We start from the raw sequence: 55,314 nt of genomic DNA, 5'->3' as shown, positions 1-55,314 counted from the left end.
GCACGATGACGCGCGCCCGGCCGTCGCGCACGGCGACGACGGGCGGGCGGCCGATCCAGTTGTAGTTGCTCGCGAGCGCCCAGCAGTAGGCGCCGGTCGCGGGGACGGCGACGAGGTCGTCGGGGCGCACGTCGCCCGGGAGGTAGTCGGCGAGGACGACGAGGTCTCCGCTCTCGCAGTGCATGCCGGCGATGCGCACGAGCGCGGGATCCGCGTCCGAGGCGCGGCCCGCGATCCGCACGGAGTAGTCCGCGCCGTAGAGGGCGGGGCGCGCGTTGTCGCTCATGCCGCCGTCGACGCTCACGTAGCGGCGGACGGCGGTCTCCGCCTCCTCCGCGACGCGCGGGTCCTCGACGTCGCCCGTGGCGGACTCGGCCTCGGCCACCTCGCCGTCGACGCCGCCGACGGTCACGAGCACGTCCTTGACGGTCCCGACCGAGTACAGCGTGACGGTCGAGGGGCCGACGATGCTGCGGCCGGGCTCGACCGCGATGACGGGCACGGCGATCCCCCGGCGCCCGCACTCGTCGCCGACGATGCGCGTCAGACGGCGCGCGATCTCGGGCACGGGCACCGGCCGGTCGACCGACGTGTACGCGATGCCGAAGCCGCCGCCGAGGTTGAGCTCGGGGACGGGGCCGTCGTCGAGCAGCCGCTCGTGCAGGTCGAGGAGCCGGCGGGCGGACTCGACGAAGGCGTCGGTCTCGAAGATCTGGCTGCCGATGTGCGCGTGCAGGCCCGTGAAGGAGAGGGACGCGTGCGACCGGATCCGCGCCACGAGGGCGGGCGCGTCGGCCAGCGTGATGCCGAACTTCTGGTCCTCGCGGGCCGTGGCGAGGTACTCGTGCGTGTGGGCGTGGACGCCGCTGTTCACGCGCAGGCGCACCGGCTGCACGCGACCGTGCGCGGCGGCCGCGGCGGCGACGCGGTCGACCTCGATCGCGCTGTCGATGACGATCTGCCCGATCCCCGCGCCGACCGCGCGGTCGATCGCGGCGACCGGCTTGTTGTTGCCGTGGAAGCCGAGGCGGGCGGGATCCGCCCCGGCCGCGAGCGCGACGGCGAGCTCCCCGCCGGAGCAGACGTCGATGTGGAGGCCCTCCTCGACCATCCAGCGCGCGACCTCGATGCTGAGGAACGCCTTGCCCGCGTAGTAGACGCGCGCCGTCGTGCCGACCGCAGCAGCCTCCCGCGTGAACGCCGCGAGGGTCTCCGCCGCGCGGGCGCGCACGTCGTCCTCGTCCATCACGTACAGGGGCGTGCCGTAGCGCGCGGCCAGCTCGGTCGCGGGCACGCCCGCGATGCGGATGACGCCGTCGTCGTCGCGGGCGGCGCCGCGCGACCAGACGGCCGGATCCAGCGCGTTCGCGTCGTCGGGGAGCTGCAGCCAGGACGGGGCCAGCGGGTTCGCGGTCACGGAGGTCACCTGTTCGTACGCGGGGCGGACGTGCGGGATGGCGAGCGGACCCGGTGTGGTCCCTGGAGCCGAGGGGGGCGGTGCGAGCCATCCTACCGAGGCGGGCCGGGGCCCCCCGCGCATGTGACGTCGGCCGCGGGCGACCGGTCGCGACCCCGTCGGAGCCGCTAGCCGCAGCTGCCGGTGACGCCCAGCGAGTCGCGCGTGAGCTTCACCGTGGACGACTGCACGGTCATCGACGCGCGGCCGTCGGCGATCGTCACGTCCTGCACCTGGACACCCGCGGGGAGGTAGTGGGCGACGCACACGGGGTAGGTGATGTCGCGGATCCCCTGGAGGGTCTTCGCGAGGTCGATCTTGAACGATCCGGCCTGCAGGTCGACCTCGGTGGGCGTGATGACGATGGTGGAGCCGTCGCGGAGGACAGGCTGCGCGGCCACGGTGTAGCCGAACGTGAGGCCGAGGACCCGCGTGGAGCCGGAGTAGCCGAGCGTGCCGTCGCCGAAGCGCAGGTCGGGCGGCGTGCCGGCGGTCTTCGCCAGCAGGGCGCTCGCGGGATCCTGGTCCATCGACACGGTGGCGACCACGTCCCCCACGGTGCGCTCCTGGTCGGTCGGCACGTCGGTGGCGACGATGTGCGCCTGGAACGGCGTGCCGTCCGCCTCGAGGTTCGGCCCGTCGAGCACGACGCGGTCGAGCCTCCCCCGGATGAGCTGCGGGATGACCCAGTCGCCCTCGATCGAGACGTCGACGCGTCCCGTGATCTGGCCGGGCAGCTGGTCGGCGATCTGCTTCTCGGCCTGGTCCTGGGCGACCCCGCGCACCGTCTGGTCGATGATCCGCAGCCCGAAGGCGAGCCCGACGCCGATCACGGCGAGCACGAGGAGCCAGATGAACACCGTGCCGCCGCGCGGCCCGCGACGGCGCCGCCTGGCCTCCCGCGGGTCGCGGCGCTCGGGCGCCCCGAAGACCTCCGTGCCCAGGAACCGTCCCGCCATGATCCGCTCCCCCTACATGCGCTCGGGGGCCGAGACGCCCACGAGGTCGAGTCCGTTGGCGACGACCTGCCGCACCGCGTCGTTCAGCCACAGGCGCGTGCGGTGCAGGTCGGTGACCTCCTCGTCGCCGCGCGGGACCACCCGGCAGCTGTCGTACCAGCGGTGGTAGGAGCCCGCGAGCTCCTCGATGTAGCGCGCGACCCGGTGCGGCTCGCGCAGCTCGGCCGCCTGGGCGACGATGCGCGGGAACTCCTGCAGGAGGCCGAGGAGCGCCGACTCGGTCGGGTGCGTGAGCAGCTCCGGCGCGAAGGCGGAGCGGTCGACGCCCGACGCCTCGGCGTTGCGGTCCACCGCGCAGGTCCGCGCGTGCGCGTACTGCACGTAGAAGACGGGGTTGTCGTTGGTGCGCTTGCCGAGCACCGCGAGGTCGATGTCGAGGTTCTGGTCGGCGGACGAGCGCACGAGCGCGTAGCGGCCCGCATCCACGCCCACCGCGTCGACGAGGTCGTCCAGGGTCACGATGGTGCCGTTGCGCTTGCTCATCTTCACGGGCTCGCCGTCGCGCAGCAGGTTGACCATCTGGCCGATGAGGATCTGCAGGTTGACGCCCGGGGTGTCGCCGAACGCCTCGACCATGGCCATCAAGCGGCCGACGTAGCCGTGGTGGTCGGCGCCCAGCATGATGATGTTCTGCTCGAAGCCGCGCTCGCGCTTGTCGAGGTAGTAGCCGAGGTCGCCCGAGATGTAGGCGGGCTCCCCCGTGGAGCGGATGATCACGCGGTCGCGGTCGTCGCCGAACGTGGTGGTGCGGAGCCAGACGGCGCCGTCCTCCTCGAAGACGTGGCCGAGCTCCTTGAGGCGCGCCACGGCGCGGTCGACGGCGCCGGACTCGTGCAGCGAGTCCTCGTGGAAGAAGACGTCGAAGTCCACGCCGAAGTCGTGCAGCTTCTGCTTGATCTCGCCGAACATCAGCTCGGTGCCGGCGCTCCGGAACACCTCCTGCTGCTCCTCGCGCGGCAGGGCGTCGATGTCGCCCGCGTACCCCTCCACCACGCGCGCGGCGATCTCGCCGATGTAGGCGCCGCCGTAGCCGTCCTCGGGGGTGTCCTCGCCGAGGTGGCTCGCGAGGAGGCTGCGCGCGAAGCGGTCGATCTGGGATCCGTGGTCGTTGAAGTAGTACTCGCGCGTGACGTCCGCGCCCTCGGCCTGGAGGATGCGGGCGAGGCTGTCGCCGACCGCGGCCCAGCGCACGCCGCCCAGGTGGATGGGGCCCGTCGGGTTCGCCGAGACGAACTCGAGGTTGATGCGGATCCCGTCGAGCGTCGTGCCCCGGCCGTACGCCGGACCGGCCTCGACGATGGTGCGCGCGAGGGCGCCCGCGGCGGCCGCCTCGAGCGTGATGTTGATGAAGCCGGGACCCGCGACGTCGACCTTCGCCACCTGCGGGAGCGCGCCGAGCGCCTCGGCGATGTCGGCCGCGATGGTGCGCGGGTTCTCGCCCAGGGGCTTCGCGATGCGCATGGCGATGTTGGTGGCCCAGTCGCCGTGGTCGCGGTTGCGCGGGCGCTCGAGCACGACCATGTCGGGGCTGAGCGCGAGGGCGTCGCCACCCGGTCGTCGTCCTGCCGTCCGGGCCACGATGTCGAACAGGGCGCCGGTCAGGTCAGGGGTCGTCATGGGGATCGATCCTACCGGCGGGCGCGGCCCGTCCTGCCCGTCACGCGTGCCCGCGCGCGCTCCTCCCGGCGCGCCGGGAGCGTCCCAGCGGGGCCCCGTCCGGCCTCGGTAGGGTGTCGATCCCGCCTCCCGCTCGTGGCACCATCGCCGCGCGCCGAGCGTCGCACCCCGCGGCGCGCCCGGATCCGAAGGAGCACCACCATGCCCGCCCGCCTCCCCGCGCCCACCCGCTCCCTCCGCGCGCGCACCGTCCCGGCCGCCGCGGCCGCCGGCCTCGCGGTGGCCATGCTCCTCGCGGGCTGCTCGAACCCCGCTCCCCTGCAGCCCACGACGCCGGACCCGTCGGCGAGCGCGGGCGGCAGCGGCGGCGGCGAGGCCCCGGGCGGCGGATCCGGCAGCGGAGCCGCCGCCTCGCCCACGCCCGCGCCGCCCAAGGGCACCCCGGTCAGCACCACGTGCGCCCAGCTCCTGCCCGACCTCGCCGAGTTCGGGAAGGGCTTCGCGAGCGAGGCGCTCCCTGCCGACACCTCCACCGACGGCCTGCGCGCCGACGTCCTCACGATGCAGGGCATCGCGTGCGCGTTCCGGTCGTCGGACGGCACCGCGGTCGAGATCGACGTGGCCCAGCCCGTCGCCGCGGAGCTCCAGTCCCGCCGCGACGCCGCCATCCTCCTGGCGGACCCCATCGCGGGCTACCCGTCCGGCGTCGAGGCCTACTTCGAGCTCGAGGACGCCGTCGGCGTCGCCACCATCTACTCCTCGAAGCACATGATCGTCATGCGCTCCGCGTCGTTCTACGAGCCGGGCGACCACGCCGACCTCGGCAACGCGGTGCTGACGACCGTCGGCGGCTGATCCGGCGCGTCAGCCCAGGCGCACGGCCGCGGCCGCGTCGTCGACCGGCAGCTCGTCGACCGTCGCCAGGACCTCCATGCGCGAGATGGTCACGAGGCTCCGCGTGTTCGTGAGGAACGCGGTGTCGGACGCGTCGCGACCCGTGGAGATCCGCAGCAGGCTCTGCCGCGGCGCGAGCCCGGTCGCGTCGACGACGTGCCACGCGCCGTCGACCCACGCCTCGGCGACCGCGTGGAAGTCCATGGGGCTGAGGCCCGGCGCGTACACGGCCGCGAGGCGCGCGGGCACGTCGAGAGCGCGGAGCATCGCGATCACGAGGTGGGCGTAGTCGCGGCAGACGCCGCGGCGGGCGAGCAGCGTGCGGACGGCGCCGTCGGTCGGGAGGCTGGATCCCGGCGCGTACCGGAGCGACCCGGCGACGAACGCGCGCACGGCCGCGAGGAGGGGCAGGCCGTCGAGGCCGCGGAACTCGCCGCGGGCCGTGGGGAACAGCGTGTCCGACTCGCAGTAGCGGCTCGGGCGGCGGTAGATCCACAGGTCGACGTCGTCGACGGGCGCGGGGTCTCGGCGGCCCGTGACCGTGGCGCGGTACTCCATCGTGAGGGCTCCCGCGCCGGTCGTCAGCACGTGCAGGCGGGTGTCGTGCCGGTCGACCACCTCGGTCGCCTCGATCGGGCGGCCGTCGATTGCGAAGGAGAGGTGCTCGGACGCGATCTCCGCGCCCCGGGCGACGGCGACCGCGAAGGCCATCTCGCTCTCGCCGGATACCTGCAGCTCGAGCATGGAGGAGACGTCGCGGCGCATGCGTCCATCGTGGCATCGGATCCGCTCGACCCCGTGCGCGCCCGGCGTCACCGCCGCTCAGCGCGTGCGGGGCCCCGTCGACGCGCGGGCGACGAGCATCGGCTCGAGCATCCGGGAGGCGGCCTCACGCCCGTCGACGAGCGCGAGGAGCGTCTCCAGCGCGAGCCGCCCCATCTCGTGCACGGGCGAGCGCACGCTCGTGAGCCCGATGGATCCGGATGCGGCGAGCGCGGTGTCGTTGTAGCCGACGAGCGCGACGTCGTCGGGCACCGACAGGCCCGCGTCGCGCAGCGCCCCCATCGCGCCGATCGCCGCGAAGTCGTTGGTCGCGAAGAGCGCGTCCGGCGCCGGGCCGTCGCGCAGCACCGCCTCGGTCGCCTCCCGGCCCGCCGCCGCGTCGAAGCCCCGCTGGATCACGCGCTCGGGCGGCACGGGCATCCCGGCCGCGGCGTACGCCTCGAGGAAGCCGCGCGTGCGGTCGACCGCGGTGGACGCGAAGGACATGCCCGCGAGCACGGCCGGCCGGGTGCGTCCCTCGGCGATGAGGTGCTCGGCCGCGAGCCGGCCGCCCGCCACGTCGTCGCACGTGACGGCCACGTGGTCGCCGCGGCGACGGGAGACGAGCACGAAGGGCACGCCCTCCTCGGCCAGCTCGTCGAGCAGCGGGTCGTCGAGGTGCGCGTCGCCGAAGATCATGCCGTCGACCCGGCGGTCGAGCATGCTCCGGGTGCGGCTGCGCTGGAGGTCCGGCCGGTCGAGGCTGTTCGTGACGAAGGTGGAGATGCCGCGCTCGGTGGCCGCCTCGTCGATGCCCTCGTAGACGGTGGCGAGCACGTAGTCCTGGAGGCGCGGGACCAGGACGCCGACGAGGTCGGAGCGGGAGGTGCGCAGGCTCGCGGCGTGCGGATTCCGCCGGTAGCCGCTGCGCTCGGCGATGTCGAGGATGGCGGCGACGGTCTCGGGCCCGGCCCACCGGCCGGGGTGCTCCTCGCGGGAGTTGAGCACGCGGGAGACGGTCGTGATGCTGACGCCGGCGAGCTCGGCGATCATGCGCTGCGTGGTGGGCGGCTGGCGCTTCCGGGTCACTCGTGGCTCCTCACCCGGATCAGCATGGCACAGCGCCCGGCACCGGCAGCGGGCGACCCGCGGGTGGCCGACGGGCGCCCGACGGGGAAACATCCCCGCAACAGGACGGCAACGTGATCGTTCGACGCAAACCATTGACGCAATCGTTTGTGCATCGCAGGATCGTCCGCATGCCCCACGTCCTCGTGCTCGCCACCGGCGGGACCATCTCCTCGCGCGCACGCGCCGACGGGTCCGCGGTCGCCGCCGATCCCGCCGAGCGCCTGCTCGGATCCGTGCCCGCCCTCCCGCCCGGCGTCACCGTCGCCACGCGCGACATCCTCCGGGTCAACTCGTTCGCGCTCACGCACGGCGACCTCCGCACGATCGCGGACGCGGTCGCCGAGGCGCTCGCCCGCGACGACGTCGACGGCGTGGTCGTGACGCACGGCACGGACACCCTCGAGGAGACGGCGTTCCTCCTCGACCTGGTGACGGACGACCCGCGGCCCGTGGTGCTCACCGGCGCCCAGCGCTCGGCCGACGACCCGGAGGGCGACGGACCCGGGAACCTGCGCGACGCCATCGTCGTCGCCGCGTCGCCCGAGGCACGCGGGGCCGGCGTGCTCGCCGTGTTCGCCTCGCGCGTCCTCGCCGCCGACGGGCTGGTGAAGGCCCGCACGCTCGATCCCGACGCCTTCGCCGCCCGCGACGGCGCGCCCCTCGGCCGCGTCACCGGCGACGCCGTCCGGATGACCCGCCGGCCGCGCGCGCTCCCCGTCCTCCCCGCGCCCACGCCCCGCTTCGACCGGATCCGCGTGGACTGCGTCACCGTCCACCCCGGCGCCGACGCCGTGCTCTTCCGCGCCGCGATCGCCGCGGGCGCCGCGGGCCTCGTCGTGGTGGGCACGGGTGCCGGCAACGCGAACCTGGCGCTCGTGCCGGAGATCCGCGCGGCCGTCGACGCGGGCGTCCTCGTCGCGCTCGGCACGCGCGTGGCCGAGGGACCGGTGGCCGGGATCTACGGCGACGGCGGCGGGGCGGACGCCGTGCGCGCCGGCGCCGTGCCCATCGGCCGGCTCTCCGTGGCGCAGGCCCGGATCCTCGTGGCCCTGCTCCTCGACCACCGTCCCGTCGACGAGGCGCGCCGCCTGCTGGCCGCCGCCGCCGACCCCGCGCTCCCCCTCCCGACCCCGGCCGGCGCCCTGCCTGCCTGACCCATCACCCGAAAGGACCCCCATGGCCAAGGACATCATCATCGCGTTCGGCATCGACGTCGACGCCGTGAGCGGCTGGCTCGGCTCGTACGGCGGGCAGGACTCCCCCGGCGACATCTCCCGCGGCCTGTTCGCGGGCGAGGTCGGCGTGCCGCGCCTCAACGCGCTGCTCGCCAAGCACGGCCTGCCCTCCACCTGGTTCTGGCCGGGCCACTCCATCGAGACGTTCCCGCGCGAGTTCGACCAGGTCGTCGCCGCCGGGCACGAGATCGGCGCGCACGGCTACAGCCACGAGAACCCCATCGAGATGTCGCGCCAGCAGGAGGCCGACGTGCTCGACCGCTCCATCGAGCTCATCGAGTCGCGCGCCGGACGCCGGCCCACCGGCTACGTGGCCCCGTGGTGGGAGTTCTCGCGCGTGACCAACGAGCTCCTGATCGAGCGCGGGATCCGCTACGACCACTCGCTCATGCACCGCGACTTCGAGCCGTACTACGTGCGCGTCGGCGACACGTGGCAGGGCATCGACTACACGAAGGACGCCGCCAGCTGGATGCACCCGCTCGTGCGCGGCGAGGAGACCGACCTCGTGGAGATCCCCGCGTCGTGGTACCTCGACGACCTGCCTCCCATGATGTTCGTCAAGGGCAGCCCGAACAGCCACGGCTTCGTGAACCCCCGCCACCTCGAGGAGATGTGGCGCGACCAGTTCGACTGGGTCTACCGCGAGCAGGACTACGGCGTCTTCACGTTCACGATCCACCCCGACGTCTCGGGCCGGCCGCAGGTGCTCCTCATGCTCGAGCGGCTCATCGCCCACATCAACTCGCACGAGGGCGTGCGCTGGGCGACCTTCGACGAGATCGCCCAGGACTTCCAGCGACGCTCCCCGCGCACCCCGCGCGTCCCCTGATCCGCGCCACGACCGACCGCAGGAGACCACCACCATGAGCACCGACACCTCCCGTCCCGACGCCGCGCCCGCGGGCGCCGCCCCCGCGAGCGCCCTCCCCGCCGGCCTCGAGAGGGTCAGCGTCCGCCAGACCCGCCGGGTCACGGGCATCGCCTTCCTCGCGTGGACCATCGCCGTCTACGACTTCATCCTGTTCGGCACGCTGCTGCCCGACATCTCGCGCGACTTCGGCTGGGACACGAGCGAGTCGCTGCTCGTCTCGACCCTGGTGAGCGTGGGCACGGCGGTCGTCGTGCTGCTCGTCGGCCCGATGGTCGACCGGCTCGGCCGCCGCATCGGCATGGTCGTCTCGGTCACCGGCACGGCGCTGTCGTCCGGCGCGACCGCGCTCAGCGCCGGCGCGGTCTCGCTCGTCGGCATCCGCAGCATCAGCGGCCTGGGCCTCGCTGAGCAGTCCATCAACGCCACGTACCTCAACGAGATCTACGAGCAGACCGAGGACGAGCGGATCCGCCGCAACAAGGGCTTCGTCTACGCGATGGTGCAGACGGGGTGGCCGCTCGGCGCGCTGCTCGCGGCCGCGTTCGTGGGCCTGATCACGACGGCGTTCGGCCCCGGCAGCTGGCGCATCGCCTTCGGCCTCGCGACCGTGCCCGCGCTCGTCGTCGCGGCCATCTGCCTCACGCTCCGGGAGAGCCCGCAGTTCGTGGCGCAGCAGCAGATCCGCCGGCTGCGCGCCGCGGGCCTGCACGACGAGGCGGCCGCCTTCGCGCGCGCCACCGGGCTCGACGTGCAGAAGTCCGCGCCCATCGCGCGCATCTTCCAGGGGAAGCACCTGCGCAGCACCATCGTGCTGAGCGTGGCGTGGCTGCTGAACTGGTTCGGGATCCAGACCTTCTCGGTGCTCGGCACCACGGTGCTCGAGTCGGGCAAGCACATCGACGCGTCGAACGCCCTGCTCCTGATCATCGCGTCGAACTGCGTGGGCGTGCTCGGCTACCTCGCGCACGGCTGGATGGGCGACCGGCTCGGCCGCCGCAACGTCATCGTGGGCGGTTGGCTCATCGCGGGCCTCGCGTTCGCGGTCATGCTGCTGGGGCCCGACGACCCGACGTTCGTCATGGGCGCGTACATGGTCGGGCTGTTCTTCCTGCTCGGGCCGTACGCGGCGATCCTGTTCTTCCAGGCGGGCTGCTTCGACAGCGACTGCCGGGCGACCGGATCCAGCTTCATCGGCGCCATGAGCCAGCCGGGTGCCATCATCGGCGGCTTCCTCCTCACCGGGCTCACGGCGAGCGCGATGTCGTTCGGCCAGGCGGCGCTGTGGGTGGGCGCGGGCGGGATCCTCGCCTCGGCCCTCGTGATGCTGCTCGCGAAGCCCACGGGCGAGACCCGCGAGGCGACCGCGTGACCGGCGCCGCTGCCGTCTCGCTCGTGACGGGCGGGGCCTCCGGCATCGGCCGCGCCACCGCCGTGCGCCTCGCCGCCCGGGGTGACCGCGTGGTCGTCGGCCGCTTCCCCGGCGACCCGCACGACGCGGGCGCGACGCTCGAGGCCGTGCGCGCGGTCGGCGGCGCGGGCATCGCCGTCGACCTCGACGTGGCCTCCACGGCATCCGTCGACGCCTTCGTCCGGGCCGCGCTCGAGGAGTACGGCCAGGTGGACCACGTCATCGCCGCGGCCGGCATCCTCCGCCGCGCGCCCCTCGGCGCGATGACCGACGAGCGGTGGGACGAGGTCCTGGGCGTCGACCTCGGCGGCGTGATGCGCGTCATCCGCGCCGCCGAGCCGCTCCTCGGCCACGGCTCCTCGATCGTCGCGGTGTCGTCCATCGCGGGCGGCGTCTACGGCTGGGGCGACCACGCGCACTACGCGACGGCGAAGGCCGGGGTCGTCGGCCTCGTGCGGAGCGCGGCCGTGGAGCTCGCGTCGCGCGGGATCCGGGCGAACACCGTGATCCCGGGCCTCATCGAGACGCCGCAGTCGCTCGACGCGGTCAACTCCCTCGGGGCCGACGGCCTCCGGCGCGCGGGCGACCGCATCCCCGCCGGACGCGTCGGCCGACCCGACGAGGTCGCGTCGGTCATCGCGTTCCTCGCGTCCGACGACGCGGCCTACGTGACGGGACAGACGCTCACGGTCGACGGCGGCCTGACGATCCGGATGCAGGAGTGAGCGCCGCCGTGCCCCGCAGCGCCCGGCTCCGCGGGCGCACCGCGCTCGTCACGGGCGCGGCCAGCGGGATCGGCGCCGCCATCGCCCGTCACTTCGTCCTCGCGGGCGCCGAGGTCGTGCTGCTCGACCTCGCGCCCGCCGTGCACGAGGAGGCGCGCCGCATCGGGGCCGCCGGCGCGGTCGTCGCCGACGTGTCCGACGAGGCGCGGGTCGCGGAGGCCGTCGCGGAGGCCGGGCGGCTGCTCGGCCGGATCGACGTGCTCGTCAACTCGCACGGCATCCTCACCGAGGCGCCCGTCGCGGAGATGGACCTGGCGACCTGGCAGCGCACCATCGACGTCGACCTCACGAGCGTCTTCCTCCTCACGCGGGCCGTGCTGCCGGGGATGCTCGAGCGGCGCGACGGCCGGATCGTCACGGTCGCGTCGCAGCTCGGGCAGAAGGGCGGCGTCGGGCTCGCGCACTACGCGGCCGCGAAGGCCGGCGTCATCGCGTTCACCAAGTCGCTGGCGCTCGAGGTGTCCGGGTCGAACGTGCTCGCGAACGTGATCGCGCCGGGCCCGATCTCCACACCGCTCGTCGACGCCATCTCGGAGGACTGGAAGGACGCCAAGCGCCGGGAGCTGCCCCTCGGCCGCTTCGGCACGGTCGACGAGGTCGCCCCGACCGCGGTGCTGCTCGCGGCGGATCCCGACGGCAACCTCTTCGTCGGCCAGACGCTCGGGCCCAACAGCGGCGACGTGATGCCCTGACCCGAGCCTCGCGGTGATGCGCGCCGCGGTCATCCGGGTCGAGATCGGCTCAGGCGGCCGCGGTGCGCGCGGTCTCGGCGGGCTCGCGCCGCGCGCACGCCTCGGCGAGCGCGCCGAGCAGGGCGGGCAGCTGGTCGCGCGCGGCGCCCGGGTCCTCCGGGTGCCACTGCACCCCGATGACGGGCGCGCTCTCGTGCTCGACCGCCTCCGGCACGCCGTCGGGCGCGACCGCGACGACGCGCAGTCCCGTGCCGGGGCGGTCGACCGCCTGGTGGTGGGCGCTGCGGACGACGACCTCGGTGGATCCGAGCACGCGGGCGAGCCGGCTGCCGTCGGCGACGCGCACGTCGTGGTCGCGCATGACGGCCGTGATCTCCTCGGCGTCGTTGCGGTGCTCCCCCACGCCCTCGATGTGCTGCTGGAGGGTGCCTCCGAGCGCGACGTTGACGATCTGGGCGCCGCGGCAGATCCCGAGCAGCGGCGTGCCCTCGGCGACCGCGCGGCGGACGAGCGCGATCTGCCCGGCGTCGGCGACCTCGCGGTGCGTCGACCGGCCCTCGTACTCGGCGGGCCCGCCGTAGAAGCGCGGGGCGACGTCCTCGCCTCCCATGATGACGACCGCGTCGGCCTCCCGCGTGCGGGCGAGCAGCGACTCGACGCCCTCGTCCTCCGCGGCGATGTTCTCGACCAGCCAGCCCGCCTCGTCGGCGACCTCGGCGACGCGCGCGTTGAGGCCCTGCACGAGCGTGTTGTACGCGGGGGCCTCGGGACGGGAGCGCGTCACCTGCACGACGGCGAGGCGGCGGAGAGGGGCGGGCATGGATCCAGTGTGCGGCGTCGCCCGCGGGATCCGCTCACCCCGCGTCATGTTCCGCAACACGCGTCGGCGGCGCCCGGTCTCAGGGCCAGACGAGCGTGTGCGACCAGGATCCGTCGGGCCCGGACCGGTACATGATCCGCAGCTGCCCGTGGTCCTCGGTCGCCTGCCAGAACTCGACGACCGTCGGCTGCAGCACGTAGGCGCGCCACGACTCGGCGACGAGCTCCGGATCCGCCTCCACGGCCTCACGCGCCTGGGAGATCCGCGCGTCGCGCTCGGCGTCGTCGGGCATCGGCTCGCTCTGGTCGCCCGCGATGACCTCGGCGCGCGACGACGGGTGCCGGGAGAGGAAGTCCCGCTCGCTCACCTCGCGGTCGCCGTGGAAGACGGGGCCGGTCGCGCGGATCTGGCGCCCGCGCTCCCGCCAGTACGCGACGAGCGCCGCGCGCGGGTTGGCCTCGAGGTCGCGCCCCTTGGGGCTGTCGGCGAGGGACGAGAACCAGAGGGCGCCCGGCTCGTCGTCGACCGTGGGCGTCACGTCCTTGAGCAGCAGCGTGCGCGCGCTCGGGCGTCCGTCCGCGTCGGCGGTCGCGAGCACGACCGCGTTCGGCTCGGCGGCGTCGTGGGCGACGGCGTCGCGGATCCAGTCGATGACGAGGTCGATCGGGTCGTCCGGGAGGTGCTCCGGGTCGAGCTCGGGGAAGTCGTGGGGCTTCGGCTTCGCGCCCCTCAGGAGGTCGCGGACCGGGGTGGAGTCATCGTCGTCTGCCATGCGCCGAGCCTAGGCCGACCCGGCGAGGATGCCGGGGCGGGGAACTCCGCGGCCGATGCGGATCCCCGGACGCACGAGAGGCCGGCCCCGAAGACGGGACCGGCCTCTCACCGCACCAACACGGGATATGGGAAGGTGTGCCCCCAGGAGGATTCGAACCTCCGCCCCTGCCTCCGGAGGGCAGTGCTCTATCCCCTGAGCTATGGGGGCCAGGGTGCGCGCGAGCGCGGATCCAGGGTAGCACCGGCGACGAGGCCCGCCGTGCCGCCGCCACGGGCCGGGAGCGCCGACGCATTCCCTCTCCCGGGGAGACTCCCCGCTCCAGCACAGGCGCGGCACGCCAGGATGGACGCAGGACGACCGCCGCGCCGCCCGGGCACGGCGGCCCACCGATCCCCTCCAGAGGAGACCACCCGTGAAGCTGTCCCGCATCGCCGCCGCCGCCACCGGCTTCCTGCGCACGTCGAAGGGCCAGGACGTCGGCCGCACCGCCATCGACAGGGTGTCCGGCATCGCCGACAGGGCCACCGGCAGCAAGCACGCCGACAAGATCCAGAAGGCGCGCCAGGCCGCCGACGACCAGCTGCGGAAGCTCGGCCCCGACGGCGGCCGCGGCGGCCAGGGCCCCGTCCCGCCCGCGACACCGCCCCGCCGCTGAGCGCCGGCAGCGTCGAGCTCACGCTGGACGCGGCGTCCGACGCCGCGGTCCGCGCCTCCTGGCGCGCCCTCACCGACGCCGGTCTGCCGAGCCTCGCCGACCACGCGGGCGCGACCAACCGCCCGCACGTGACGCTGCTCGCGGCCGACGGGCTCGGCGGATCCGCGGACGACGCCGTCCGCGCACTCGCCACCACCGCTCCCCTGCCCACGCTCCGGCTCGGCGGGCTCGTCGTGTTCGGCGTCCCGCCACGCGGCCTCGTCCTCGCGCGGCAGGTGGTGGTCGACCGGGCGCTGCTCGACCTCCACGCGCGGATCCACGCGGCCGTCGACTCGGCGCCCGCCGATACGGAGGCAGAGGCCGAGGCAGTCGAGGTCGTCCCGCACACGCGCCCCGGATCGTGGACGCCGCACATCACCATCGCCCTGCGGCTCACGACCGAGCAGCTCGGCGCCGCCGTGGAGGCGCTCGGTCGCATCGACCCGCTCGACGCCCCGGTCGTCGGCCTCCGCCGCTGGGATCCGCGCGACCGCACGACCACGGAGCTGACGTGACCCGCGTGGCCGCCATCCTCACGACCACCGCACGCACCCGCGCCACTAGCCTGGATGGAGCACGAACTTGAGACGACGGAGGAGTCGCATGCCGCGGTCCGCGAGATTGATCGGGGCCGCGCTCGCGCTCGGTCTGGCCGGGGCCCTCGTGCCCCAGATGGCGCAGGCCACGGAGCCGGTGGACTTCGGCGGGGCCGCGATCCTCGACCCGGTCGACGCCGTCACGTCCGCGCAGGAGCAGCAGATCCAGCAGGCGATCGACCAGCTGCGGACCGACACGGGCATCACCCTCCACGTGGCGTTCGTCGACACCTTCACGGGAGCCGCGAACCAGGAGGCCTGGGGCCGCGCCACCAACTCCGCCAACGGCTTCGGCGACTCCGACGCGCTCCTCGCCGTGGCCGTCGACGCCCGCCAGGTCTCCTTCGGCGCTCCCGCCGACCTCTCCGAGTCGGCCCGCGACCAGCTCCTGCAGAACGGGATCCGCCCCGAGCTGCAGGACGGGAACTGGGCGGCGGCCGCGATCGCCGCCGCGCAGGGCATCGACTCCCAGTCGCGGACGGGCACCGGCACCGAGGCCGGCACCGGCTCCACGCCGTCCGGCGGGAACGGATCCGGCGTCGACTTCGGCCTCGTCCTCCTCTACGTGCTCGGCGCGATCCTCCTGGCCGCCGTGGTCACGACGCTCGTCGGACGACGCAAGAAGAAGAAGGCCCTCGCCCAGAAGCGGCAGGCGGTGCTGGAGGAGATGCGCACCGCCGAGCAGCGCGCGGGCAGCATGCTCGTGCAGCTCGACGACGCGCTCGAGACCAGCGAGCAGGAGGTGGGCTTCGCGGAGGCGGAGTTCGGATCCGGCGCGGTCGGCCCGTACAGAGAGGTGCTCGCGTCCGCGGGCGGCAAGGTCCGCGAGGCGTTCGCCCTCAAGCAGAAGCTCGACGACACGATCGAGGACACCGACGAGGAGCGCCGCACCTGGGCCGCCCGCATCGTCGAGCTGTGCGAGGAGGCGCGCGCCGAGCTCGACGCGCAGGCCGAGTCGTTCGAGGAGCTGCGCGCGCTCGAGCAGAACGCGCCGCAGACCCTCGCGGCCATCGTCACCGACGCCGAGGCGCTGAAGACCCGCATCGAGCGCACGCAGGAGGCGGTGGACCTCCTCGGCCGCCGCTACGCCGGCCCCTCGATGACGACCGTCACCGGCAACGTCGACCAGGCCCGCTCGCTCCTCTCCTTCGCGACCGACACCGCGCAGGAGGCCGCCGAGGCGATCCGCGTGGGCGACCGCGCGTCCACCGGCGAGATCGCGGTCAAGGTCCGCGCCGCGCAACAGGCGGTCGGCCAGGCGGGGCAGCTGCTCGACGCGGTCGACCGCGTGTCCTCCGACCTCGAGCACGCGTCCACGCGCGTCGAGGAGGAGATCGCCGACGTCCGCAGTGACATCCAGGACGCCCGCGCCGCCCAGCGCGGCGGGCGCATGCCCGAGCTGACCCGCCTCGTGGAGGCCGCCGAGCAGGCCATCGCCGACGCGAAGCCGCTGCAGGGCCGGCTCGCGGATCCGCTCACGAGCGTGACGCTGCTGCAGGAGGCGGAGGCGCGGCTCGACGAGGCCCTCGCGCCCGTGCGCGAGCAGCAGGAGCAGGTGCAGCGAGCGATCGGCTACCTGCCCCGGGCGCTCTCGACCGCCGAGAGCCAGGTGGCGACCGCGCGCGACTTCATCTCCACGCGCCGCGGCGGCATCGGCGAGGAGGCGCGCACGCGCCTCGCCCATGCGCAGCGCGCGCTCGACGACGCGCACGAGGCAGCACCCCGCGATCCCGTCCGGGCGGTCGCCGCGGCCCAGGCCGCGACCTCCTACTCGGCGCAGGCCATCGAGGCCGCGCAGCGCGACCTCGACCAGGGCGGCGGATACGGCGGCTACGGCGGCGGCATGATGGGCGGCCGCGGGGGCGGGGACGCCTTCGGCGGCGCGATCATGGGCGGCATCATCGGCGGCCTGCTCAGCGGAGGAGGCGGCGGCGGCTGGGGTGGCGGCGGAGGCGGCGGCTGGGGTGGCGGCGGAGGCGGCGGCTTCAGCGGCGGGGGCTTCGGCGGAGGCGGCGGAGGCGGCTTCGGTGGCGGCGGCTTCGGCGGAGGCGGCGGCGGCTTCAGCGGCGGCGACTTCTAGCGACGACCAGCAGGACGACGAGAACGAGAGCGACCCATGATCAACCCATTCCGACGAAGCACCAGACGAGAAGGAGCAGCACCCATGTCCAAGCAGTCCATCCTCGGCCGCATCGCCCAGCTCGCGAAGGCCAACATCAACAACCTCATCGACCAGGCCGAGGACCCGCAGCTCATGCTGGACCAGATGGTCCGCGACTACACGGAGAGCATCCGCGAGGCGGAGAGCGCCGTCGCCCAGACCATCGGCAACCTCCGGATGATCGAGGACGACCACCGCGAGGACGTCCAGGCCGCGGGCGACTGGGGTCGCAAGGCCCTCGCCGCGAGCCAGAAGGCGGACGAGTACCGCAACGCCGGCAACACCCCGAACGCCGACAAGTTCGACGCGCTCGCCCGCGTCGCGCTCCAGCGCCAGATGCAGTCGGAGAGCGAGGCCAAGGGCGCCGAGCCGACCATCGCGTCGCAGACCGAGGTCGTCGAGAAGCTCAAGCAGGGCCTCGACACGATGCGCGGCAAGCTCCAGCAGCTCTCGTCGAAGCGGGACGAGCTGAACGCCCGCCAGAAGACGGTGCAGGCGCAGTCGCAGGTCCAGGACGCGATGAAGAGCATCGACATCATGGATCCCACCAGCGAGGTCAGCCGCTTCGAGCAGAAGATCCGCCGCGAGGAGGCCCGCGTCCGCGGCGCCGAGGAGCTGCAGGCCTCCAGCCTCGACGCGCAGTTCGAGGAGCTCGAGGACCTCGGCGAGCTGACCGAGGTCGAGGCGCGCCTGGCCGCGCTCAAGTCCGGCGGATCCGCGCCGAAGCAGGTCACGTCCGGCGAGTAGCCCGCGACCGGATCCACGGGCGCCGTCCTCCGGGGCGGCGCCCGTCGTCGTCCGCGCGGGGAATTCCGCCCGACCAGACGCCGTTCCCCTCAGCATGACCAACATCGGAATCATCGGCGCCGGACTCATCGGCAGCCAGCTCGCCCGCCTGTTCACCTCCACCGGCCACGACGTCGTCATCGCGAACTCGCGCGGCCCGGAGACCCTGACCGACCTCATCGACGAGCTGGGCGACCGCGCCCGCGCCGCCACCGTGCAGGAGGTCGCGGAGGCCGGCGAGATCGTCGTCGTCACCATCCCGCTGAAGAACATCGACACCGTCCCGGTCGCGCCCCTCGCGGGCAAGGTCGTGATCGACACCGACAACTACTACCCGGAGCGCGACGGCCACATCGCCGAGCTCGACGACGAGACCACGACGACCGCGGAGATGCTGCAGCGGCACCTGCCCGAGTCGAAGGTCGTCAAGGCGTTCAACCACATCTACGCCGCCGACCTCACCACCGACGGCACCCCCGCCGGCACGCCGGACCGCCGCGCGCTCGTGATCGCGGGCGACGACGCCGAGGCGAAGGCGACCGTCACCTCGATCCTCGACTCCTTCGGCTTCGACGCCGTCGACGCGGGACCGCTCGCGGAGGGCTGGCGCATCCAGCGCGACACCCCCGGCTACGGGCCGAAGCTCGACGCCGCGGGCCTCCGCGCCGCGCTCGCCGAGGCGAAGCGCTACCGCGACATGGAGTAGCGCCGCTCCTCCCCACGACGATGCCCGCCCTCCCGGATACCACGGCGAGGGCGGGCATCGCCATGTCCGCCCGCCCACGCGATACTGGGGTGTGCCCGCCTCCTTCGTCGTCGTCCCCCAATGGCAGGGCTCGGGCTCGTCCCGCGCCATGAGGCTCGCGGACGGGGCGGAGGCGATACGCGGCGACCTGCCCGCATCGGCCACGCGCGTCGTGGACGTGCCCGTCGAGGCGGGCGAGTCGCTCGGCACGGGCGTGCTCCGCTACGCGTCGCTGCTCGCGGTGCGCACGCGCCAGGAGGCGGCGCTGCAGGCGGCGTCGGGCTCCGGGGCGTCGCCCGTCGTCACGATCGGCGGCGACTGCGGGGTGGAGATCGCGTCCATCGGGCACGCGGCCGCCGCGCACCCGGGGCTCGCGGTCGTCTGGCTCGACGCCCACGCCGACCTCAACTCCCCCGCGTCGTCGCCGAGCGGCGCGTTCCACGGCATGGTGCTGCGCGCCGTCATCGGCGAGGGCGTCGACGGGCTCGAGCTCCCCGCGGGCGCCGTCACCGCCGACCGCGTCGTGCTCGCGGGCGTGCGCGCCCTCGACGACGCCGAGTCCGACCTCGTGGACGCGCGCGGCATCGCGCTCGTCGGCGCCGACGCGGTCGGGCCGGAGGCGCTCGTCCAGGCGGTCGCCGCGACCGGTGCCGCGCACGTCTACATCCACGTCGACCTCGACGTGCTCGATCCCGCCGCCATGTCCGGCGTCGGCTACCCCGAGCCGTTCGGGCTCGACGCGCAGGTCGTGACCGCGTCGATCAAGGCGCTGCGCCGGTCGTTCGGGCTCGCGGGCGCCGGGATCACCGAGTTCGCGCCCTCCTCCCCCGCAGCGGCCGTGGACGACATGGGCACCATCCTGCGGATCATCGGGGCGCTGACCGGGCCCGTGTGACCCGACCGGGAGGTCGCGCCGCGCGCCCGCCCCTGCGAGGCTGGGACGGACGATCGAAGGAGACCGCCGTGAGCGACGACGCCCGCACCGCATCCACCGCAGACCCCCGGGCCGACGACGCACCCCGGGTGCGCGTCGAGCGCCGCGGCCACCTGCTGCTCATCGGCCTCGACCGGCCGGCCAAGCGCAACGCCGCCGACATGCGGATGCTCCGCGAGCTCGCGAGCGCCTACGGGCTGCTCGACCGCGACCCGGAGCTGCGGGTCGGCGTCGTGCACGCCGTCGGCGACCACTTCACCGGCGGGCTCGACCTCGCCGACGTGGCGCCGCACATCGGCCGGGGCCCGGGCGGCGGCCTCGACACGGTGCCGGACGACGGCGTCGACCCGTGGCGGATGTCGGGGGACGGCGTCGGGAAGCCCGTGGTCCTGGCGGTGCAGGGCACGTGCCTCACGCTCGGGATCGAGCTGGCCCTCGCGAGCGACGTCGTGGTGGCAGCCGCCGGCACGCGCTTCGGGCAGATCGAGGTCGCGCGCGGGATCCTGCCGTTCGGCGGCGCGACCCTCCGCTTCCCCGCGGTCGCGGGCTGGGGAGACGCCATGCGCTGGATCCTCACGGGCGACCTCTTCGACGCGGAGGAGGCCAGGCGGATGCGCATCGTGCAGCTGGTCGTGCCGGACGGCGAGCAGCTGGAGGCCGCGATCCGGATCGCCGAGCGCATCGCGGCGCAGGCCCCGCTCGCCGTGCAGGCGACGCTCCGCAACGCCCGGGCCGCCGTCCGCGACGGACACCAGTCGGCGGCCGAGGCGCTCCCGGCGGAGCTCGTGCGTCTGGCCGGATCGGAGGACGCGGCCCGCGGCATGCGGGCCGCCGCGGAGCGTCGTCCCGCGGACTTCGTCGGGCGCTGATCCGCCGACCGAAGGCGCCCGGCGATCGCGTCGGGGGCCGGGCGTAGGGTCGGCACCATGACCTCCTACGACCTCATCGTCATCGGTGCCGGCCCCGTCGGCGAGAACGTCGCCGACCGCGCGAAGCAGGGCGGGCTCTCCGTGCTCGTCGTCGAGTCCGAGCTCGTGGGAGGCGAGTGCTCCTACTGGGCCTGCATGCCCAGCAAGGCGCTCCTCCGCTCGGGCAGCGCCCTCCGCGCGGCGCGCGCCGTCGCCGGGTCGAAGGAGGCCGTGACGGGCGAGCTCGACGTGGCCGCGGTCTTGAAGCGCCGCGACTCCTTCACCAGCTCCTGGGACGACCAGGGGCAGGTGGGCTGGCTCGAGGGCATCGGCATCGACCTCGCGCGCGGCCACGGGCGCATCTCCGGGCCGCGCCGCGTCACGGTCACCGCGCCCGACGGATCCGTCACCGAGCACGAGGCCGCGCACGCCGTCGTCGTCTCCACCGGCACCGCGGCGCTCCTGCCCGACATCCCGGGCCTCGCCGAGGCGCAGCCGTGGACGAGCCGCGAGGCCACCAGCGTCGAGGTCGTGCCGACCTCCCTCGTCGTCATCGGCGGCGGCGTGGTGGCGGCCGAGATGGCCACGGCGTTCGCGTCGCTCGGCAGCGCCGTCACGATCATCGCGCGGAGCGGACTGCTCGGCGGGCAGGAGCCCTTCGCGGGCGAGCTCGTCGCCGACAGCCTCCGCGGCATGGGCGTCGACGTGCGCCTCGGCGCCTCGCCCTCCCGGGTCGCGCGTGACGGCGACGAGGTCACCGTGGAGCTGTCCGACGGATCCACGGTCACGGCCGCCGAGGTGCTCGTCGCCACCGGCCGCACGCCGCGCACCGAGGACCTGGGGCTCGACACCGTGGGCCTCGAGGCCGGCGCGTACCTCGACGTGGACGACACGATGCTCGTCACGGGCGCGGTCAACGCGGATACGCCGTGGCTCTACGCCGTCGGCGACGTCAACCACCGCGCGCTCCTCACCCACCAGGGCAAGTACCAGGCGCGCACCGCGGGCGAGGTCATCGCGGCGCGCGCGACCGGCGGCACCGTCGACGACTCCCCGTGGGGCGTGCACGTCGCGACCGCCGACCACCGCGCCGTCCCGCAGGTCACGTTCACCGACCCCGAGGTCGCGAGCGTCGGCCTCACGGCGAAGGCGGCGGAGGACGCCGGACTCCGCACGCGCGTCGTCGACTACGACCTCGGATCCGTCGCGGGCTCGAGCCTGCACGCCGACGGCTACACCGGCCGGGCGCGCATGGTCGTCGACGAGGACCGCGGCGTCATCGTCGGCGTCACCTTCGTCGGCCAGGACGTCGCCGAGCTGCTGCACTCCGCGACCATCGCCGTCGTCGGCGAGGTGCCGCTCACGCGCCTCTGGCACGCGGTGCCGTCGTACCCCACCATCAGCGAGGTGTGGCTGCGCCTGCTCGAGACGTACGGGCGGCCGACCACGTGATCCGGTCCGGTGTCGGCGCCGTGGCAGGAGCCGTCCGCGGCGTCCTGCTGGACTCGCCGCTCTCCCGGGCGGGCAGCGGCGTCGCCACCGCGGTGGGCCTCGCCATCGGCCTGCCGCTCAGCACGGGCGAGGTGCGCCGCCACGGCGACCTCATCGTGCTCACGGGCCTGCCGTCCTGGGTGTTCGGCCGCGGCGGCACGTGCGTCGGCCGCGTCTACCTCACGCGCGACAACGCGGGGCCCGCGGTGCTCGAGCACGAGGCCGTGCACGTCGTGCAGTGGCGTCGGTACGGGCTGCTGATGCCGCTCCTCTACTGGTGGGCGGGGCGGGATCCGCTGCGCAACCGGTTCGAGGTCGAGGCGGGCCTGGAGAAGGGCGGCTACCGGTGACCGGCCCGCTCGACGGCCGCACCATCGTCATCACGGGCGCGAGCTCCGGCCTCGGGCGCATCGCGGCCCGCGAGCTGCACGCGCGCGGCGCCGACGTCGTCGTGGTCGGCCGCGATCCCGAGCGCACGCGCGGCATCGCCGCCGAGCTGGGCGCGCGGCACGTCCTCGCCGACATGGACCGGCTGGACGAGGTGCGCGCGCTGGCCGCGACGCTCCTCGTGACGTGCCCGCGGATCCACGTGCTGGCCCTCAACGCCGGCAGCCTGGTGCCCCGGCGCGGCATGACGGCCGACCGCCACGAGACCACGTTCCAGCGCAACGTCCTCGCGCCGTTCCTCCTCACGCGCCTGCTCCTGCCCCGCCTGGAGGAGACGCAGGAGGCCCTCGGCGCCGAGGAGAGCCCGGTGCGCGTCATCGGCACGGCGAGCCGCGCGAACCTCTGGGGCCGCGTGCGACTCGACGACCTCGACTGGCGCCGACGCCCGTGGCTCGGCGGCTGGCAGGCCTACGGCACGTCGAAGGCGATGATGATCCTGATGATGCGCACGCTCGCCGAGCGCGTCGGACCGCGCGGCATCGAAGCCTGCTCGTTCCACCCGGGCCTCGTGCGCACGTCGTTCGGATCCGACAGCACCGTGATGAAGGCGCTGCTCGCGCTCTCCATGGGCGCGTACGGGATCTCGGCCGAGGCGGGCGCCGTGCCCCTCGTGCAGCTCGCGTCGGTGCCGGACCTCGCCGCGCCGAACGGCACGTACTTCGACCAGCTCACGCCCGACGGGAAGACGACCGCGCAGGCCGCCGACCGGCAGCTGGGCCGCGACCTCTGGGCGGCCCTGGAGCGGGCGGCCGGGACGGACGAGCCCGCCCGGCGCTGAGGCGGCTCCGCCTCAGCGGGTCGCGAGCAAGTGCAGCAGGTCGTCGTGGCCGCCCACGTGCCCGCCGAGCAGCACGCTGACCTCGGTGACCGGGTGCTCGTCGGAGATCGGCGCGGAGAAGACCATCATCTCGCTGGCCCACGCGCCGACCGCCCGCGCGACCGCGGTCATCGGCTCCGCGGGTGCGCCGTCGGCTCCACGGCCGGCGCGGGAGATCACGGTGACGACCATGCGCGGCGGGTGCGCGAGCGCGACCTCGACGGACGCGTCCGGCACCTCGACGAAGACGCTGCCGCGCGTGCAGAGGGGCAGGGCGGCGAGCGCGGCCTGCGTCTCGGCGAGGCCGGTCTCGTCTGTGACGAGCAGCACCTGGCGCTTCACGTCCTTGCGCGTGCGCGAGCGGGTCGCTCCGGCCATGGTCAGGACCCCTCCGCCGCGCCGCGGCGCCAGTAGCCCATGAAGGCGACCTGACGACGATCGATGCCCGTGTCGCGCACGAGGAAGCGGCGGAGCGCCTTGATGCAGCCGGACTCCCCCGCGAGCCACGCGTAGAGCGTGGAGCCCTCGTGGACGACGGGCGCGTCCCAGACGATGCCATCGGCATCGTCCTCCGCGATCGGCTGCGCCTCATCGGCGAGCGCGACCTCGGGGACCGCGATGGCGCCGACCTTGACGTGGCAGTCCACCCAGTGGCGCACGGCCTCCTCGAGGCGGGATCCGTTCGGGCGGCCGTCGCGCGGCAGCCAGGTGAGGCGCACGCCCTTCGGCACGCGCACGTCGAGGCGGTCGCCCGTGACGGGCACCTCGATGAAGGCGCAACCGACGGCGTCGTCCGGGAGCGAGGAGAGGATGTTGCAGATGGCGGGCGCGGCCGTCTCGTCGCCCGCGAGGAGCAGCGAGCGGGCGGCGCCCGGGTGCCACTCGATGCCGAGACCGCGCGCGGGGCTCAGCGCATCCGGGCCGATGAGGACCATCTCGTCGCCGACCTGCGCGGAGCCGGCCCAGCGGGAGGCCGGACCCATGTCGCCGTGCAGCGCGAAGTCGACGTCGACCTCGCCGAGCTCGCGGCGGACCGCGCGGGACGTGTAGGTGCGCAGCGGGTTGCGCTCGGCGTCGGGCAGGGCGCGCCACCAGGCGAACCAGTCGTCGCCGCCGACCCCGGTGAGGTCGGGCAGCCCGTGCTCCGCGACGGGGAGCAGCAGCTTGATGCGCTGGTCGAGGCACTCGTCCCCGAAGTCGCGGAGGTCGTCGCTCCGGAACGTGATCCGCAGGAACGTCGGGCTGACGCGCTCGGTGCGCGCGACCCGGGCCGCGAACGGACGGTACGCGGGGCGCTCGACCTCGGGTTGCTCCGCGCCCGCGGCCTCGTCGTCTGCCGTGCTGCTGGCGAGGGTCGCGGTGGAGGTAAGCACAGCCTAAGTATGGCATGCCTTACCTCCGGAGGCGATGGCCGGCGGCGGATCGGGGCCGGGATCCACGGGAGGATGTCAGGGTGATCGCCCCCGTCCTCGTCGCCGTGTTCGTGGGCGCGGTCGCGCAGCGGGTGACGGGCCTCGGCTTCGCGCTCGTCGTGGCGCCCGTGCTCGTGATCCTGCTCGGGCCGTTCGACGGCGTGATGATCGTCAACCTGTGCAGCGTGCTCTCCGCGTCGCTGATCCTCGCGGGCGTGCGGCGCGACGTGGAGTGGCGGCGCTACCTCCTGCTGGCGGGGCCCGCCGTGGTGGGCATCGTGCCCGGCGCTCTGCTCGCCTACCTGCTGCCGGACCCCGCGCTCGAGATCGGGATCGGACTGCTGCTCGTCGCCGCGCTCACGACCTCGCTCGCGCTCCGACGGACGACCCGGGTGATCGACGGCCCGGGCGTCATGGCCGGCTTCGGCTTCGCGGCGGGCGTGATGAACGCGGCGGCCGGCATCGGCGGCCCCAGCGTGAGCGTCTACGCGGTCGTCAGCCGGTGGGAGCAGCGCGGGTTCGCCGCGACCCTGCAGCCGTTCTTCCTCACCACGGGTGCGGTGTCGCTGATCACGAAGCTCGTGCTCGCGCCCGACCGCTGGCCGGATCTCGGCACGGCCGCGTGGGTCGGCATCGTGGTCACGCTCGTCGCGGGCGTCGGCGCCGGGACGCTGCTCGCGCCCCGGATCCCGACCCGCGGCGCGCGGGCCGCCGTCGTGGTGCTCGCCTTCGCGGGCGCCGTGACGGCGATCGTCAAGGGCGTGGGCGGGCTCGTCTGATCCGGCCGGTCACCACTGCGGCGGGTGCCGGCGCTGCCAGTGCAGCCGCCGCTCGAGCTGCCGCCCGATCGCGAGGAGCGTCGCCTCGCCGCCCGGCTTCCCGATGAGCTGCACGCCCATGGGCAGGCCGTCGTCGGTGAGGTGCACCGGGAGCGTGATGGCCGGCAGGCCCGTGACGTTCGCGAAGGACGTGTAGGGGGTGTACTCCACCTGCTGCGCGAAGTTCCGCTCGCCGTCCTCGGCGTCGTACCAGCCGACCGGGCGCGGCTCCTGCGCGAGGGCGGGCGTGAGCACGGCGTCGACGTGGGCGAACTGCGCGATGACGCTGCGCTCGTAGGCCGTCAGCTGCGCGAGCGCGCGGGCGAGGTCGCGCGCCGAGAGGGCCCGGCCGCGCTCCACGAGCCAGCGCGTGAGCGGTTCGAGGAGGTCGAGCTGCGCGCCTTCGGCCGGGATCCCCGCGGCGCCCGCCTGCCAGATGGTGCGGAACGCGGGCGCGTAGGTGGGATCCGGCCGGAGCGCGAGGTCCTCGAGCCCGTGTCCGATGGTCGCCAGCTCGCGCACGGCGAGGGCGAGGGCGTCGTCGGCGGACGGGTCGCGCACGATCTCGTAGGCGTCGTCCCAGGGCGTGGTCGTCATCACGCCGATCTGGAACCGGCCCTCGCCGCGGACCGCCGCGCCGAGGAGGTCGCCGTCGTGATCCTCGGGTGCGCGGAGGGTGAAGGGGTGCGGGATGCGGCCGTTGACCCGGCCGATCATCGCGTCGAGCAGCATGGCAGCGTCCGCGACGCTGCGCGCGAGCGGGCCGGGCACCACGAGGCCCGCGAGCGACTCCTGGCCGGATCCCGCGGGCACGAGGCCGCGCGACGGCTTGAGGCCGACGAGGCCCGTGGCCGCCGCGGGGATGCGCACCGACCCGCCGCCGTCGGATCCGGGCGCGAACGGGAGGAGGCCCGCCGCGACCGCGACGGCCGCTCCCCCGCTGGATCCGCCGGCGCCGCGCGTCGTGTCCCAGGGAGTCCGGGCGGGCGGGGCCACGAGGCTCTCCGTGTACGACGGCAGGCCGAACTCGGGGGCGCTCGTCGTGCCGAGGCTGATGCCGCCCGCGTCGTCGAGCGCCTGCGGGATCGCGTCGGTGCGGTCGGAGACGTGGTCGCGGAAGAGGCGCGAGCCGAACGTGGTGCGGACGCCGGCGCGCTCGGAGAGGTCCTTGTCGCCGAACGGCAGGCCCCAGAGCGGCGCGGTGCGGGGGACCTCGCGCTCGACGAACCGGGCGCGCTCCAGGGCGCGGTCGGCGGTGACGGTCGTGAAGGCGCCGAGCTGCGGATCCAGCCGCTCGATGCGCTCGAGGTAGTGGGTCACGAGCTCGGTCGGGGTGACCTCGCCGCGCTGGAGCTGGTCCCACTGGTCCTGGGCGCTGAGGTGGTGGAGTTCGAACACCGCTCCAGCGTAGGCCGGGGTCGGATGCGCGGACGGGGCGGGCACCGGTCGTCCGGCACCCGCCCCGTCCGTCACGGACGCGTCCGCGTCAGCGGCGCGCAGCGGTCGACATCCGGTGGCGGAACGCGACGAGCGCGAGGCCCAGGGCGAGCGCCGCGAGCGAGGTCCCGAGCACGGGGCCGGCCTCGGATCCGGTCGCCGCGAGCGTCGGCTCGGAGCTGGGCGCGGGCACCGTGCCCGTGCCGGACGGGACGACGGATCCGGCCGACGTGTCGAGCGCGTAGAGCACCGATGCCCCCGTGCTCGGCAGCAGGAACGCCAGCTGATGCGGTCCCGCCGTGAGGCCGGCCGGCACCGTGAACCGGACGCTCGCGCGGCCCTGCTCGTCGGTCGTGTCGACCACGGCGGCGTCGATCGGCGTGCGCGCGACCTCCTCGCCGTCGATGAGCGTCACGACCTCGGTGTCCTGCACGGGCGCGTTCGAGACGAGCAGCGACGAGAGCTCGTAGGTGCGCTCCTGGCCGCCCGCGGGCGCGGCGCCCGTCGTGTCGACGACGCCGATGGAGCGCGTCGCCGAGTCGGGCTCGACGGGCGAGAACTCGGTGATGTAGTCGACGAACGCCGTGAGGTCGACGCGGCCCGAGTCGCTCTGCTCGGTCGTGTTCGCGAGCTCCGTGAAGTTGTCGCCGCCCTCCGCGAGGAAGCTGTTCGCGACCATCGTGAAGACGCGCGCGGGGTCCACCGGCTCGCCCTGGAAGAACACGCCCGTGATCCGCTCGCCGCGCGCGGCCGTCGGGTCGTACGTGTAGGTGAGGTCGCGCGAGAGGCCGAGCTTGAGGAACGGCCGCGACGAGCCCTCGGGCTGCCACTGCTGCTCGAGCACGGCCTTGACGCCCGCGCCCGTGATCCTCGCGACCGTGAGCGTGTTGGCGAACGGCTGCACGATGGCGGCCTCCTTGTAGGTCACCTCGCCCTCCGCGTCGCCGGCGCCCGAGGACGCGACGGTGAGGTCCTGGCGGATGCCGCCCGGGTTCATGAACGCGATCTCGGTGCCGAGGTCCGCCTGCGTCGCCCACAGCTGCGCGTCGGCGACGAGGTTGCCGATCGTGGACTCGCCGCCGCGGTTCTCGGAGCCGTCCGCCTGGCGGGCGCGCGTGATGTCGCCCGTGATCTCGCCGACCGTGCGGCTGCCGATGACCTCGGCCCTCGCGACCGCGGCGTCGACGATGCGCTGCACCGCGGGATCCGCCGGGAACGCCGGCTTCCCGTCGGCGGTGAGCAGCGGCACGAGCTCCGATGAGATGGACGTGAGGGCCTTCGTGGCCGGATCCACCGTGAGCGACAGGCGCCCGAGGTTCGTGCCGTAGCTGCCGGTCTGGAGCACCGGCAGCGGCAGGGCCTTGCCCGCGACCGGCAGCTCGTAGTCGTAGCCGAGGTGGGTGTGGCCGGAGACCACGGCGTCGACGTCCTGCTGCACGCCCGTGACGATGCGGCCGAAGACCGAGCCGTCCGTGAGGGACGACTCGTCGGAGGTGGACGCGCCCTCGTGCACGACGAGCACGACCACGTCGGCCTCCCCGTTCGCGTCGTCGCCGTCGCGGAGCGCGCGGGCGGTGGCGGTGGAGGCGTCGACGACGCTGCCGACATCGAGGGTCGCGATCCCGGCGGGGCTCACGAGCTCGGGCAGCGCCTCCGTGGTGGCGCCGACGAACGCGACGCGCACGCCGTCGATCTCCTGCACGTCGTACGCCGCGTACGCGTGCTCCGTCGTGCCCTTCTCGTAGAGGTTCGCCGAGATGTAGGGGAAGTCGGATGCGGGGACGACGCGGCCGTCGACGTCGTCGCGGCCCTGGTCGAACTCGTGGTTGCCGAGCGTGGAGACGGAGACGCCCATCGCGTTCAGCGCGTCGATGGTCGGCTGGTCCTGCTGCGACAGCGACGTGAAGGTGCTCGCGCCGATGTTGTCGCCCGCGCTGATGAGCGTGCTGTTCGGGTTCTCCGCCTTCGCCTGCTGGAACGCGCCCGAGATCACGGCGGCGCCCGCGGTGGACGACGTGGTCTCGAGGCGGCCGTGGAAGTCGTTGATCGAGTAGACGTCGATGGCCACGTCCCCCTCGGCGGCCGATGCGGGGGCGACGCCGAGGCCGAGCGCCGCGGTGGCGGAGAGGCCCGCCACGAGGGCGATGGCGCCGGAGCGCCGGGCTCCGGAGGGGCGGCGGGTGGGAGCAGGGCGCATGCGGGGACATCCTCGTTCGGGCGGGCGGCGGTGATCAATACCTTACGGAGCTGAGGTTTCCGTGGGGTTAACTCCGGCATCCGCTGCGAGCGCCACCGCCCGCCGTCAGCCCCGCACGAGCCCCGCGAGCTCGGCGCGCGTGGAGGCGCCCATCTTCCGCAGCAGGTTCGCGACGTGGAACTTCACGGTGTTCTCGCTGATCCCGAGCGAGGTCGCGATGGCGCGGTTGCGGGATCCGCCGGCCACGAGGGCGAGCACCTCCCGCTCGCGCGCGCTGAGCCCCGCCTCCCCCGCGGCGTCGAGGCCGGCCGCGGGCGCGTCGAGGGGCAGGCGCACGGCGATCTCGGATCCCCAGCCGGGCGTCGCCGTCACGTCGAGCGCCCCGTCGAGCGCGGCCACGCGATCGGTGAGGCGGCGGAGCGCGTCGAGGTCGGCGGTCGTGGCGCCCGCGCCGTCGTCGCGGATCCCGACGAGCAGGTTGCTGCCGTCGCAGTCCCACTGGATCCGCACGCGCGTCACGTCCGGCTGCTCGACGAGCGCGAGCACGGCGCCGCGCACGATGGCCCGGCCCGCGTGCGCGACCTCGCCCGGGAGCGCGCGGCCGTCGACGGGCGGCTCGACGAACTGCACGTCGAGGTCCCGGAACCGCACGAGCGGACGGAGGTCGTCGCGGAGCCGGGCGAAGGCGCGCGCCACGGGCTCCTCGCCGAGCGAGCGGTCGCGGTCGCTCGCCGCGCGCAGCTCGACCATGGCGTTGGTCGCGAGCTCGGCCGCGGTCTGCCGGGCGGCCGCGTCGCCCGTGCGGGAGGAGCGGAGCACCGCGAGCAGCGACTCCAGGGTGGTGGCGTGCGCGTCGCCCAGCTCGGACACGACGCGGGCGCGCTCGGAGGAGACCGCGCGCGCCTCCGCGAGGTAGGCGGGCGGTGCGGCGGCGACCTGCTGCCGGATCCCGTGGGCCACGCTCCGCCAGAGCGCCCGCACCAGCTCGCGGGCGGCGGGCACGTCGTCGTGCCCGGTGACGGGATCCACGAGCACGAGGAGCGCACCCGTGTCGGCGCGCCAGGCGGCGATCGCGCGCGGCCGGCCGCCGACGGGGTGCTCGACGGCCCAGGCGGAGCCGGCGTCGGCGGACCCGTCGGCGAGGCTCGCCAGGATCCGGTCGAGCTCGGCGATCGTCACGTTCTCCACGACCTCGGCCTCGCCCGCCTTCTTGCGGGGGCGGCCGGTGCAGTCCTCCGTGAAGATCACGAGGGCCCGGTGCCCGACCACCGGCTGCAGCAGCGCGGACAGCGCACCGGCCACCTCCTGCAGCGGGGCGGCGAGCGCGTCGTGCAGCCCGTCGAGGAGCGCGACGGCGTCGGAGGACGCGGGCGCGGGACGGGCGGCGGGATCGACGGGGTGGGTCCGGGACGGCATCCCGCCACCGTACGCCCACCCGATCCGCCCCGACGGCGATGGCGACCTGCTCGGACGGGTAGGCGGATCCACCCATCGGGTGGGCCGCACGGACGGGCCGCGAGGAGCACCCTCGACAGGTGACGAACACGACGCACCCCCGCCCGACCGGCGACGCCCCCGTCGACGTCGCCGCGGCGCTCACGCTCATCTCCGACGAGAACGCCCGCGTCGCGCGCGCGCTGACGGACCCGGACCTCGCGGAGCGCCTCGACGAGGCGGCCCGCGTGATCCGCGACGGCCGCCGCGTCTTCGCCCTCGGCGCCGGCCGCTCGGGCCTCGCGCTCCGCATGACCGCCATGCGGTTCATGCACCTCGGGCTCGACGCGCACGTCGTCGGCGAGGCCACGTCGCCCGCGATCGAGGAAGGCGACGTCCTCCTGGTCGCGAGCGGATCCGGCACAACCGCAGGCATCGTCAGCGCCGCGAAGACCGCCCACGACATCGGCGCCCGGATCGTCGCGCTCACGACGGCCGACGACTCGCCGCTCGCCGACCTCGCGGACGTGACCGTGCTGATCCCCGCGGCCGCCAAGCAGGACCACGGCGGCACGGTCTCGGCGCAGTACGCGGGCGGGCTCTTCGAGCTCTCGGTCGCGCTCGTCGGCGACGCCGTGTTCCACGCGCTGTGGCAGGCGTCCGGCCTCTCGGCCGACGACCTGTGGCCGCGCCACGCCAACCTCGAGTGACCGTCGGTCGCTCGATCCCCACCCCATTCATCACGACAGGAAGAGGAACCGCATGAAGCTCCAGGTAGCCATGGACGTGCTCACGACGAAGGACGCGCTCGAGCTGGCCGGCAAGGCCGCGCCGCACGTCGACATCATCGAGCTGGGCACGCCGCTCATCAAGGCCGAGGGCCTCTCCGCGATCACCGCGATCAAGGAGGCGCACCCCGACAAGATCGTCTTCGCCGACCTCAAGACGATGGACGCGGGCGAGCTCGAGGCCGACATCGCGTTCTCCGCGGGCGCCGACCTCGTCACCGTCCTCGGCGTCGCGGGCGACAGCACCATCGCGGGCGCCGTGAAGGCCGCGAAGAAGCACGGCAAGGGCATCGTCGTCGACCTCATCGGCGTCGCCGACAAGGCCACGCGCGCGAAGGAGGTCACCGAGCTCGGGGCCGAGTTCGTGGAGATGCACGCGGGCCTCGACGAGCAGGCGGAGGACGGCTACACGTTCGGCGACCTGCTCGAGGCCGGCAAGGCCTCCGGCGTGGCGTTCTCCGTCGCGGGCGGCGTGAAGCCCGGCACCATCGGCGACGTGCAGGACGCGGGCGCCGTGGTCGCCGTCGCGGGCGGCGCCATCTACTCGGCCGACGACCCGGCCGCGGCCGCCGCCGAGCTGCGGGCCGCGATCCGCTGATCCGCCCGCCTCACCCTGAGCGCCGCGCTCCCGTCCTCGACGGGGCGCGGCGCTCGTGCGCGGGGCCGGGTCAGCCGAGCGCCGCCAGGACCGCGAGCTCCTCGTCGCGCGTGAGGCCGGCCAGACGCGGCCGGTCGAGCCCGCGCTCGCGTTCGTCGGCGAGCACGTCGCGCATCGTCTCGGCGAGCGGTCGTCGCCGGAACCCGAGCGCGCGGATCCCCGCATCGCTGCGCGCCAGCATCCCGGCCGCCGTGCCCGGCAGCCAGAGCGGCAGCGAGCGCGGGCCCGCCCAGTGCCGCACGTCGGCGTCCGCGAGCTGCGCGTCGGTCGCCACCACGCGCTCGCCCCTGGATCCCGCCGCCTCCGCCGCGAGGTCCAGCACGTCCGCGAGCGGCACGCTCTCGCCCACCGCGTCGACCACGCCGTCGAGCCCGCGCACGCCGACGTCGACGATCAGGTCGGCGAGGTCGCGCGCGTCGATCACCTGGGACCGGCGGCCGGTCGGGTCCGGCACGAGCACGGGTCCGTCGCCCGCGAGCGCGAGGCGGGCCGGCCAGTAGCCGAACCGGTCGCTGTCGTCGTCGGGTCCGGTGATGAGGCCGGGACGCACGATCATGCGCCGTCCGGCGAGCGCCGCGGTCACCGCGCGCTCGGCCGCGACCTTCGCCTGGCCGTACTCCTCGAGGTCGACGGGCTCCACGAGCGCCGCCGTCTCGTCGTCACCCGGATCCGCGAACGACGCGTACACGGACACGGTGCTGACGAACGTCCAGTGCCGGGCGCGCTCGCCCAGCGCCGCGACCGCGGCGCGCGCGTGCTCCGCGGAGGAGGCGAGGTCGACGACCTCGTCCCAGTCCGCACCGGCGACGGCCGCGTACGCGTCGGGCAGGTCGCGGTCGGCCGCGACGAACCGCGTGAGCGCGGGTGCGGATCCGCCCGTGCCGCGCGCGAGGCACGTCACCCGGTCGCCGCGTGCCGCCAGCCGCTCCGCGACGAGCCGGCCGATCCACGCGGTGCCGCCGAGGACGAGCACGTCGCGCGGGGCCGCCGTCGTGCCGGTGACGATGCCCGCGCCGCTCACGACTCGCGCGCCGGCGTCGTCTTCCCGGGCCGCACCGACGCGGTCTCCGCGACGTCGATGCGCGTCACGCCGTCCTCCTGCTCGCTCACGTCGACGCGCGGCGCCGCATCCGACTCCACCGCCTTCGGCGCCGTCGTCAGCTGCTCGTGCCGCTTCTCCGCGAAGTCGGCGTCGCGGGCCGCGTCGTGCCCCTGGTCGTCGTGCTGGTCCTGCTGCATGGGTGCGCCTCTCGTCGCGTCCACCGTACGCGGCGGCGTGGCGTCGCCCGGCGCCCTCCGCCGTCCGCCCTCCGCCCTCCGCCCTCCGCCCTCGGGGGGATACGCGCGCGCGGCCGCCCCGCGTAGCGTGGCGGCATGAGCGCACAGGAGCCGACCGTCCCCGATCCCGTCCCGCCCTCGGCGCCGCCGGTCGCCCCGCCCGTCGACGCCGCCGCTCCCCCGGCCGCCGGGATGCCCGGCGGGTTCCCGCCCGAGCTCCCGCCGCTCCCCGAGCGCCCGCCCGTCCCGTACCACCACGGCCTCCGCGACACCGGCGGCCCCTGGCGCGGGATCCTCGCGCTCGTCCTCTTCGGCATCGCCTTCCTCGGCCTGTCCGTGGTCTTCGGCGGCGCCGCCATCCTCATCGAGATCCTCACGGGCCGGATGGACCCGTCCGACGAGGCGTCCCTCACGACCATGACGCCCGTCGTCCTCCTCGCCACGAACCTGTCGCTCGCCGCGCTGATCCCCGTCTCGATGCTCCTGCAGCGCTGGCTCTTCGGCGTCCGGATGGGCGCGATGTCCTCCATCGCGGGCCGGTTCCGCTGGCGCTGGCTCGGCCGGGTCGCGCTCGTGATGGTGCCCGTCTTCCTCGTCTACATCGGCGTCACGTTCGCGCTCGACCCGTCGGGCGAGATCCGGTTCGACGGCGAGGTCTGGCTCTACCTGGCCATCGTGCTGCTGACCACGCCGCTGCAGTCGGCCGGCGAGGAGTACGGGTTCCGGGGCCTCATCCAGCGCTCGGTCGGATCCTGGTTCCGCAGCACGCGCGTCGCCCTCGTCGTCGGCGCCGTGGTCGCCAGCTCCCTCTTCGCGCTCGCGCACCTCGCCGAGGACCCCTGGCTCATCGCCTACTACTTCGTCTTCGGCCTGTCGGCGACCATCTCGGCGCGGCTCACGGGCGGCCTCGAGGCGCCCGTCCTCATCCACGCGCTCAACAACACGCTGCTGTTCATCCCCACCGTGATCCTCGGCCAGATGTCGCAGAGCTTCGACCGCAGCGCCGGCACCGGCGGCCCGTTCATGCTGCTGCCGATGGCCGTGGTCCTGGCGTCCGCGCTCCTCAGCGGGTGGTGGGCGCGCCGTCACCGCGAGGAGACGGTGGCTCCCCGGCCGCTCACCGCGAAGGAGGAGCGGCGGGAGCGGGAGCGGGCGTGGTGGGACGGGGAGCGGCAGCGCCAGGCGTCGCTCGCCGCATGGTCCGCGCCCACAGGCCCGGCTGCGCCGTCGGCCTGAGCGTCAGCTGCATCGTGACCGTCCCGAGCCAGCGCCCGAACTTCCAGCCGACGCGGCCCATCCGCCCGCTCTCCGTGAAGCCGAGCGACGCGTGCAGCCGGATGGAGGCGTCCGCCCCCTGGTCGGCGATGACCGCGATGACCTCGCGGATCCCGGCCTGGCGGCACGCCTCGACGAGCGCCTCCAGGAGCGCGCGCCCGAGCCCCTTGCCGGTGGACGCCGCGCCCAGGTAGATCGAGTCCTCCACGGTCGTCCGCGACGACCGGCGCGCGGACACCGGCTCGACGAGCGCGTAGCCGAGCACCTGCCCCGACGGCGAGACGGCGACGAGGAACGGCATGCCCATCCGCTCCAGCTGGCTGAACCGTCCGCGCCAGCGGGCGAGCGTCATGCGCGTCTCGTCGAACGTGACGGTGCTGTTCATGACGTAGTGGTTGTAGACCTCGCGGATGTCCGGGAGGTCGGACGTGGTCGCCTGCCGGATCTCGTAGGAGAAGACGGGCTGCGGCGGCGCGGGCTTGCGGAGGTGGGCGGGCAGACGGCGCCTCGTCTGGTATTCCTCCTCGAGCATGCCGCGATCCTACGGGGAGCGTCGCGCCGGCGTCGGATCCGGCCGTGCGCGCTCAGAGCCGCCAGTCGACGGGACCGGCGCCCTGCTCGGCGAGCAGGGCGTCCGCCCGGCTGAAGGGCCGCGAGCCGAAGAACCCGCGCGACGCCGACAGCGGGCTCGGGTGCGCCGAGGTGATCGACGGCACGGGCGCGAGCAGCGGCGCGAGGGTCCCCGCGTCCTTGCCCCAGAGGATCGCGACGAGCGGCCCGCCGCGCGCGGCCAGCCCGCGGATCGCGCACTCCGTCACGGCCTCCCAGCCCTTCCCGCGGTGCGAGGCGGGCGCGCCCGGCCGCACCGTGAGCACGCGGTTGAGCAGCAGCACGCCGCTGCGGGTCCAGGCGGTGAGGTCGCCGTGCTCGGGCGTCGGGATCCCGAGGTCGTCGCGCAGCTCCCGGTGGATGTTGACGAGGCTCCGCGGCACGGGCCGCACGTCGGGCTCGACCGAGAAGGACAGGCCGACGGGATGGCCGGGCGTGGGATACGGATCCTGCCCGACGATGAGCACGCGCACGTCGGCGAGCGGCTGCTGGAACGCCCGCAGCACGCGGTCGCCCGCGGGCAGGTAGGGGCGGCCGGCGGCGACCTCGGCACGCAGCCACTCCCCCATCCGCGCGATCGTCTGGGCGACGGGCGCGAGCACCTCGGCCCAGGCGGCGTCCATGAGGCCGCGCTCGACGAGCTCCGGCAGGGTCAGGGCCACGGGCGGTGGATCAGGACGCGCCGGCGGAGCTGACGGTGACGCCGGTCTCCGAGCCGATGACCGACCAGACGCTGCCGCGCCCCTCGACGACGAGCTGGCCCTCGCCCACGATGAGCACGGTGCGCTCGTCGATGGCGACGCCGCCCTCGACGAGCCCCGCCTCGGTCGCGGCGATGAGCCGGGTGAGGGTGCCCCACTGGGCGGCGTGCACGTCGACCGCGACGTCGATGAGGCCGATGCCCTGCTCCACGGTGACCTCGTCGAGGTCCTCGCTCGCGGACTCCTGCACGACCTCGACGTCGCCGATGCGCCAGCCGCCGACGATCGCGGTCTCGGCGGCGACCGCGGCGCCCGCGGAGAAGCCGAGGTAGGGGACGCCCGCGGTGACCTGGCGGCGGATCTCGCCGAAGACCGGCTCGAGCGCCTGGCGGTACGCGGGGGTCAGGCCGCCGCCCACGACGATGCCGTCCACGTCCTGCAGCTGCGCGACCTCGAGGGATCCGCCCTCGGGCGCGAGGACGGCGATCGGCTCGCAGGCGCCCGCGGCACGGAGCGCGGCGGCGTACTGGTCGAACCACTCGGCGCCGAGGCCGTCGTGCACGAGCACCACGGCGATGCGGGCCGGCTCCAGCCGGGCGGCAGCGGTCGCCCTCGTCGTCGCCTCGGACAGGAACCGCGCGAGGAGGGGGGTGTCGTCATCCGACAGGCCGCCTCCGACCAGGTGCACACTCACCCCTCGACGGTACAGGGCCGAGCCGTGCGCCCCGGCCCCGCGGGCGACGAGGGCAAGAAGAAAGCCCGGCACCTCCGTGAGGAAGAGCCGGGCTGGTGATGCGGTGGTGACCCCAACCGGATTCGAACCGGTGTTACCGCCGTGAGAGGGCGGTGTCCTAGGCCGCTAAACGATGGGGCCGTTTTTGCAACTCGTCGAGTATGCCACAGCGCGCACAGCCCGACCAAATCGAGCCCCGACCGGGCCGGATCCGCCCGACACCGTCCCGATCGCGCGCCCCCGACGGGCGCGTCCGGACGACCCCGCGCGCCGGTTTGCCCCGGCCGCTCCGACGGTGTTGGCTCCTCTCATGCGATTGACGAAGCTCGAGCACGCCGCCCTGGTCCTGGAACTCTCGGGGCGCAAGCTCTTCATCGACCCGGGCTCCTTCACGACCCCCATCACGGAGGCCACGAACGCCGATGCCATCGTCATCACCCACGAGCACGCGGACCACTGGACCCCGGAGCAGCTCAAGCGGATCCTCGACAAGAACGAGGGCGTGCCCATCTACGCCCCGTCCGGGGTCGCGGCCGCGGTCGCCGACTTCGACGTGACCGTGGTCGAGGCCGGCGACACCATCGAGGTCGGCCCCTTCACGCTGCGCTTCTTCGGCGGCGCGCACGCCGTCATCCACGAGTCGATCCCCGTGGTCGACAACCTCGGCGTCCTCGTCAACGACACGCTCTACTACGCGGGCGACTCGTTCACGATCCCGGAGGGCGTCGACGTCGACCTGCTGGCCGCTCCCGCGGGCGCGCCGTGGATGAAGATCAGCGAGTCCATCGACTACGTGCTCGCCGTGAAGCCGCGCCGCGCGTTCCCCACGCACGAGATGGTGCTCTCCACCGCGGGCAAGGCCATCTCGAACGGGCGCCTCCAGTGGGCGACCGAGCAGGGCGGCGGCGCGTTCCACGCCCTCGAGCCCGGCGATAGCATCGACCTCTAGGCCCTGTTCGGGCCCTCGACGAGCGGACGCGGGGTCATGCGGATGGACGGTCTCGCCGCGGCGTCGCTCATCATCGAGTTCCTCACCTGGATCGCGCTCGTCCCCGGCGTCCTGCTCTACGTCGCCGGCCTCTCGGTGCGCGTCCTGGGCCGCCGCTGGACGGCGACCGAGGGCCTCGTCGCGGACGGGCCCGTCGGCGACGCCGGCACCGCGCCGCGCGTCGTCCGCTGGTTCGACGACGAGGGCGACGTGCACGAGGCGCCGGCCGACAGCCCCGAGACGCACGACCTCCCGGCCGGATCCGACGTGCGCGTCTGGTTCTCGCCGCGCGCCCCGTGGCGCGTCCGCACCCACGCGCCCGAGCTCGACGGCCGCGCGCTCCGCGTGACCGGGCTCGTGCTCACCGGCATCGGCGGGCTCGCGGCCGTCGCCGGGATCGCGCTGCTCTTCCTCGAGTAGCGGGCCTCCGCCGACGACCGGCCCAGCTGGGGATCCGCCCGCGCGGTCGAGGTCGCTCCATGCGGCCGTATAGAGTGTTCCCTCGAAGGGGAGTACTCCCATCCGGCGGTCGTGTCGTCAATACGGTCGGACCACTCCGACCCGTACGACCGGTTCCGCGAGCAGCAGCTCGCGGGGTGGAGGAGACCTTCAGTACCCCACCGGACCGTCAACGGTCCGAGTACTGGAGAACCCTCGAAATGGATGTCCCCTTCTGGCTCTGGGCCGCGACCATCGCGGCCGTCCTCGGCCTGCTCGTCTTCGACTTCTTCGCGCACGTGCGGAAGGCGCACGAGCCGACGCTGAAGGAGTCCGCGACCTGGTCGGTCGTCTACATCGTCATCGCGCTCGTCTTCGGCGTGGGCGTCGGCGTCTTCTCGAACTGGACCTTCGGCGGCGAGTACTTCGCCGGATACGTGACGGAGAAGGCGCTGAGCGTCGACAACCTCTTCGTCTTCCTCATCATCATGTCGAGCTTCGCCGTGCCGCGCGCATTCCAGCAGAAGGTGCTGCTCGTCGGAATCGCGATAGCCCTCGTGATGCGCGGGATCTTCATCGCGATGGGCTCCGCGATCATCGACAACTTCTCCTGGGTCTTCTACCTCTTCGGCGCCCTGCTGCTCGTCATGGCCTACAAGCAGATGAAGGAGACGCACGACGAGGACGAGTCCGACTCGAAGCTCATCCGCGTGCTCCGCCGCTTCATCCCCACCTCGGACCACTACGACGGCGACAAGCTCACGACGCGCGTCGACGGCAAGAAGCTCTTCACCCCGATGTTCCTGGTGATGCTCGCCATCGGCCTCACCGACGTGCTGTTCGCGCTCGACTCCATCCCCGCGATCTTCGGCCTGACGCAGGAGGCGTACATCGTCTTCACCGCCAACGCGTTCGCGCTGCTCGGCCTCCGCCAGCTGTACTTCCTGATCTCGGGCCTGCTCGAGCGCCTCGTGTACCTCTCGCAGGGCCTCGCGGTGATCCTCGGCTTCATCGCGGTGAAGCTCGTGCTGCACGCGATGCACGTCAACGAGGTGCCGTTCATCAACGGCGGCGAGCCGATGCTGTGGGCGCCCGAGATCCCGATCTGGTTCTCGCTGTCGTTCATCCTCCTCACCATCACGGTGGCGACCGTCGCGAGCCTCGCGAAGACGAAGCGCGACGGCACCGCGGTCGAGGGCACCGACTCCGCCGCCTCCGTCGCGGGTGAGCAGGCCCCCGCCGACGCGGACGACGACACGGCCCGCGGCTCCGGCCGCAGCGTGGACGCGGACGCGGACGCGGACGCCCCGCGCCGCTAGCCCTCGCCGTACCGCCACGACGCCCGCTCCCGGATCCGGGGGCGGGCGTCGTCGCGTCCGCGCGGCTGCGCAGCTGCGCGTCAGCCGAGTCGCGTGCTGCCGATGCCGCCGTCGACGTCGAGCAGCGCCCCGTGCACGAACGCCGCCTCGTCCGAGACGAGGAAGCGCACCGCGAACGCGATGTCGACGGGACGCACCGGGACGCCCGCGGGCGTGGTCGCCGTCATGGCGTCGAGCACGGCCGCATCCGACGCGTTCCCGGGCGTGGCGGTCACGCCCGGCGCGACCGTGGTGACCCGCACGCCGCGCGGGCCGAACTCCGCCGCCCAGGTGCGGGTCATCTGCTCGACCGCGGCCTTAGACGCCGTGTAGGCGGCGCCGAACGGGACGCCGACGCGCGACATCCAGGATCCGACGTTGACCACGGCGCCGCTCCCCCGCTCCGCCATCGCGGGCGCGAGCGCCGCGACGAGCACGTGGGGCGCCCGGACGTTGACGGCGAGGACGGCGTCGAGGTCGTCGTCGCCGAGCGCCGCGGTCGGCCCGACCGGGTAGATGCCGGCGTTGTTGACGAGGATGTCGACCCGCCCGCCGACCACGGCGGCGGCCTCCGCTGCGAACCGGCGGATCCCCTCGGCGCTCCCCGCGAGGTCGGCGGGCACGGCGTGAGCGTTCCCGCCCGCCGCGGTGATGGCGGCGACGACGGAACGGGCGCGGTCGACGTCGCGGCCGCTGACGACGACCTCGGCACCGGAGGAGGCGAGCACGCGGGCGATGGCCTCGCCGATGCCGCTGGTGGATCCGGTGACGACGGCCGTGCGGCCGGCGAGCCGGGTGTCGGGGACGAGGGAATGGATGGCTTCTTCGTTGGACTGCATGGTCCAATTGATAGCACGAGTTGGACCGTTCGGTCCACACCGATAGGATCGTGGCATGGCCGAACCGAGGATCACCGAGCGCGGGCGGCTCACCCGCCAGCGGATCATCGAGGCCACCGGCGAGCAGATCCTCGCCACCGGCGTCGGTGGGACGACGCTCGACGACGTGCGCGCCGCGACCCTCACGAGCAAGAGCCAGCTGTTCCACTACTTCCCCGGCGGGAAGCTCGAGCTCGTGCGTGAGGTCGCGGCCTGGGAGGGCCGACAGCTGATGGAGGCGCAGGAACCGCACATCCACGACCTCGCGTCGTGGGAGTCGTGGGAGGCCTGGCGCTCCGCGCTCGTCGACTACTACATCGGCCGCGGCCGGTGGGCATGCCCCATCGGCTCCCTCGCGACGCAGGCCTCCGCCGTCGATCCGGAGCTGGAGCGCGCCATCGCGGAGACCATGCGCGCCTGGCGCGCGTTCCTGGTGCGCGGGGTGGAGCGCATGCGGCAGGCCGGGCTCGTCGGCCCCTCCGCGGATCCGCAGCGCATCGCCACCGTGATCCTCGCGGCCATCCAGGGCGGGCTGGTGCTCAGCCAGCCGGAGCGCTCGGCGTGGCCGCTGGAGGCGGCGCTCGACACGGCGCTCGCGCCCCTGCACGTGATCCGCTCCCCCGCCGCCTGACCGCGCCGCCGGCCGCCGGCCGCCTCGCACACTTTCGTGCCAAGCGGCGGAGGCGCCCGGCGTACGGTCGGACCATGGAATTCAGATACCTCGGCAACTCCGGCTTCAAGATCTCCGAGATCACCTACGGCAACTGGCTCACCCACGGATCGCAGGTCGAGAACGACACCGCGACCGCGTGCGTGAAGGCCGCGCTCGAGGCGGGGATCACCACATTCGACACCGCGGACGTCTACGCCAACACCAAGGCGGAGACCGTGCTCGGCGAGGCGCTCACGGGCGAGCGACGCGCCTCGATCGAGATCTTCACGAAGGTCTTCGGCCCCACCGGGCCCAAGGGCCACAACGACGTGGGGCTCTCGCGGAAGCACATCATGGACTCCGTCGACGCGTCGCTCACGCGCCTCCAGACCGACTACATCGACCTCTACCAGGCGCACCGCTTCGACTACGAGACGCCCCTCGAGGAGACGATGCAGGCGTTCGCGGACGTCGTCCGCCAGGGCAAGGCCCTCTACATCGGCGTGAGCGAGTGGACGAGCGAGCAGCTGCGCGCCGGCCACGCGCTCGCCACCGACCTGGGCTTCCAGCTGATCTCGAACCAGCCGCAGTACTCGGCCCTCTGGCGCGTCATCGAGGAGGAGGTCGTGCCCACCTCGAAGGAGCTCGGCATCTCCCAGATCGTGTGGTCCCCCATCGCGCAGGGCGTGCTGACGGGCAAGTACAAGCCCGGCCAGGAGCTGCCGTCCGGTTCGCGCGCGACCGACGACAAGGGCGGGGCGAACATGATCAAGCGGTACATGAACGACGACACGCTGACCCGCGTGCAGGCGCTCCAGCCGGTCGCCGACGAGCTCGACCTGTCGCTCGCGCAGCTCGCCGTCGCGTGGGTGCTCCAGAACGAGAACGTGGCGTCCGCGATCATCGGCGCCTCGCGTCCCGAGCAGGTGCACGAGAACGTCAAGGCCTCGGGCGTGAAGATCCCCGCGGAGCTCCTCACCCGCATCGACGACGCCCTCGGCGACATCGTCGAGAAGGACCCGCGCAAGACGGAGGAAAGCTCGCCGCAGACCCGCGAGGCCTGACCAGCGCTCCCTCCTGCACGACCGTGCAGCCCCGCCCGAGATGCTCGGGCGGGGCCGCACGTGCATCTCCCGGTCACCGGGCGGACAGACCCCGTCCCGGGCTCACCCAGCGCCCGCGGCGTAGGGTCGGAGGATGGAATTCCGCTACCTAGGCAACTCAGGCTTCAAGATCTCCGAGATCACGTACGGCAACTGGCTGACCCACGGGTCGCAGGTCGAGAACGACACCGCCACGCAGTGCGTGCAGGCGGCCCTCGAGGCCGGCATCACCACGTTCGACACGGCCGACGGCTACGCGAACACCGTCGCCGAGAAGGTCCTTGGGCAAGCGCTCAAGGGCGAGAACAGGGACGGGCTCGAGATCTTCACGAAGGTCTACTTCCCGACCGGCGCCAAGGGCCACAACGACACGGGCCTCTCGCGCAAGCACATCATGGCGTCGATCGACGGCTCGCTCGAGCGCCTCCAGACCGACCATGTGGACCTCTACCAGGCCCACCGCTACGACTACGAGACCCCGCTGGAGGAGACGATGCAGGCCTTCGCCGACGTCGTCCGCCAGGGCAAGGCCCTCTACATCGGCGTCAGCGAGTGGACCCCCGAGCAGCTCCGCGAGGCGCACGCCCTCTCCCGCGAGCTCGGCTTCCAGCTCATCTCGAACCAGCCGCAGTACTCCGCCCTCTGGCGCGTCATCGAGGAGGAGATCGTCCCGACCTCCGCCGAGCTCGGCATCTCGCAGATCGTCTGGTCCCCCATCGCGCAGGGCGTCCTCACGGGCAAGTACAAGCCGGGCCAGGACCTGCCCGCCGGCTCGCGCGCCACGGACGACAAGGGCGGCGCCGACATGATCAAGCGCTACATGAACGACGACGTCCTCACGCGCGTGCAGGAGCTGCAGCCCGTCGCGGACGAGCTGGACCTGTCGCTCGCCCAGCTCGCGGTCGCGTGGGTGCTGCAGAACGAGAACGTCGCCTCGGCGATCATCGGCGCGTCGCGTCCCGAGCAGGTCCACGAGAACGTCAAGGCCTCGGGCGTCAGAATCCCGGCGGAGCTCCTGACCCGCATCGACGACGCCCTCGGCGACGTCGTGGAGAAGGACCCGTCGAAGACGAGCGACAGCTCCCCGAAGGGGCGCCTCGCCTGATCCGCACCCGCTGAACGCGATGACGGCCCCGTTCGAGCAGACGCTCGGGCGGGGCCGTCCTCGTGTATCGCCGCGGCGCGCCAACGACCGACCACGAGGTCCGCGCTCCCCCTCAGAGAGAGTGGAACATCCACACGGGTGGGATCGGCTCATCCGAAAGACGGCGAGCGATTCCTCCGGCAGGATCGAGGTGGGCGAAGGGGGCCACATGGGGATCTACGTTCGGAAGAGCGTGAAGGCAGGGCCGTTCCGTTTCACCGCCAGTAGGGCAGGCGTGAACGTGAGCGCGGGAATACCCGGATTCCGCGCCGGCTCCGGACCTCGGGGCAACTATGTGAGCGTGAATGCCGCCGGCCTCTCCTACAGGGCGACAGGAGCGTTCCCCGCCCGCGGAGCGGGGCGCCCCGTCGCAGCGCCGTATCAGCCGAGCGCGGTGCTGATGGAGGACGTGACAGGCGCCGACGCGTTGGAGCTGGCCCCCACCGACGGTGATGACCTGGTGCAGCAGCTCAACGAGGCCGCGGGTCGACAGCGATGGGCGTGGCTTGTCGTGGTGGTGTGCGTCGTGGCCGGGGCTGTCGCCCTCCCGTATGGAGCCGTCGTATGGGGGCTCGCCGTCCCCCTGTGCTGGTGGCTCTTCGCGCGCGACGCTGCGCGACGCACGGTGGCTGTCATCTACGACGTCGACGACGACGCGGCCGCATGGTTCGAGGCCCTCGTATCCGCGTGGACGCCGTCGGGTCCCGCGGAGAGGATCTGGAGGACCACCACATCCGGGAAGGTGCGGACGACGCATCAGCACAAGATCAACGCCGGAGCGGGGGAGATCGTCCGACGGATGACAGCTCGGACCGACGCCGCAGGCACGAAGCACCTCGCGACGAACGTCGCTGTGCCGTCCGTGACCGTCGGCGATTCGGCGCTGCACTTCCTCCCGGACAGGATCCTCATCCGCGACGGCAAGCACTTCGCGACCGTCACCTACGGAGAACTCGTCGTGACCGCGGTGCCGGAGCGATTCATCGAGGACCCCGGCCCGCTCGCATCTGATGCGCAGAAGGTGGGCGAGACGTGGCGATACGTCAACGTGAAGGGCGGGCCGGATCGCCGCTTCAAGAACAACACCGTGCTGCCGATCATGCGATACGCGTGCCTGCACCTCACCTCACCGAGGGGGCTGAGCTGGATCCTGCAGATGTCTCGCTTCGAGGCCGCACCTCAACTCTCGCGCGTGCTGGCCTCATGTCCTCTAGCGAGAGGCGAGGGGCCGCGATGACACGCTGGATGAGTCGCCTCGCGCGGCAAGCTCGAGGCCCTTCCTCGTCGTAGCCCGAGAAAAGGAAAAGGCCCGTATATCCGGGCCTGTCATTTCCTGCTACTTCAGCGCTGGGGTACCTGGACTCGAACCAAGAACAAAAGAATCAGAATCTTCCGTGTTGCCAATTACACCATACCCCAAGGCCCCGATGCGCGATCGGGCCTCGTCGAGTGTAGCCCATCGGCCGGATCCGCGCCAAACCGGCGCGCGCCCGACGGGCCCCACGCCTCAGATCCGCGGCAGCAGGTCCCGGTTGATCGCGCTGGCCGCGCGCGCCCCGAAGCCGGCCGCGATGATCAGCTGCTGCGGCCCCGGCTGCGAGCTGTCGCCCGCCGCGTAGACGCCCGCGTGCGAGGTGCGGCCCTCGGCGTCGACGGCGATGTGGCCGTCGTCGTCGGTGTCGAGGTCGAGACCCGCGAGGAAGTCGAGCGCGGTCGAGTAGCGCGGGCGCACGAAGCCGCCGGAGCGCGGGACGATCGAGCCGTCCTGCATCCGGATGCCGGTGACGACCGCGCGCTCGCCCTCGATGTCGGCGACGGGCCGGCGATCGACGCGGATGCCGAGGGACGCGAGCCCGCGCTCCCCCGCCTCGTCGATCTCGGCGACCCCGTTGGTGAAGACGATGATGTCGCGCGACCACTGCGAGAGCAGCAGGGCGCGCTCCACGAGGTCGTCGGTCTCTCCGATGAGGAAGAGCGGCTCGTCGGCCTTCTCGTAGCCGTCGCACTCCATGCAGCTGTGCACGGCGGTGCCGTAGTACGCGCGGATGCTCGGCAGGTCGGGCAGCGTCTCCACGAGGCCCGTGGCGATGAGGATCCGGCGCGCGTGCACCTCGCGGTCGGGCGCGCGACGCACGCCCTTCGCGCGGATGGTGAACCCACCCGGAGACGGCTCCGCGGACTGCACGACGGCGAGCTGGAACTCGCCTTCGTCGTACCCCTCCACCTCGACCTGGCCGAGCTTGCGGAGCTCGAGCGGGGAGATCCCGTCGCGGGTGACGAAGCCGTGCGACATGAGGGTCGCGGCGTTGCGCGGGCGGCTGCTGTCGAGCACGAGCGTGCGGCGGCGGGCGCGCACGAGGTTGAGCGCGGCGGACAGGCCCGCGGGGCCCGCGCCGATGACGACGACGTCGTACGAGTCGCCGGTCGCGGCGGATCCGGCACCCGCGTCGTCAGGCACCGAGCATCCCCGCGAGGCGGTCGAGGCGCGCGAGGGTCTCGTCCTTGCCGAGCAACACCATCGACTCGAACAGCGGCGGCGAGATCCGGCGCCCCGAGACGGCGACGCGCAGCGGGCCGTAGGCGAGGCGGGGCTTCATGCCCATGCCGGTGATGAGCGTGTTCTGGAGCACCTCCTGCACCAGGTCGACGTCCCACTCCGTGTGCGGGACCCCGGCGAGCGCGCCACGCGAAGCCGCGAGCACCTCGGGGGCGTCGTCCTTGAGCGCCTGCACGGCCGCGTCGTCGTAGGGCAGCGCGTCGGCCGTCGTGAAGAGGAACGACAGGAGGTCGGGCGCCTCGCCGAGGAGCTGCATGCGCTCCTGCACGAGCGGCGCGGCGGCGTCGAGCATCCGCCGCTCCTCGTGCGTCAGCTCGGCGCCCACCACGTCCGCCGCCTGCAGGTACGGCACGAGGCGCGCGGCGAAGTCCTCGAGCGGGAGCAGTCGGATGTGGTCGCCGTTCAGCGACTCCGCCTTCTTGAGGTCGAAGCGCGCGGGCGCGGGCGTGACGTCGGCGACGTCGAACGCGGTGATCATCTCCATCCGGCTGAACACGTCCCGGTCGTGCGTGAGCGACCAGCCGAGCAGTGCCAGGTAGTTGATGAGGCCCTCGGGGATGAAGCCGCGGTCGCGGTGGTGGAACAGGTTCGACTCGGGGTCGCGCTTGGAGAGCTTCTGGTTGCCCTCCCCCATCACGTAGGGCAGGTGGCCGAAGCGCGGGATGGCGTCGGCCACGCCGATGTCGATGAGCGCGTGGTACAGCGCGATCTGCCGGGGCGTCGACGAGAGCAGGTCCTCGCCGCGGAGCACGTGCGTGATACCCATGAGGGCGTCGTCGACGGGGTTCACGAGCGTGTAGAGCGGGGCGCCGTTGGGGCGCACGAGCACGAAGTCGGGGAAGGACCCGGCCGGGAACGTGACCGTGCCGCGCACGAGGTCGTCGAACGAGAGGTCGGTGTCCGGCACGCGGAGGCGGAGGGCGGGCGCGCGGCCCCCGTCGCGGAACGCCTGGCGCTCGGCCTCGGTGAGGTCGCGCTCGAAGTTGTCGTAGCCCATCTTCGGGTCGCGGCCGGCGGCGCGGTTGCGGGCCTCGATCTCCTCCGCGGTCGCGTAGCTCTCGTAGAGGTGGCCGGACTCGGTGAGCTTCCGGATCACGTCGAGGTAGAGGTCGGTGCGCTGCGACTGGCGATACGGCGCGTGCGGTCCGCCGACGCCCTCGCCCTCGTCCCAGTCGATCTCGAGCCAGCGCAGCGCCTCGATGAGCTGCTCGTAGCTCTCCTCGCTGTCGCGCGCGGCGTCGGTGTCCTCGACGCGGAAGACCAGCTTGCCGCCGGTGTGGCGCGCGTAGGCCCAGTTGAAGAGCGCCGTGCGGATGAGCCCCACGTGCGGCGTCCCGGTCGGGGACGGGCAGAACCGGACGCGGACGTCGGTGCCGGAAGCGGTGGTCACGGGGTGCGCGGTTGTCTCAGTCATCCTGGATCCGATTCTAGGGCTCGGTGCCCGCCGCCCCCGCGGCCCCGGGCGCGCAGTACGGCTCGAGCAGGTCCCACCGGTCGTACTGGTCGCCGGGCGGCACGCCGCACTCGAGGAGGACGGCGCCGGCGTAGCGCATCGGGTCGATCCCGGTCAGGGATCCCGTCGAGCGGAACGCGCCGTCGCAGCCGGTCACTGTGAAGGGCACGGACTGCGTGGCGCCGAGGTAGCCGATGACGTAGCGGGCCTCCCGGTCGAGCACGGGGTCGAAGGAGACGAGCTGGATCGACCGGCCGAAGCGCGGGGGCACGAGGTCGCGGTCGCGGAGATCGCCGAGCAGGTAGGGGGCCCAGACGTCGGCGGGCGTCAACGGGTCGACCCGCGTCGCGGACCCCGCGACGGCCTCGTCCACCGACAAGCCGACGGGCGGCACGAGCTCGGTGTCGGTGCGGGTGACGCGCTGCGGGGTGGATCCGAGGCCGGGCTGCTCCCCGGCGCTCGGGATGCGGACCTGCATCACCCGGACGGCGAGGAGCTGGTCGGCGTCCCCCACGACGGGATCGGCCCAGTCGATCGCGAGGTCGGCCGGCGCGCAGCCCGCGGGGAGGCCGAGCGGCGGCGGCTCGTCGACGACGGGGGTCGCCGTCGGGGATCCGGCACCGGTCGGCCCCGGCGTCTCCAGCCCGTAGTCCGACACGTCGTAGACGCAGCCCGAGAGCAGCGCCACCGCCGCGGCCGCCAGCGCGAGGCGCGCGGGACGGCCGGGGCGGATCACGGTCAGGCGCGGGCGCGCGCGGGGTTGGAGAGCGTGCCGAGCCCAGAGATCGACACCTCGACGACCTGGCCGTCGGTGAACGGGCCGACGCCCGCGGGCGTGCCGGTGAGGATCACGTCGCCGGGCAGCAGGGTCCACACCCGCGAGGCGAAGGCGATGAGCTCGGGCACCGAGTGCACCATCTCGCTCGTGCGGCCGGACTGTCGGAGCTCGCCGTCGACGCGCGTCTCGATGAGCGCGTCCTCGAACGAGCCCTCGGTCTCGATGACCGGCCCCAGCGGGCAGAACGTGTCGTAGCCCTTGGCGCGGGCCCACTGGCTCTCGGAGTGCTGGATGTCACGGGCCGTCACGTCGTTGCCGATCGTGTAGCCGAAGATCGAGCGCGCTGCGTCCTCCACGGACACGTCGCGCGTGATCCGGCCGATGACGACCGCGAGCTCGCCCTCGTGCTCGACCTGCTGGCTGTCGGCCGGGAGGCGGATCGCGTCGTCGGGCCCGATGACCGAGGTGTTGGGCTTGAGGAAGATGAGCGGCGTGGTGGGCGCCTCGCTCCCGTGCTCGGCCGCGTGGGCGGCGTAGTTGCGGCCGACCGCCACGACCTTGGAGCGCGGGATCACCGGCGCGAGCAGCCGGGCGTCGGCGAGCGGGACGCGCTCCCCCGTGGTCTGGTAGCCGCTGAACATGGGGTCGCCGGAGAGGACGACCAGGTGGCCCTCCTCCTCGTCGAGGATGCCGAAGCGGGGGTCGTCACCGGTGCTGAAACGCGCGATCTTCACGAGACACGACCCTAGCCGTGCCGACGGCGCGCGGCCGCCGGCACGAGCGGACGAGGGCTACGCGTCGAGGCGCGTGAGCCAGCCGTGCCGGTCGGGGATGCGGCCGTACTGGATGTCGGTGAGCTCCTGGCGCAGCGACATCGTCAGCTCGCCCGCGGGCGCGTCGATGTCGCCGACGTCGAGGCCCTCGCCCATCAGGCGGCCGATGGGCGTGATCACGGCGGCGGTGCCGCACGCGAACACCTCGGTGATCTCGCCCGACGCGACGCCGTCGACCCACTCCGACAGCTCCACGCGGCGCTTCTCGACCGTGAGGCCGCGGTCGCGTGCGAGCTCGAGGATCGAGTCGCGCGTGATGCCCTCGAGGATGCTCTCGGAGTCGGGCGTGACCAGCCGGCCGTCCTTGTAGACCAGGACGATGTTCATCCCGCCGAGCTCCTCGAGGTAGCGGCCCTCCTCGGAGTCGAGGAACAGCACCTGCGCGCAACCGTGCGACGCGGCCTCGGCCTGCGGGAGGAGCGACGCGGCGTAGTTGCCGCCGCACTTCGCGGCGCCCGTGCCGCCCTTGCCCGCGCGGGAGTACTGCGTGGACAGCCAGATGGACACGGGTGCGACGCCCCCCGTGAAGTACGCGCCCGCGGGGCTCGCGATGACGTAGTAGCCCACGCGCTGGGCGGCGCGCACGCCGAGGAAGCTCTCGTTGGCGATCATGAACGGGCGGAGGTAGAGGCTCTGCTCGGGCGCCGACGGGACCCAGTCGAGGTCGGCCCGCACGAGCTGCCGCACCGACTCGACGAAGTCCTCCGTGGGCAGCTCCGGCAGCGCGAGGCGGCGGGCCGAGCGCTGGAGGCGCGCGGCGTTGCGGTCGGGGCGGAAGGTCCAGACGGATCCGTCGGCGTGACGGTACGCCTTCATCCCCTCGAAGATCTCCTGGCCGTAGTGCAGGACGCTCGCGGCGGGATCCAGCTGGAGCGGCCCGTACGGGACGACGCGCGCGTCGTGCCAGCCGGCGTCGAGGGTCCAGTCGATCTGGACCATGTGGTCCGTGAAGTGCTTGCCGAAGCCCGGGTCGGCGAGGATCGCCTCCCGCTCGGCGTCGGCGCGCGCGGTCTCCGACGGGGTCTGCTCGAAGGACAGGGGGAAGGTGGCGGTGCTGCTGGTGGAGCTCATGGGGTCCTTCAATGGTTCGTGGAGAGGGCGCGGATGACGGCGTCGCCGACCTCCGCGGTGGATCGGGGCGCGGTGCCGGCGTCGGCGCGCGCGGCGAGGTCCGCCGTGACGGCGGCCGTGACGCGCGCAGCGGCCTCGGGGAGGCCGAGGTGGTCGAGCAGGAGCGCGACCGACAGGATCGCCGCGGTCGGGTCGGCCTTCTGCTGCCCGGCGATGTCGGGCGCGGATCCGTGCACGGGCTCGAACATGCTGGGGAACGCGCCCGTCGGGTTGACGTTGCCGGAGGCGGCGAGGCCGATGCCGCCCGAGATGGCCGCGGCGAGGTCGGTGATGATGTCGCCGAACAGGTTGTCGGAGACGATGACGTCGAAGCGCGACGGGTCGGTGACCAGGAAGATCATGGTCGCGTCGACGTGCAGGTAGTCGACCTGGACGTCCGGGTGCTCGGCGGCGACGCGGTCGACGGTGCGCTGCCAGAGGGATCCGGCGAAGGTCAGCACGTTGGTCTTGTGCACGAGAGTGACGCGCTTGCGGTCGCGCTTCGCGGCGAGCTCGAACGCGAACCGCACCGTCCGCTCCACGCCGTGCGCCGTGTTCACGGACACCTCGGTCGCGATCTCGTGCGCGGTGCCGCGACGCAGCACGCCGCCGTTGCCCGCATAGGGGCCCTCGGTGCCCTCGCGGACGACGACGAAGTCGACCTCGCCGGGCGCGGCGAGCGGCGAGGCGACACCGGGCAGCAGCGCGGTGGGCCGCAGGTTGATGTAGTGGTCGAACGCGAAGCGGAGCTTCAGCAGCAGTCCGCGCTCGATGATGCCGCCGGCGAGGCGGGCGTCGCGCGGGTCGCCGCCGACCGCGCCCAGCAGGATCGCGTCGTGCTGCGCGAGGGCGGCGAGGTCGGAGTCGGTGAGGATCTCGCCGGTCTCGAGGAAGTGGCCGGCGCCGAACGGGTACTGCGTGGTATCGAGCGACACGTCCGCGGGAATCGCCTCCCGGAGCACGCGCAGGGCCTCGTGGACGACCTCCGGGCCGATGCCGTCCCCGGGGACGACGGCGAGCGAGATGGTGCGGGGCATGGATCCTCCCGGGCTCGGTGGGTGTCGGGCCAGGTTACCCGTCCGTCGCGCGCACCCGCGCGCTACGGTGGACCCACCCGGCGCCCCGACGGGCAGGACCCGAAGGACCACCCATGAGCATCGGACTCGGCATCTTCCTCGTCATCGTCGGCGCGATCCTCGCGTTCGCCGTCGACATCACCGTCCCCGGCGTCGACCTCCAGCTCGTCGGCTACATCCTCATGGGCGGCGGCGCGCTGGTCATCATCATCGGCGTCGCGCTCCTGGCCCGCCGCCGCACGGCCGTCAGCGAGACGCGCACGCGCATCGACCCCGCCACCGGCCAGCGCATCACGCGCAGCGAGCGCACGGACGACAACGTCGTCTGATCCGCCGGGCGGACCGACCCGCCCGCTCAGTCGTGCGAGCTCGCGCGGCGCAGGCTCGTGAGCGAGATGACGATCGCGCCGACCATGAGCAGGGCGCCGATGATCGACGTCGTCACGACGCCGCCGTCGAACGCGCGGTGCGCCGAGTCGAGCAGCGCGGCACCCGTGTCGGCCGGTACGCGCTCGGCGACGGACACCGCTCCCCCGAGCGTCTCCCGGGCCGCGGACGCGTCGCCGTCGGAGAGCCCGGCCGGCAGCACCAGGCCCGTGCGGTAGCTGGCCGTCAGGATGCTCCCGAGCACGGCCGTGCCGAGCACCGCGCCCACCTCGTACGCCGTCTCCGACACCGCGGACGCGGCGCCCGCCTTCGCCGGCGGGACGGCCGCGATGATCAGGTCGTTGGAGATGGTCTGCGACGCGCCGATGCCCGCGCCGAGCAGGCAGAACGCGAAGACCAGGAGCCCGACCGAGGCGCCCTTCCCGGTGACCGCGAGGATCACGTAGGCGACGGCCGAGAACGCGAGCGCGATCGCGACCACCCGCGAGGGGCGGGCGCGCGCCACGATCGGCACGATCACGAGCCCCGAGACGATGACGACCACGGATCCCGGGATGAGCGCGAAGCCCGCCGCGAGGGGATCCAGCCCCGCGACCAGCTGCAGGTGCTGCGTGACGAAGAAGAGGAACCCGACGAGCGAGACCACGCTGAGCAGGTTGACGAGCACCGCGCCCGTGAATACGGGCTCGCGGAACAGCCCCACGTCGAGCATCGGGTTCCGGGCGCGCGACATGCGGCGCACGAAGAGGATCCCGGCGACCAGGCCCACGATGGGTGCCGCGATCGCGAGCGGCGTGACGCCCTCGGTCGCGAACGTCTTGATGGCGTAGACGAGGGGCGCGACGGTCGCGAGCGACAGCAGGATGGCGACCCCGTCGATCGGCCCCGGAGCCGGGTCCTTCGACTCGGGCACGAGCAGGGGCGTGAGGATCACGAGCGGCAGCATCACCGGGACGGCCACGAGGAACACGGATCCCCACCAGAAGTGCTCGAGCAGCACGCCGCCGACGAGCGGGCCGAGCGCGGATCCGCCGGAGAAGCCCGACGCCCAGATCGCGATGGCGAGGCGGCGCTGCTTCCTGTCCGTGAAGATCGAGCGGAGGAGCGACAGCGTGGACGGCATGAGCATCGCGCCGAAGAAGCCGAGGGCAGCGCGCGCGGCGATGAGCTGCGAGGCGTCGGTGGCGAACGCAGCCAGCGCGGAGACGACGCCGAACCCGGCCGCGCCGATCATGAGGAGGCGCCGGCGGCCGTAGCGGTCGCCCATGTTGCCCATCGCCACGAGGAGCCCGGCGAGCACGAGCGGGTACGCGTCGATGACCCAGAGCTGGGCGGCGCCGGACGGCTCGAGGTCGCGCGCGATGGACGGCATCGCGAAGCTCAGCACCGTGTTGTCGATGGAGACGAGCAGCACCGGGAGCATCAGCACCACGAGCGCGGCCCACTCGCGTCGCCCGGCCCGGCCGGCTGCGGCGACGGTCACGGGGACGGATGCGGTGCGGGGCGTGGACATGACGGGGCTTCCTGACGTCGGGATGCGCGGGGCGCGCGGACGGGCCGCGGGAGCGACGGAGATCACTGTACCGTCCGGTCGGTACAGCGGGCAACCCGCCACTACGCTGGATCCATGCCCGCGACACCCTCCGACGACCCCGCCCCCGCGCCCGACGCCGCAGCCGACAGGGCGTCCCCCTCCGGCGGCACCGCGCGCGACCGCATCCTCGACGCCTTCGAGGAGCTGCTCGTGCAGCAGGGCGAGCGCGGCACGACCCTCGAGGCCGTCGCCGCGGCGGCCGGAGTCTCCAAGGGCGGGCTGCTGTACCACTTCGGCGGCAAGGAAGCGCTCGTCGACGGCCTGCTCGCCCGCATGTCCGCGCTGGCGCAGGCGGACGTCGCGCGGTTGCGCGCCGCCGAACGCGGACCGGTCGACCTCTGGATCCGCAGCTCGCTGTCCACGGCCACGCCCTTCGACCGCGCCTACGTCGCGACCTCCCGCCTCGCGCAGGGCAACCACCCGCGCGCTCGCGACACCCTCACGCACCTGCAGGACGAGTGGGCCGCCGTGATCCTCGAGGCCGTGGGCGACCCGGCCGTCGCCCGGGCCGTGCTCCTCATCGGCGACGGGCTCTACTACAACAGCGCGCTGCAGCCCTGGCTCGGCGGATCCGCGCCCGCGGACGAGGCGCTCGACGAGCTCATCGGCGTGGTCGACGACCTCGTGCGCATCCGCTCCGCGCGCGGCTGACCGGTCCCGGACGCGCCGCGAGGGCGGCCGCCGCAGCAGCCGCCCTCGCGGTGGTCGATCCGACCGGGATCAGGCGTCGATGTCGATCTCGCGCAGCGACGTCGCCTGGATGGCCCGCCGCACGTTCTCCAGCACGCCGTCCGGCACGGGCGAGTCGACGCTGAGGACGCTCAGCGCGCGGCCGCCGGCCTCCTGGCGGGCGATCTGCATGCCCGCGATGTTGACCTCGGCCTCCCCGAACTCCTTGCCGTAGACCGCGACGATGCCGGGGCGGTCCTCGTACTTCATGACGATGAGGTGGCGGCTGAACGGCACCTCGACGTCGTAGCCGTCGATCTCGACGAGCTTCTCGATCTGCTTGGTGCCCGTGAGCGTGCCCGACACCGACACCTGCGTGCCGTCGGACAGGGCCCCGCGGATGCTGAGCACGTTGCGGTACTCCTCCGAGACGGCGTCCGTGATGAGGCGCACCTCGAGCCCGCGCTGCTCGGCGAGCAGCGGCGCGTTGACGTAGGAGACGTTCTCGCTCACGACGTTCGTGAAGACGCCCTTGAGCGCCGCCAGCTTCAGGACGCTGACGTCGTAGCCGGCGAGCTCGCCGCGGACCACGACGTCGATGCTCGTGAGCGCCTCGTGCGCGAGCCCGGAGAACACCTGGCCGAGCTTCTCCATCAGCGGGATGCCGGGGCGCACGTACGGGTCGATGACGCCGCCGGCGACGTTGACGGCGTCCGGCACGAGCTCGCCGCCGAGCGCGAGGCGCACGCTCTTCGCGACCGAGACGCCCGCCTTCTCCTGGGCCTCGTCGGTGGAGGCGCCGAGGTGCGGCGTGACGATGATGTTGTCGAGCTCGAGGAGCGGCGACCCGGTGGGCGGCTCGCTCACGAAGACGTCGAGGCCGGCGCCCGCGATGCGCTTCGACTTGAGCGCCGTGTACAGCGCGTCCTCGTCGATGATGCCGCCGCGGCTCGCGTTGACGATGCGCAGGGAGGGCTTCGCGAGCGCGAACTGCTCCGTGGAGATGAGCCCCGTGGTGTCGGGCGTCTTGGGGATGTGGATGGTGATGAAGTCCGAGACCCTCATCAGCTCGTCGAGCGGGAGGAGCTGCACGCCGAGCTGCTGGGCGCGGGCCGGCGTGACGTAGGGGTCGTACGCCACGAGCGTGGCGCCGAAGCCCGCGAGGCGCTGGGCCACGAGCGTGCCGATGCGGCCGAGGCCGACGATGCCGATGGTCTTCTCGTACAGCTCCACGCCCGTGAAGGACGAGCGCTTCCAGAGGCCCTGCTTGAGCGAGGCGCTCGCGTCCGGGATGAAGCGCGCGAGCGAGAGGATGTGGCCGATCGCGAGCTCGGCGGCCGAGATGATGTTGGAGGTCGGCGCGTTCACGACCATGACGCCCGCGGTGGTCGCGGCCTTGATGTCGACGTTGTCGAGGCCCACGCCCGCGCGGGCGACGACCTGGAGGCGCGGGGCGGCGGCGATGGCCTCCGCGTCGATCTTGGTGGCGGAGCGCACGAGCACCGCGTCCGCGTCCGCGAGGGCCGCGAGCAGCGCCGGGCGGTCGGTGCCGTCGACGGATCGGACGTCGAAGTCGGGCCCCAGGGCGTCGACGGTGGCGGGCGAGAGTTCTTCGGCGATGACGACGACGGGCTTGGTCAAGTGCGGTCCTTCGGGCGGGGGCGGCTGGGACCCTCACATGCTAGTGGCCCCAGAATGGGGCGATGAGCGATGTGACGTGGGCGGCGATCCAGCTCGCCGTGCGGATCCTGCTGGCCCTCGTCTTCGTCGGGATGGGCGTGAACCACTTCGTGCCGAAGGCCGCGCATGTCATGGCGGAGATCATCCCGCCGTCGTTCCGACGCCCCGGCGTGCCCTCTCCCCTGGTGCTCGTGTGGTTCACGGGGCTCTGCGAGATCGCGGGCGGGAT

General features: G+C 73.6%; 55 protein-coding genes, 3 tRNA genes and 1 pseudogene (2 of these 59 only partly in view). 30 read left to right on the top strand and 29 right to left on the bottom strand.

All coding sequences use genetic code 11. The features are described from left to right. From ITJ40_RS05695 to argS, 3 genes are all read right to left on the bottom strand, one after another. On the bottom strand, positions 1 to 1,417 hold the 5' portion of the coding sequence (locus tag ITJ40_RS05695) for a diaminopimelate decarboxylase (RefSeq protein ID WP_194666137.1). It extends 83 nt beyond the left edge of the window; 1,417 of the gene's 1,500 nt are visible here — the first part of the coding sequence; the start codon lies at positions 1,415 to 1,417; its stop codon lies off the left edge, out of view. Between the two features lie 167 nt (positions 1,418 to 1,584). After that, positions 1,585 to 2,415 (bottom strand): DUF2993 domain-containing protein, encoded by an 831-nt coding sequence (locus ITJ40_RS05690; protein ID WP_194666136.1) that lies wholly within the window; start codon positions 2,413 to 2,415, stop codon positions 1,585 to 1,587. Positions 2,416 to 2,427: 12 nt separating this feature from the next. Further along, entirely contained in the window at positions 2,428 to 4,092 is a 1,665-nt protein-coding gene (gene argS / locus ITJ40_RS05685; protein ID WP_194666135.1) for an arginine--tRNA ligase, read from the bottom strand. A gap of 201 nt (positions 4,093 to 4,293) precedes the next feature. Here argS and ITJ40_RS05680 point away from each other — a divergent pair, with 201 nt between their 5' ends. Further along, on the top strand, positions 4,294 to 4,947 hold the full coding sequence (locus ITJ40_RS05680; RefSeq protein ID WP_194666134.1) for a hypothetical protein: 654 nt from the start codon (positions 4,294 to 4,296) through the stop codon (positions 4,945 to 4,947). A gap of 9 nt (positions 4,948 to 4,956) precedes the next feature. On the opposite strand, the gene ITJ40_RS05675 is transcribed toward ITJ40_RS05680, so the two are convergent. Then, positions 4,957 to 5,751 (bottom strand): transglutaminase family protein, encoded by a 795-nt coding sequence (locus tag ITJ40_RS05675; RefSeq protein ID WP_194666133.1) that lies wholly within the window; start codon positions 5,749 to 5,751, stop codon positions 4,957 to 4,959. A 57-nt stretch (positions 5,752 to 5,808) separates the two neighbouring features. Beyond that, complete coding sequence (locus tag ITJ40_RS05670; RefSeq protein ID WP_194666132.1) at positions 5,809 to 6,837, bottom strand: LacI family DNA-binding transcriptional regulator; 1,029 nt, start codon at positions 6,835 to 6,837, stop codon at positions 5,809 to 5,811. 170 nt (positions 6,838 to 7,007) lie between these two features. Between ITJ40_RS05670 and ITJ40_RS05665 the strand changes: the two genes are divergently transcribed. From ITJ40_RS05665 to ITJ40_RS05645, 5 genes are read left to right on the top strand one after another with little or no spacing between them, the layout of a single operon-like run. Further along, positions 7,008 to 8,033 carry an asparaginase gene (locus ITJ40_RS05665; protein WP_194666131.1) on the top strand — a complete coding sequence of 342 codons (1,026 nt, stop codon included), beginning with the start codon at positions 7,008 to 7,010 and terminating at the stop codon, positions 8,031 to 8,033. A 22-nt stretch (positions 8,034 to 8,055) separates the two neighbouring features. Beyond that, positions 8,056 to 8,946: a polysaccharide deacetylase gene (locus ITJ40_RS05660; RefSeq protein ID WP_194633377.1), complete on the top strand. Its 891-nt coding sequence runs from the start codon at positions 8,056 to 8,058 to the stop codon at positions 8,944 to 8,946. A 34-nt stretch (positions 8,947 to 8,980) separates the two neighbouring features. Further along, positions 8,981 to 10,357, top strand: a complete 1,377-nt coding sequence (locus tag ITJ40_RS05655) for an MFS transporter (protein WP_194666130.1) — start codon at positions 8,981 to 8,983, stop codon at positions 10,355 to 10,357. Further along, positions 10,354 to 11,121: an SDR family oxidoreductase gene (locus tag ITJ40_RS05650; RefSeq protein ID WP_194666129.1), complete on the top strand. Its 768-nt coding sequence runs from the start codon at positions 10,354 to 10,356 to the stop codon at positions 11,119 to 11,121. Before ITJ40_RS05655 ends, ITJ40_RS05650 begins: the two co-directional genes overlap by 4 nt. Beyond that, positions 11,118 to 11,873 carry an SDR family oxidoreductase gene (locus ITJ40_RS05645; protein ID WP_194666128.1) on the top strand — a complete coding sequence of 252 codons (756 nt, stop codon included), beginning with the start codon at positions 11,118 to 11,120 and terminating at the stop codon, positions 11,871 to 11,873. The genes ITJ40_RS05650 and ITJ40_RS05645 overlap by 4 nt, the downstream gene beginning before the upstream one ends. A gap of 49 nt (positions 11,874 to 11,922) precedes the next feature. On the opposite strand, the gene ITJ40_RS05640 is transcribed toward ITJ40_RS05645, so the two are convergent. The 3 genes from ITJ40_RS05640 to ITJ40_RS05630 form a co-directional block, all read right to left on the bottom strand. Continuing rightward, complete coding sequence (locus ITJ40_RS05640) at positions 11,923 to 12,693, bottom strand: gamma-glutamyl-gamma-aminobutyrate hydrolase family protein (protein WP_194666127.1); 771 nt, start codon at positions 12,691 to 12,693, stop codon at positions 11,923 to 11,925. 79 nt (positions 12,694 to 12,772) lie between these two features. Beyond that, positions 12,773 to 13,465: a pyridoxal 5'-phosphate synthase gene (locus tag ITJ40_RS05635; RefSeq protein WP_194666126.1), complete on the bottom strand. Its 693-nt coding sequence runs from the start codon at positions 13,463 to 13,465 to the stop codon at positions 12,773 to 12,775. A gap of 138 nt (positions 13,466 to 13,603) precedes the next feature. Then, positions 13,604 to 13,675 (bottom strand) — tRNA-Arg (locus ITJ40_RS05630). A 205-nt stretch (positions 13,676 to 13,880) separates the two neighbouring features. Between ITJ40_RS05630 and ITJ40_RS05625 the strand changes: the two genes are divergently transcribed. From ITJ40_RS05625 to ITJ40_RS05580, 10 genes and pseudogenes are all read left to right on the top strand, one after another. After that, positions 13,881 to 14,123: an antitoxin gene (locus ITJ40_RS05625; protein ID WP_194666125.1), complete on the top strand. Its 243-nt coding sequence runs from the start codon at positions 13,881 to 13,883 to the stop codon at positions 14,121 to 14,123. Further along, positions 14,120 to 14,677 carry a 2'-5' RNA ligase family protein gene (locus ITJ40_RS05620; RefSeq protein WP_228512145.1) on the top strand — a complete coding sequence of 186 codons (558 nt, stop codon included), beginning with the start codon at positions 14,120 to 14,122 and terminating at the stop codon, positions 14,675 to 14,677. The genes ITJ40_RS05625 and ITJ40_RS05620 overlap by 4 nt, the downstream gene beginning before the upstream one ends. Before the next feature lie 88 nt (positions 14,678 to 14,765). After that, on the top strand, positions 14,766 to 16,838 hold the full coding sequence (locus ITJ40_RS05615) for a TPM domain-containing protein (protein WP_194666124.1): 2,073 nt from the start codon (positions 14,766 to 14,768) through the stop codon (positions 16,836 to 16,838). Between the two features lie 84 nt (positions 16,839 to 16,922). After that, complete coding sequence (locus tag ITJ40_RS05610) at positions 16,923 to 17,666, top strand: PspA/IM30 family protein (RefSeq protein ID WP_086520663.1); 744 nt, start codon at positions 16,923 to 16,925, stop codon at positions 17,664 to 17,666. Between the two features lie 79 nt (positions 17,667 to 17,745). Then, positions 17,746 to 18,411, top strand: a pseudogene (locus tag ITJ40_RS05605) (NADPH-dependent F420 reductase); the annotation flags it as partial. Positions 18,412 to 18,502: 91 nt separating this feature from the next. Continuing rightward, positions 18,503 to 19,345: an arginase family protein gene (locus tag ITJ40_RS05600; RefSeq protein WP_194666122.1), complete on the top strand. Its 843-nt coding sequence runs from the start codon at positions 18,503 to 18,505 to the stop codon at positions 19,343 to 19,345. A gap of 68 nt (positions 19,346 to 19,413) precedes the next feature. Further along, complete coding sequence (locus tag ITJ40_RS05595) at positions 19,414 to 20,253, top strand: crotonase/enoyl-CoA hydratase family protein (RefSeq protein WP_194666121.1); 840 nt, start codon at positions 19,414 to 19,416, stop codon at positions 20,251 to 20,253. A gap of 57 nt (positions 20,254 to 20,310) precedes the next feature. Further along, positions 20,311 to 21,744 carry an NAD(P)/FAD-dependent oxidoreductase gene (locus tag ITJ40_RS05590; RefSeq protein ID WP_194666120.1) on the top strand — a complete coding sequence of 478 codons (1,434 nt, stop codon included), beginning with the start codon at positions 20,311 to 20,313 and terminating at the stop codon, positions 21,742 to 21,744. Beyond that, complete coding sequence (locus ITJ40_RS05585; protein ID WP_194666119.1) at positions 21,741 to 22,133, top strand: Fe-S oxidoreductase; 393 nt, start codon at positions 21,741 to 21,743, stop codon at positions 22,131 to 22,133. Before ITJ40_RS05590 ends, ITJ40_RS05585 begins: the two co-directional genes overlap by 4 nt. Further along, the gene (locus ITJ40_RS05580) at positions 22,130 to 23,008 is read left to right on the top strand and encodes an SDR family NAD(P)-dependent oxidoreductase (protein ID WP_194666118.1); all 879 of its coding nucleotides are present in this window, start codon (positions 22,130 to 22,132) and stop codon (positions 23,006 to 23,008) included. The genes ITJ40_RS05585 and ITJ40_RS05580 overlap by 4 nt, the downstream gene beginning before the upstream one ends. A gap of 12 nt (positions 23,009 to 23,020) precedes the next feature. Here the strand turns inward: ITJ40_RS05580 and ITJ40_RS05575 are convergent, their stop codons facing one another. Together ITJ40_RS05575 and ITJ40_RS05570 are read right to left on the bottom strand one after the other, a co-directional pair. Beyond that, on the bottom strand, positions 23,021 to 23,425 hold the full coding sequence (locus ITJ40_RS05575) for an SIP domain-containing protein (protein ID WP_194666117.1): 405 nt from the start codon (positions 23,423 to 23,425) through the stop codon (positions 23,021 to 23,023). Between the two features lie 2 nt (positions 23,426 to 23,427). Next, positions 23,428 to 24,420, bottom strand: a complete 993-nt coding sequence (locus ITJ40_RS05570; RefSeq protein WP_194666116.1) for a siderophore-interacting protein — start codon at positions 24,418 to 24,420, stop codon at positions 23,428 to 23,430. An 80-nt stretch (positions 24,421 to 24,500) separates the two neighbouring features. Here ITJ40_RS05570 and ITJ40_RS05565 point away from each other — a divergent pair, with 80 nt between their 5' ends. Next, positions 24,501 to 25,238 (top strand): sulfite exporter TauE/SafE family protein, encoded by a 738-nt coding sequence (locus ITJ40_RS05565; RefSeq protein ID WP_194666115.1) that lies wholly within the window; start codon positions 24,501 to 24,503, stop codon positions 25,236 to 25,238. Positions 25,239 to 25,247: 9 nt separating this feature from the next. On the opposite strand, the gene ITJ40_RS05560 is transcribed toward ITJ40_RS05565, so the two are convergent. The 3 genes from ITJ40_RS05560 to ITJ40_RS16985 form a co-directional block, all read right to left on the bottom strand. After that, positions 25,248 to 26,675, bottom strand: coding sequence for an amidase (locus tag ITJ40_RS05560; RefSeq protein WP_194666114.1), 1,428 nt, complete (start codon positions 26,673 to 26,675; stop codon positions 25,248 to 25,250). 88 nt (positions 26,676 to 26,763) lie between these two features. After that, complete coding sequence (locus ITJ40_RS05555; protein WP_194666113.1) at positions 26,764 to 28,911, bottom strand: bifunctional UDP-sugar hydrolase/5'-nucleotidase; 2,148 nt, start codon at positions 28,909 to 28,911, stop codon at positions 26,764 to 26,766. A 105-nt stretch (positions 28,912 to 29,016) separates the two neighbouring features. Continuing rightward, positions 29,017 to 30,327: a LuxR C-terminal-related transcriptional regulator gene (locus ITJ40_RS16985; protein ID WP_228511822.1), complete on the bottom strand. Its 1,311-nt coding sequence runs from the start codon at positions 30,325 to 30,327 to the stop codon at positions 29,017 to 29,019. 119 nt (positions 30,328 to 30,446) lie between these two features. Between ITJ40_RS16985 and hxlB the strand changes: the two genes are divergently transcribed. Together hxlB and hxlA are read left to right on the top strand one after the other, a co-directional pair. Then, positions 30,447 to 31,055 (top strand): 6-phospho-3-hexuloisomerase, encoded by a 609-nt coding sequence (hxlB, locus tag ITJ40_RS05545; RefSeq protein ID WP_194666112.1) that lies wholly within the window; start codon positions 30,447 to 30,449, stop codon positions 31,053 to 31,055. Between the two features lie 52 nt (positions 31,056 to 31,107). Further along, the gene (gene hxlA, locus ITJ40_RS05540) at positions 31,108 to 31,731 is read left to right on the top strand and encodes a 3-hexulose-6-phosphate synthase (protein WP_063072862.1); all 624 of its coding nucleotides are present in this window, start codon (positions 31,108 to 31,110) and stop codon (positions 31,729 to 31,731) included. Between the two features lie 70 nt (positions 31,732 to 31,801). Here hxlA and ITJ40_RS05535 read toward each other — a convergent pair whose 3' ends face one another. Together ITJ40_RS05535 and ITJ40_RS05530 are read right to left on the bottom strand one after the other, a co-directional pair. Next, positions 31,802 to 32,812, bottom strand: a complete 1,011-nt coding sequence (locus ITJ40_RS05535) for an NAD-dependent epimerase/dehydratase family protein (RefSeq protein ID WP_194666111.1) — start codon at positions 32,810 to 32,812, stop codon at positions 31,802 to 31,804. Then, positions 32,809 to 33,030, bottom strand: a complete 222-nt coding sequence (locus ITJ40_RS05530) for a hypothetical protein (RefSeq protein WP_194666110.1) — start codon at positions 33,028 to 33,030, stop codon at positions 32,809 to 32,811. The genes ITJ40_RS05535 and ITJ40_RS05530 overlap by 4 nt, the downstream gene beginning before the upstream one ends. A gap of 135 nt (positions 33,031 to 33,165) precedes the next feature. On the opposite strand from ITJ40_RS05530, the gene ITJ40_RS05525 reads away from it, so the two are divergent. Further along, on the top strand, positions 33,166 to 34,305 hold the full coding sequence (locus tag ITJ40_RS05525) for a CPBP family intramembrane glutamic endopeptidase (protein WP_194666109.1): 1,140 nt from the start codon (positions 33,166 to 33,168) through the stop codon (positions 34,303 to 34,305). On the opposite strand, the gene ITJ40_RS05520 is transcribed toward ITJ40_RS05525, so the two are convergent. From ITJ40_RS05520 to ITJ40_RS05505, 4 genes are all read right to left on the bottom strand, one after another. Next, positions 34,187 to 34,876 carry a GNAT family N-acetyltransferase gene (locus ITJ40_RS05520; RefSeq protein WP_194666108.1) on the bottom strand — a complete coding sequence of 230 codons (690 nt, stop codon included), beginning with the start codon at positions 34,874 to 34,876 and terminating at the stop codon, positions 34,187 to 34,189. The two genes, ITJ40_RS05525 and ITJ40_RS05520, sit on opposite strands and share 119 nt — an antisense overlap. A 52-nt stretch (positions 34,877 to 34,928) precedes the next feature. Beyond that, positions 34,929 to 35,615: a uracil-DNA glycosylase gene (locus ITJ40_RS05515; RefSeq protein ID WP_194666107.1), complete on the bottom strand. Its 687-nt coding sequence runs from the start codon at positions 35,613 to 35,615 to the stop codon at positions 34,929 to 34,931. 10 nt (positions 35,616 to 35,625) lie between these two features. Continuing rightward, a complete protein-coding gene (locus ITJ40_RS05510) occupies positions 35,626 to 36,348 on the bottom strand; it encodes a Type 1 glutamine amidotransferase-like domain-containing protein (protein WP_194666106.1) in 723 nt (240 codons plus the stop codon). 104 nt (positions 36,349 to 36,452) lie between these two features. Then, positions 36,453 to 36,528, bottom strand: a tRNA-Glu gene (locus ITJ40_RS05505). A 169-nt stretch (positions 36,529 to 36,697) separates the two neighbouring features. Here ITJ40_RS05505 and ITJ40_RS05500 point away from each other — a divergent pair. From ITJ40_RS05500 to ITJ40_RS05490, 3 genes are all read left to right on the top strand, one after another. Further along, entirely contained in the window at positions 36,698 to 37,336 is a 639-nt protein-coding gene (locus tag ITJ40_RS05500) for an MBL fold metallo-hydrolase (protein ID WP_194666105.1), read from the top strand. Positions 37,337 to 37,372: 36 nt separating this feature from the next. After that, positions 37,373 to 37,795, top strand: coding sequence for a DUF3592 domain-containing protein (locus ITJ40_RS05495; RefSeq protein ID WP_228511820.1), 423 nt, complete (start codon positions 37,373 to 37,375; stop codon positions 37,793 to 37,795). A 239-nt stretch (positions 37,796 to 38,034) separates the two neighbouring features. Further along, complete coding sequence (locus ITJ40_RS05490; protein WP_194666104.1) at positions 38,035 to 39,132, top strand: TerC family protein; 1,098 nt, start codon at positions 38,035 to 38,037, stop codon at positions 39,130 to 39,132. 80 nt (positions 39,133 to 39,212) lie between these two features. Here the strand turns inward: ITJ40_RS05490 and ITJ40_RS05485 are convergent, their stop codons facing one another. Further along, entirely contained in the window at positions 39,213 to 40,010 is a 798-nt protein-coding gene (locus ITJ40_RS05485; RefSeq protein ID WP_194666103.1) for an SDR family NAD(P)-dependent oxidoreductase, read from the bottom strand. Positions 40,011 to 40,065: 55 nt separating this feature from the next. Here ITJ40_RS05485 and ITJ40_RS05480 point away from each other — a divergent pair, with 55 nt between their 5' ends. The 4 genes from ITJ40_RS05480 (at position 40,066) to ITJ40_RS05465 (ending at position 44,185) form a co-directional block, all read left to right on the top strand. Next, positions 40,066 to 40,680, top strand: coding sequence for a TetR/AcrR family transcriptional regulator (locus ITJ40_RS05480; protein WP_043587697.1), 615 nt, complete (start codon positions 40,066 to 40,068; stop codon positions 40,678 to 40,680). Positions 40,681 to 40,754: 74 nt separating this feature from the next. Beyond that, complete coding sequence (locus ITJ40_RS05475; protein WP_194666102.1) at positions 40,755 to 41,765, top strand: aldo/keto reductase family protein; 1,011 nt, start codon at positions 40,755 to 40,757, stop codon at positions 41,763 to 41,765. Positions 41,766 to 41,898: 133 nt separating this feature from the next. Beyond that, the gene (locus tag ITJ40_RS05470) at positions 41,899 to 42,909 is read left to right on the top strand and encodes an aldo/keto reductase family protein (RefSeq protein WP_194666101.1); all 1,011 of its coding nucleotides are present in this window, start codon (positions 41,899 to 41,901) and stop codon (positions 42,907 to 42,909) included. A gap of 190 nt (positions 42,910 to 43,099) precedes the next feature. Beyond that, on the top strand, positions 43,100 to 44,185 hold the full coding sequence (locus tag ITJ40_RS05465) for a DUF4236 domain-containing protein (RefSeq protein ID WP_194666100.1): 1,086 nt from the start codon (positions 43,100 to 43,102) through the stop codon (positions 44,183 to 44,185). A gap of 110 nt (positions 44,186 to 44,295) precedes the next feature. Here ITJ40_RS05465 and ITJ40_RS05460 read toward each other — a convergent pair. From ITJ40_RS05460 to ITJ40_RS05430, 7 genes are all read right to left on the bottom strand, one after another. After that, positions 44,296 to 44,367 (bottom strand) — tRNA-Gln (locus ITJ40_RS05460). 88 nt (positions 44,368 to 44,455) lie between these two features. Beyond that, complete coding sequence (locus ITJ40_RS05455) at positions 44,456 to 45,406, bottom strand: NAD(P)/FAD-dependent oxidoreductase (RefSeq protein ID WP_194666099.1); 951 nt, start codon at positions 45,404 to 45,406, stop codon at positions 44,456 to 44,458. Continuing rightward, positions 45,399 to 46,919 carry a glutamate--tRNA ligase gene (gltX, locus tag ITJ40_RS05450; protein ID WP_194666098.1) on the bottom strand — a complete coding sequence of 507 codons (1,521 nt, stop codon included), beginning with the start codon at positions 46,917 to 46,919 and terminating at the stop codon, positions 45,399 to 45,401. Before gltX ends, ITJ40_RS05455 begins: the two co-directional genes overlap by 8 nt. 13 nt (positions 46,920 to 46,932) lie before the next feature. Further along, on the bottom strand, positions 46,933 to 47,694 hold the full coding sequence (locus ITJ40_RS05445) for a hypothetical protein (protein ID WP_194666097.1): 762 nt from the start codon (positions 47,692 to 47,694) through the stop codon (positions 46,933 to 46,935). Between the two features lie 2 nt (positions 47,695 to 47,696). Further along, on the bottom strand, positions 47,697 to 48,470 hold the full coding sequence (locus tag ITJ40_RS05440; protein ID WP_194666096.1) for a fumarylacetoacetate hydrolase family protein: 774 nt from the start codon (positions 48,468 to 48,470) through the stop codon (positions 47,697 to 47,699). A gap of 57 nt (positions 48,471 to 48,527) precedes the next feature. Next, complete coding sequence (locus tag ITJ40_RS05435) at positions 48,528 to 49,640, bottom strand: branched-chain amino acid aminotransferase (RefSeq protein ID WP_194666095.1); 1,113 nt, start codon at positions 49,638 to 49,640, stop codon at positions 48,528 to 48,530. Between the two features lie 8 nt (positions 49,641 to 49,648). Beyond that, positions 49,649 to 50,716 carry a 3-isopropylmalate dehydrogenase gene (locus ITJ40_RS05430; RefSeq protein ID WP_194666094.1) on the bottom strand — a complete coding sequence of 356 codons (1,068 nt, stop codon included), beginning with the start codon at positions 50,714 to 50,716 and terminating at the stop codon, positions 49,649 to 49,651. Between the two features lie 113 nt (positions 50,717 to 50,829). Between ITJ40_RS05430 and ITJ40_RS05425 the strand changes: the two genes are divergently transcribed. Further along, complete coding sequence (locus tag ITJ40_RS05425; protein ID WP_194666093.1) at positions 50,830 to 51,084, top strand: DUF6458 family protein; 255 nt, start codon at positions 50,830 to 50,832, stop codon at positions 51,082 to 51,084. A gap of 26 nt (positions 51,085 to 51,110) precedes the next feature. On the opposite strand, the gene ITJ40_RS05420 is transcribed toward ITJ40_RS05425, so the two are convergent. Beyond that, positions 51,111 to 52,655 carry an MFS transporter gene (locus tag ITJ40_RS05420; protein WP_194666092.1) on the bottom strand — a complete coding sequence of 515 codons (1,545 nt, stop codon included), beginning with the start codon at positions 52,653 to 52,655 and terminating at the stop codon, positions 51,111 to 51,113. 114 nt (positions 52,656 to 52,769) lie between these two features. Here ITJ40_RS05420 and ITJ40_RS05415 point away from each other — a divergent pair, with 114 nt between their 5' ends. Continuing rightward, positions 52,770 to 53,387: a TetR/AcrR family transcriptional regulator gene (locus ITJ40_RS05415; RefSeq protein WP_194666091.1), complete on the top strand. Its 618-nt coding sequence runs from the start codon at positions 52,770 to 52,772 to the stop codon at positions 53,385 to 53,387. A gap of 69 nt (positions 53,388 to 53,456) precedes the next feature. Here ITJ40_RS05415 and serA read toward each other — a convergent pair whose 3' ends face one another. Next, on the bottom strand, positions 53,457 to 55,046 hold the full coding sequence (gene serA, locus ITJ40_RS05410) for a phosphoglycerate dehydrogenase (protein WP_194666090.1): 1,590 nt from the start codon (positions 55,044 to 55,046) through the stop codon (positions 53,457 to 53,459). Between the two features lie 62 nt (positions 55,047 to 55,108). Between serA and ITJ40_RS05405 the strand changes: the two genes are divergently transcribed. Then, positions 55,109 to 55,314, top strand: the 5' portion of a protein-coding gene (locus ITJ40_RS05405; protein WP_194666089.1) for a DoxX family membrane protein. 196 nt of this gene lie beyond the right edge of the window; only the first 206 of its 402 coding nucleotides appear in the window; it begins with the start codon at positions 55,109 to 55,111; its stop codon lies beyond the right edge, outside the window.

The sequence above is a fragment of the Clavibacter sp. VKM Ac-2872 genome, assembly GCF_015351105.1.
GTDB lineage: Bacteria > Actinomycetota > Actinomycetes > Actinomycetales > Microbacteriaceae > Clavibacter.
The sequence above is the reverse complement of the archived record's forward strand: the minus strand, read 5'-3'. Positions and strand labels throughout refer to the sequence as shown.

Bases quoted from the DNA above. Each gene is read 5' to 3' on its own strand.
- ITJ40_RS05525 (WP_194666109.1), top strand. From the start codon at position 33,166: ATGAGCGCACAGGAGCCGACCGTCCCCGATCCCGTCCCGCCCTCGGCG.
- ITJ40_RS05640 (WP_194666127.1), bottom strand. From the start codon at position 12,693: ATGCCCGCCCCTCTCCGCCGCCTCGCCGTCGTGCAGGTGACGCGCTCC.
- argS (WP_194666135.1), bottom strand. From the start codon at position 4,092: ATGACGACCCCTGACCTGACCGGCGCCCTGTTCGACATCGTGGCCCGG.
- ITJ40_RS05575 (WP_194666117.1), bottom strand. From the start codon at position 23,425: ATGGCCGGAGCGACCCGCTCGCGCACGCGCAAGGACGTGAAGCGCCAG.
- ITJ40_RS05660 (WP_194633377.1), top strand. From the start codon at position 8,056: ATGGCCAAGGACATCATCATCGCGTTCGGCATCGACGTCGACGCCGTG.
- hxlA (WP_063072862.1), top strand. From the start codon at position 31,108: ATGAAGCTCCAGGTAGCCATGGACGTGCTCACGACGAAGGACGCGCTC.
- ITJ40_RS05655 (WP_194666130.1), top strand. From the start codon at position 8,981: ATGAGCACCGACACCTCCCGTCCCGACGCCGCGCCCGCGGGCGCCGCC.
- ITJ40_RS05480 (WP_043587697.1), top strand. From the start codon at position 40,066: ATGGCCGAACCGAGGATCACCGAGCGCGGGCGGCTCACCCGCCAGCGG.
- ITJ40_RS05470 (WP_194666101.1), top strand. From the start codon at position 41,899: ATGGAATTCCGCTACCTAGGCAACTCAGGCTTCAAGATCTCCGAGATC.
- ITJ40_RS05430 (WP_194666094.1), bottom strand. From the start codon at position 50,716: ATGCCCCGCACCATCTCGCTCGCCGTCGTCCCCGGGGACGGCATCGGC.
- ITJ40_RS05615 (WP_194666124.1), top strand. From the start codon at position 14,766: ATGCCGCGGTCCGCGAGATTGATCGGGGCCGCGCTCGCGCTCGGTCTG.
- ITJ40_RS05635 (WP_194666126.1), bottom strand. From the start codon at position 13,465: ATGGCAGACGACGATGACTCCACCCCGGTCCGCGACCTCCTGAGGGGC.
- ITJ40_RS05490 (WP_194666104.1), top strand. From the start codon at position 38,035: ATGGATGTCCCCTTCTGGCTCTGGGCCGCGACCATCGCGGCCGTCCTC.
- ITJ40_RS05415 (WP_194666091.1), top strand. From the start codon at position 52,770: ATGCCCGCGACACCCTCCGACGACCCCGCCCCCGCGCCCGACGCCGCA.
- ITJ40_RS05420 (WP_194666092.1), bottom strand. From the start codon at position 52,655: ATGTCCACGCCCCGCACCGCATCCGTCCCCGTGACCGTCGCCGCAGCC.
- ITJ40_RS05475 (WP_194666102.1), top strand. From the start codon at position 40,755: ATGGAATTCAGATACCTCGGCAACTCCGGCTTCAAGATCTCCGAGATC.
- ITJ40_RS05675 (WP_194666133.1), bottom strand. From the start codon at position 5,751: ATGCGCCGCGACGTCTCCTCCATGCTCGAGCTGCAGGTATCCGGCGAG.
- ITJ40_RS05530 (WP_194666110.1), bottom strand. From the start codon at position 33,030: ATGCAGCAGGACCAGCACGACGACCAGGGGCACGACGCGGCCCGCGAC.
- ITJ40_RS05665 (WP_194666131.1), top strand. From the start codon at position 7,008: ATGCCCCACGTCCTCGTGCTCGCCACCGGCGGGACCATCTCCTCGCGC.
- ITJ40_RS05520 (WP_194666108.1), bottom strand. From the start codon at position 34,876: ATGCTCGAGGAGGAATACCAGACGAGGCGCCGTCTGCCCGCCCACCTC.
- ITJ40_RS05590 (WP_194666120.1), top strand. From the start codon at position 20,311: ATGACCTCCTACGACCTCATCGTCATCGGTGCCGGCCCCGTCGGCGAG.
- ITJ40_RS05610 (WP_086520663.1), top strand. From the start codon at position 16,923: ATGTCCAAGCAGTCCATCCTCGGCCGCATCGCCCAGCTCGCGAAGGCC.
- ITJ40_RS05690 (WP_194666136.1), bottom strand. From the start codon at position 2,415: ATGGCGGGACGGTTCCTGGGCACGGAGGTCTTCGGGGCGCCCGAGCGC.
- ITJ40_RS05680 (WP_194666134.1), top strand. From the start codon at position 4,294: ATGCCCGCCCGCCTCCCCGCGCCCACCCGCTCCCTCCGCGCGCGCACC.
- ITJ40_RS05495 (WP_228511820.1), top strand. From the start codon at position 37,373: ATGCGGATGGACGGTCTCGCCGCGGCGTCGCTCATCATCGAGTTCCTC.
- ITJ40_RS16985 (WP_228511822.1), bottom strand. From the start codon at position 30,327: ATGCCGTCCCGGACCCACCCCGTCGATCCCGCCGCCCGTCCCGCGCCC.
- ITJ40_RS05500 (WP_194666105.1), top strand. From the start codon at position 36,698: ATGCGATTGACGAAGCTCGAGCACGCCGCCCTGGTCCTGGAACTCTCG.
- ITJ40_RS05425 (WP_194666093.1), top strand. From the start codon at position 50,830: ATGAGCATCGGACTCGGCATCTTCCTCGTCATCGTCGGCGCGATCCTC.
- gltX (WP_194666098.1), bottom strand. From the start codon at position 46,919: ATGACTGAGACAACCGCGCACCCCGTGACCACCGCTTCCGGCACCGAC.
- ITJ40_RS05555 (WP_194666113.1), bottom strand. From the start codon at position 28,911: ATGCGCCCTGCTCCCACCCGCCGCCCCTCCGGAGCCCGGCGCTCCGGC.
- ITJ40_RS05435 (WP_194666095.1), bottom strand. From the start codon at position 49,640: ATGAGCTCCACCAGCAGCACCGCCACCTTCCCCCTGTCCTTCGAGCAG.
- ITJ40_RS05485 (WP_194666103.1), bottom strand. From the start codon at position 40,010: ATGCAGTCCAACGAAGAAGCCATCCATTCCCTCGTCCCCGACACCCGG.